Source organism: Photobacterium arenosum (genome assembly GCF_014841115.1).
In the GTDB taxonomy this organism is placed as follows: Bacteria; Pseudomonadota; Gammaproteobacteria; order Enterobacterales; family Vibrionaceae; genus Photobacterium; species Photobacterium arenosum.
In genome coordinates this window covers 1-57,671 of sequence record NZ_JACYTP010000005.1, presented here as the reverse complement: position 1 = coordinate 57,671, position 57,671 = coordinate 1, and the positions used below count along the sequence as shown (strand labels likewise).

The 57,671-nt window shown below is 51.9% G+C and carries 48 protein-coding genes, 10 tRNA genes, 1 rRNA gene and 1 other annotated feature (1 of these 60 running past the window's edge); of the genes, 48 read left to right on the top strand and 11 right to left on the bottom strand.

Annotated elements, in window-relative coordinates; all coding sequences use genetic code 11:
- The 3 genes in view from recO to acpS are tightly spaced (at most 1 nt apart) and all read left to right on the top strand, a layout consistent with a single transcriptional unit that may run on beyond the window.
- Nucleotides 1–367 carry the 3' portion of a DNA repair protein RecO gene (gene recO / locus IFO68_RS09750; RefSeq protein WP_192015729.1) on the top strand. The gene continues 344 nt to the left of window position 1, outside the view, so 367 of the gene's 711 nt are visible here — the last part of the coding sequence; its start codon lies beyond the left edge, outside the window; it ends in the stop codon at nt 365–367.
- Nucleotides 364–1,095, top strand: a complete 732-nt coding sequence (pdxJ, locus tag IFO68_RS09745; protein WP_192015728.1) for a pyridoxine 5'-phosphate synthase — start codon at nt 364–366, stop codon at nt 1,093–1,095. The genes recO and pdxJ overlap by 4 nt, the downstream gene beginning before the upstream one ends.
- A 1-nt stretch (nt 1,096) precedes the next feature.
- Nucleotides 1,097–1,480, top strand: a complete 384-nt coding sequence (gene acpS, locus IFO68_RS09740; RefSeq protein WP_192015727.1) for a holo-ACP synthase — start codon at nt 1,097–1,099, stop codon at nt 1,478–1,480.
- A gap of 193 nt (nt 1,481–1,673) precedes the next feature.
- On the opposite strand, the gene barA is transcribed toward acpS, so the two are convergent.
- Complete coding sequence (gene barA / locus IFO68_RS09735; protein WP_192015726.1) at nt 1,674–4,442, bottom strand: two-component sensor histidine kinase BarA; 2,769 nt, start codon at nt 4,440–4,442, stop codon at nt 1,674–1,676.
- 156 nt (nt 4,443–4,598) lie between these two features.
- Between barA and rlmD the strand changes: the two genes are divergently transcribed.
- The 13 genes from rlmD (at nt 4,599) to rpoS (ending at nt 18,581) form a co-directional block, all read left to right on the top strand.
- Complete coding sequence (rlmD, locus tag IFO68_RS09730; protein WP_192015900.1) at nt 4,599–5,936, top strand: 23S rRNA (uracil(1939)-C(5))-methyltransferase RlmD; 1,338 nt, start codon at nt 4,599–4,601, stop codon at nt 5,934–5,936.
- Nucleotides 5,937–6,010: 74 nt separating this feature from the next.
- The gene (relA, locus tag IFO68_RS09725) at nt 6,011–8,236 is read left to right on the top strand and encodes a GTP diphosphokinase (protein ID WP_192015725.1); all 2,226 of its coding nucleotides are present in this window, start codon (nt 6,011–6,013) and stop codon (nt 8,234–8,236) included.
- A gap of 78 nt (nt 8,237–8,314) precedes the next feature.
- Nucleotides 8,315–9,127 (top strand): nucleoside triphosphate pyrophosphohydrolase, encoded by an 813-nt coding sequence (gene mazG, locus IFO68_RS09720; protein WP_192015724.1) that lies wholly within the window; start codon nt 8,315–8,317, stop codon nt 9,125–9,127.
- Between the two features lie 169 nt (nt 9,128–9,296).
- Complete coding sequence (locus IFO68_RS09715) at nt 9,297–10,937, top strand: CTP synthase (protein WP_192015723.1); 1,641 nt, start codon at nt 9,297–9,299, stop codon at nt 10,935–10,937.
- 83 nt (nt 10,938–11,020) lie between these two features.
- Nucleotides 11,021–12,322: a phosphopyruvate hydratase gene (gene eno, locus IFO68_RS09710; RefSeq protein WP_192015722.1), complete on the top strand. Its 1,302-nt coding sequence runs from the start codon at nt 11,021–11,023 to the stop codon at nt 12,320–12,322.
- Nucleotides 12,323–12,509: 187 nt separating this feature from the next.
- Nucleotides 12,510–12,791 (top strand): cell division protein FtsB, encoded by a 282-nt coding sequence (ftsB, locus tag IFO68_RS09705; RefSeq protein WP_192015721.1) that lies wholly within the window; start codon nt 12,510–12,512, stop codon nt 12,789–12,791.
- Between the two features lie 37 nt (nt 12,792–12,828).
- Nucleotides 12,829–13,524, top strand: a complete 696-nt coding sequence (gene ispD, locus IFO68_RS09700; RefSeq protein ID WP_192015720.1) for a 2-C-methyl-D-erythritol 4-phosphate cytidylyltransferase — start codon at nt 12,829–12,831, stop codon at nt 13,522–13,524.
- The gene (gene ispF, locus IFO68_RS09695; protein ID WP_192015719.1) at nt 13,524–13,997 is read left to right on the top strand and encodes a 2-C-methyl-D-erythritol 2,4-cyclodiphosphate synthase; all 474 of its coding nucleotides are present in this window, start codon (nt 13,524–13,526) and stop codon (nt 13,995–13,997) included. Before ispD ends, ispF begins: the two co-directional genes overlap by 1 nt.
- A 30-nt stretch (nt 13,998–14,027) precedes the next feature.
- The gene (truD, locus tag IFO68_RS09690; RefSeq protein WP_192015718.1) at nt 14,028–15,092 is read left to right on the top strand and encodes a tRNA pseudouridine(13) synthase TruD; all 1,065 of its coding nucleotides are present in this window, start codon (nt 14,028–14,030) and stop codon (nt 15,090–15,092) included.
- On the top strand, nt 15,073–15,822 hold the full coding sequence (gene surE, locus IFO68_RS09685; RefSeq protein WP_192015717.1) for a 5'/3'-nucleotidase SurE: 750 nt from the start codon (nt 15,073–15,075) through the stop codon (nt 15,820–15,822). Before truD ends, surE begins: the two co-directional genes overlap by 20 nt.
- A 2-nt stretch (nt 15,823–15,824) precedes the next feature.
- Entirely contained in the window at nt 15,825–16,454 is a 630-nt protein-coding gene (locus IFO68_RS09680) for a protein-L-isoaspartate(D-aspartate) O-methyltransferase (RefSeq protein ID WP_192015716.1), read from the top strand.
- A gap of 147 nt (nt 16,455–16,601) precedes the next feature.
- Nucleotides 16,602–17,519: a peptidoglycan DD-metalloendopeptidase family protein gene (locus IFO68_RS09675; protein WP_419555440.1), complete on the top strand. Its 918-nt coding sequence runs from the start codon at nt 16,602–16,604 to the stop codon at nt 17,517–17,519.
- Between the two features lie 54 nt (nt 17,520–17,573).
- Nucleotides 17,574–18,581: an RNA polymerase sigma factor RpoS gene (gene rpoS / locus IFO68_RS09670; RefSeq protein WP_192015714.1), complete on the top strand. Its 1,008-nt coding sequence runs from the start codon at nt 17,574–17,576 to the stop codon at nt 18,579–18,581.
- 144 nt (nt 18,582–18,725) lie between these two features.
- Here rpoS and mutS read toward each other — a convergent pair whose 3' ends face one another.
- Entirely contained in the window at nt 18,726–21,296 is a 2,571-nt protein-coding gene (mutS, locus tag IFO68_RS09665) for a DNA mismatch repair protein MutS (protein WP_192015713.1), read from the bottom strand.
- Nucleotides 21,297–21,458: 162 nt separating this feature from the next.
- Here mutS and pncC point away from each other — a divergent pair, with 162 nt between their 5' ends.
- The 21 genes from pncC (at nt 21,459) to luxS (ending at nt 36,031) form a co-directional block, all read left to right on the top strand.
- Complete coding sequence (gene pncC / locus IFO68_RS09660; RefSeq protein ID WP_192015712.1) at nt 21,459–21,947, top strand: nicotinamide-nucleotide amidase; 489 nt, start codon at nt 21,459–21,461, stop codon at nt 21,945–21,947.
- A 128-nt stretch (nt 21,948–22,075) separates the two neighbouring features.
- Nucleotides 22,076–23,140 carry a recombinase RecA gene (recA, locus tag IFO68_RS09655; protein ID WP_192015711.1) on the top strand — a complete coding sequence of 355 codons (1,065 nt, stop codon included), beginning with the start codon at nt 22,076–22,078 and terminating at the stop codon, nt 23,138–23,140.
- A gap of 186 nt (nt 23,141–23,326) precedes the next feature.
- On the top strand, nt 23,327–23,788 hold the full coding sequence (gene recX, locus IFO68_RS09650; RefSeq protein ID WP_192015710.1) for a recombination regulator RecX: 462 nt from the start codon (nt 23,327–23,329) through the stop codon (nt 23,786–23,788).
- Between the two features lie 187 nt (nt 23,789–23,975).
- Nucleotides 23,976–26,600: an alanine--tRNA ligase gene (gene alaS, locus IFO68_RS09645; protein ID WP_192015709.1), complete on the top strand. Its 2,625-nt coding sequence runs from the start codon at nt 23,976–23,978 to the stop codon at nt 26,598–26,600.
- Between the two features lie 329 nt (nt 26,601–26,929).
- The gene (csrA, locus tag IFO68_RS09640) at nt 26,930–27,127 is read left to right on the top strand and encodes a carbon storage regulator CsrA (protein ID WP_027253546.1); all 198 of its coding nucleotides are present in this window, start codon (nt 26,930–26,932) and stop codon (nt 27,125–27,127) included.
- A gap of 218 nt (nt 27,128–27,345) precedes the next feature.
- A tRNA-Ser gene (locus tag IFO68_RS09635) sits at nt 27,346–27,437 on the top strand.
- A gap of 41 nt (nt 27,438–27,478) precedes the next feature.
- Nucleotides 27,479–27,555 (top strand) — tRNA-Arg (locus IFO68_RS09630).
- Nucleotides 27,556–27,602: 47 nt separating this feature from the next.
- Nucleotides 27,603–27,679, top strand: a tRNA-Arg gene (locus IFO68_RS09625).
- Between the two features lie 11 nt (nt 27,680–27,690).
- Nucleotides 27,691–27,782: transfer RNA gene (locus tag IFO68_RS09620), tRNA-Ser, on the top strand.
- A 44-nt stretch (nt 27,783–27,826) separates the two neighbouring features.
- Nucleotides 27,827–27,903 (top strand) — tRNA-Arg (locus tag IFO68_RS09615).
- A 46-nt stretch (nt 27,904–27,949) separates the two neighbouring features.
- Nucleotides 27,950–28,026, top strand: a tRNA-Arg gene (locus tag IFO68_RS09610).
- A 10-nt stretch (nt 28,027–28,036) separates the two neighbouring features.
- Nucleotides 28,037–28,128, top strand: a tRNA-Ser gene (locus IFO68_RS09605).
- 47 nt (nt 28,129–28,175) lie between these two features.
- Nucleotides 28,176–28,252: transfer RNA gene (locus tag IFO68_RS09600), tRNA-Arg, on the top strand.
- Nucleotides 28,253–28,299: 47 nt separating this feature from the next.
- A tRNA-Arg gene (locus IFO68_RS09595) sits at nt 28,300–28,376 on the top strand.
- Nucleotides 28,377–28,413: 37 nt separating this feature from the next.
- A tRNA-Arg gene (locus IFO68_RS09590) sits at nt 28,414–28,490 on the top strand.
- Between the two features lie 173 nt (nt 28,491–28,663).
- Nucleotides 28,664–29,614, top strand: coding sequence for an NADP-dependent oxidoreductase (locus tag IFO68_RS09585; protein ID WP_192015708.1), 951 nt, complete (start codon nt 28,664–28,666; stop codon nt 29,612–29,614).
- Nucleotides 29,615–29,617: 3 nt separating this feature from the next.
- Entirely contained in the window at nt 29,618–30,040 is a 423-nt protein-coding gene (locus IFO68_RS09580; protein ID WP_192015707.1) for a YqaA family protein, read from the top strand.
- Nucleotides 30,041–30,075: 35 nt separating this feature from the next.
- Nucleotides 30,076–32,928: an insulinase family protein gene (locus IFO68_RS09575; protein ID WP_192015706.1), complete on the top strand. Its 2,853-nt coding sequence runs from the start codon at nt 30,076–30,078 to the stop codon at nt 32,926–32,928.
- 192 nt (nt 32,929–33,120) lie between these two features.
- Complete coding sequence (gene gshA, locus IFO68_RS09570) at nt 33,121–34,710, top strand: glutamate--cysteine ligase (RefSeq protein ID WP_192015899.1); 1,590 nt, start codon at nt 33,121–33,123, stop codon at nt 34,708–34,710.
- A 137-nt stretch (nt 34,711–34,847) separates the two neighbouring features.
- Nucleotides 34,848–35,462 (top strand): transglycosylase SLT domain-containing protein, encoded by a 615-nt coding sequence (locus IFO68_RS09565; RefSeq protein WP_192015705.1) that lies wholly within the window; start codon nt 34,848–34,850, stop codon nt 35,460–35,462.
- Nucleotides 35,463–35,512: 50 nt separating this feature from the next.
- Nucleotides 35,513–36,031: an S-ribosylhomocysteine lyase gene (luxS, locus tag IFO68_RS09560; protein WP_192015704.1), complete on the top strand. Its 519-nt coding sequence runs from the start codon at nt 35,513–35,515 to the stop codon at nt 36,029–36,031.
- Nucleotides 36,032–36,139: 108 nt separating this feature from the next.
- Here the strand turns inward: luxS and IFO68_RS09555 are convergent, their stop codons facing one another.
- Together IFO68_RS09555 and IFO68_RS09550 are read right to left on the bottom strand one after the other, a co-directional pair.
- Nucleotides 36,140–37,417 carry an HlyC/CorC family transporter gene (locus IFO68_RS09555; RefSeq protein ID WP_192015703.1) on the bottom strand — a complete coding sequence of 426 codons (1,278 nt, stop codon included), beginning with the start codon at nt 37,415–37,417 and terminating at the stop codon, nt 36,140–36,142.
- 140 nt (nt 37,418–37,557) lie between these two features.
- Nucleotides 37,558–38,352 carry a cytochrome C assembly family protein gene (locus tag IFO68_RS09550; RefSeq protein ID WP_192015702.1) on the bottom strand — a complete coding sequence of 265 codons (795 nt, stop codon included), beginning with the start codon at nt 38,350–38,352 and terminating at the stop codon, nt 37,558–37,560.
- Nucleotides 38,353–38,608: 256 nt separating this feature from the next.
- Here IFO68_RS09550 and ffh point away from each other — a divergent pair, with 256 nt between their 5' ends.
- The 5 genes from ffh to rplS all read left to right on the top strand — a co-directional run bounded on the left by ffh (nt 38,609) and on the right by rplS (nt 42,120).
- Entirely contained in the window at nt 38,609–39,976 is a 1,368-nt protein-coding gene (gene ffh / locus IFO68_RS09545) for a signal recognition particle protein (RefSeq protein WP_027253537.1), read from the top strand.
- 170 nt (nt 39,977–40,146) lie between these two features.
- The gene (rpsP, locus tag IFO68_RS09540) at nt 40,147–40,398 is read left to right on the top strand and encodes a 30S ribosomal protein S16 (RefSeq protein WP_027253536.1); all 252 of its coding nucleotides are present in this window, start codon (nt 40,147–40,149) and stop codon (nt 40,396–40,398) included.
- 27 nt (nt 40,399–40,425) lie between these two features.
- Nucleotides 40,426–40,959 (top strand): ribosome maturation factor RimM, encoded by a 534-nt coding sequence (rimM, locus tag IFO68_RS09535; protein WP_027253535.1) that lies wholly within the window; start codon nt 40,426–40,428, stop codon nt 40,957–40,959.
- Between the two features lie 25 nt (nt 40,960–40,984).
- Nucleotides 40,985–41,734 carry a tRNA (guanosine(37)-N1)-methyltransferase TrmD gene (trmD, locus tag IFO68_RS09530; RefSeq protein WP_192015701.1) on the top strand — a complete coding sequence of 250 codons (750 nt, stop codon included), beginning with the start codon at nt 40,985–40,987 and terminating at the stop codon, nt 41,732–41,734.
- A 32-nt stretch (nt 41,735–41,766) separates the two neighbouring features.
- Entirely contained in the window at nt 41,767–42,120 is a 354-nt protein-coding gene (gene rplS / locus IFO68_RS09525; RefSeq protein WP_120513257.1) for a 50S ribosomal protein L19, read from the top strand.
- A 108-nt stretch (nt 42,121–42,228) separates the two neighbouring features.
- Here the strand turns inward: rplS and IFO68_RS09520 are convergent, their stop codons facing one another.
- From IFO68_RS09520 to IFO68_RS09505, 4 genes are all read right to left on the bottom strand, one after another.
- Nucleotides 42,229–42,651: a DUF1801 domain-containing protein gene (locus IFO68_RS09520; RefSeq protein WP_192015700.1), complete on the bottom strand. Its 423-nt coding sequence runs from the start codon at nt 42,649–42,651 to the stop codon at nt 42,229–42,231.
- Between the two features lie 132 nt (nt 42,652–42,783).
- Nucleotides 42,784–44,271 (bottom strand): carbon starvation CstA family protein, encoded by a 1,488-nt coding sequence (locus tag IFO68_RS09515; RefSeq protein ID WP_192015699.1) that lies wholly within the window; start codon nt 44,269–44,271, stop codon nt 42,784–42,786.
- A 268-nt stretch (nt 44,272–44,539) separates the two neighbouring features.
- Entirely contained in the window at nt 44,540–45,253 is a 714-nt protein-coding gene (gene btsR, locus IFO68_RS09510; RefSeq protein WP_192015698.1) for a two-component system response regulator BtsR, read from the bottom strand.
- Nucleotides 45,250–46,929, bottom strand: coding sequence for a sensor histidine kinase (locus tag IFO68_RS09505; protein ID WP_161456091.1), 1,680 nt, complete (start codon nt 46,927–46,929; stop codon nt 45,250–45,252). Before IFO68_RS09505 ends, btsR begins: the two co-directional genes overlap by 4 nt.
- A 217-nt stretch (nt 46,930–47,146) precedes the next feature.
- Between IFO68_RS09505 and IFO68_RS09500 the strand changes: the two genes are divergently transcribed.
- Nucleotides 47,147–48,217, top strand: coding sequence for a 3-deoxy-7-phosphoheptulonate synthase (locus tag IFO68_RS09500; protein ID WP_192015697.1), 1,071 nt, complete (start codon nt 47,147–47,149; stop codon nt 48,215–48,217).
- A 15-nt stretch (nt 48,218–48,232) separates the two neighbouring features.
- A complete protein-coding gene (tyrA, locus tag IFO68_RS09495) occupies nt 48,233–49,360 on the top strand; it encodes a bifunctional chorismate mutase/prephenate dehydrogenase (protein ID WP_192015696.1) in 1,128 nt (375 codons plus the stop codon).
- Nucleotides 49,361–49,435: 75 nt separating this feature from the next.
- Here the strand turns inward: tyrA and pheA are convergent, their stop codons facing one another.
- The 3 genes from pheA to bamD form a co-directional block, all read right to left on the bottom strand.
- Nucleotides 49,436–50,614 carry a prephenate dehydratase gene (gene pheA, locus IFO68_RS09490; protein ID WP_192015695.1) on the bottom strand — a complete coding sequence of 393 codons (1,179 nt, stop codon included), beginning with the start codon at nt 50,612–50,614 and terminating at the stop codon, nt 49,436–49,438.
- Nucleotides 50,615–50,652: 38 nt separating this feature from the next.
- Nucleotides 50,653–50,773, bottom strand: a sequence feature (Phe leader region).
- 122 nt (nt 50,774–50,895) lie between these two features.
- Entirely contained in the window at nt 50,896–51,255 is a 360-nt protein-coding gene (hpf, locus tag IFO68_RS09485; protein ID WP_192015694.1) for a ribosome hibernation-promoting factor, HPF/YfiA family, read from the bottom strand.
- Between the two features lie 363 nt (nt 51,256–51,618).
- Nucleotides 51,619–52,344 (bottom strand): outer membrane protein assembly factor BamD, encoded by a 726-nt coding sequence (gene bamD, locus IFO68_RS09480; RefSeq protein ID WP_027253524.1) that lies wholly within the window; start codon nt 52,342–52,344, stop codon nt 51,619–51,621.
- Nucleotides 52,345–52,484: 140 nt separating this feature from the next.
- Between bamD and rluD the strand changes: the two genes are divergently transcribed.
- From rluD to IFO68_RS09460, 4 genes are all read left to right on the top strand, one after another.
- On the top strand, nt 52,485–53,459 hold the full coding sequence (rluD, locus tag IFO68_RS09475) for a 23S rRNA pseudouridine(1911/1915/1917) synthase RluD (RefSeq protein ID WP_161443993.1): 975 nt from the start codon (nt 52,485–52,487) through the stop codon (nt 53,457–53,459).
- A 1-nt stretch (nt 53,460) separates the two neighbouring features.
- Nucleotides 53,461–54,189 carry a peptidoglycan editing factor PgeF gene (pgeF, locus tag IFO68_RS09470; RefSeq protein WP_192015693.1) on the top strand — a complete coding sequence of 243 codons (729 nt, stop codon included), beginning with the start codon at nt 53,461–53,463 and terminating at the stop codon, nt 54,187–54,189.
- Between the two features lie 135 nt (nt 54,190–54,324).
- Entirely contained in the window at nt 54,325–56,898 is a 2,574-nt protein-coding gene (gene clpB / locus IFO68_RS09465) for an ATP-dependent chaperone ClpB (RefSeq protein ID WP_192015692.1), read from the top strand.
- A 414-nt stretch (nt 56,899–57,312) separates the two neighbouring features.
- Nucleotides 57,313–57,671 (top strand): 16S ribosomal RNA (locus IFO68_RS09460); the annotation flags it as partial.

The following is a 57,671-nucleotide window of genomic DNA, read 5'->3' as shown; positions in this document are numbered from 1 at the left end:
TGTGCTGAGAGAGCTTGCTCAGGCGGAAAATCCCGAACCCGCACTACGCCGCTTTGAACTGGCGCTGCTGGATCACTTGGGTTACGGTGTGGACTTTCTTCATTGTGCTGGCAGCGGGCTGCCGGTTGACGATGAAATGACGTATAACTACCGGGAGCAAAGAGGTTTTATTGCTTCTATGGTTGCCGGCCAGCTGACGTTTACCGGACGGCAACTGAAAGCCATTGCCGCCCGGCATTTTGAATCCCAGGATCAGCTCAGGGCAGCAAAGCGCTTTACACGCATGGCCCTGAAACCGTATCTTGGCAGCAAACCATTAAAAAGCAGGGAATTGTTTGTCCCTAGAGGAAGGAGTACCGCTACATGAAGAATATACTGCTCGGCGTCAATATCGACCACGTTGCGACTTTACGTAATGCCCGCGGCACCCGGTACCCGGATCCGGTGCATGCGGCCGAAGTGGCAGAACGCGCAGGCGCTGATGGTATTACCATTCATTTACGCGAAGACCGTCGTCATATTACTGACCGCGATGTCCGCATTCTGCGCGACACCATTCAGACGCGTATGAATCTGGAAATGGCAGTGACCGATGAGATGGTGCAGATAGCGCTGGATACCCAACCTGAGTTCGTCTGCCTGGTGCCGGAAAAACGAGAAGAGCTGACCACTGAAGGCGGCCTGGATGTGGTGGGTCAACTGGACAAAGTGAAAGCGGCAACCGAAAAACTGAGCTCGGCGGGTATTTTGGTTTCTCTGTTCATTGATGCGGATCGCGCGCAAATCGATGCCGCTGTGGCTTGTGGTGCGCCTTATATCGAGCTGCATACCGGCCATTACGCCGATGCAGCAACGGACACAGAGCAACAGGCCGAGCTGAAGAAAATTGCTGCTGCGGCCAGTTATGCCCATGATCAGGGTATCAAAGTCAATGCAGGCCACGGGCTGACCTATCACAATGTCAAACCCATTGCGGCCCTGCCTGAGATTTACGAGCTCAATATTGGCCATGCGATTATCGGCCGCGCCGTGTTTGACGGCCTGCATAAAGCCGTGGCAGACATGAAAGCCGTGATGCTGGAAGCGCGCTGGTAACATGGCCATCGTCGGATTGGGGACAGACATTGCTGAAATTGCCCGTGTCGAACATGTACTCGCCCGTGCCGGCGAGACGTTTGCCCGGCGGGTACTGACACCTGAAGAGTTAACCATTTTCAGCCAGCATAAGCAGGCAGGTCGCTATCTGGCTAAGCGTTTTGCCGTAAAAGAAGCGGCCGCCAAAGCGCTGGGAACAGGCATAGCCTGCGGTGTCTCGTTTCAGGATTTTACCGTCACCAATAACGAACGCGGCAAGCCAGAGTTGGCATTGGCCGGTAAAGCGGCCGAGCTGGCCGTGCAGATGGCGGTCCGCCATATTCACCTGACCATTGCCGATGAAAAACACTATGCAGTGGCAACCGTGATCCTGGAGTCGGGCTGAAAGCGCAATCAGTCCGCCGGAGATAAAGAAAGGGAAACGTTGTTTCCCTTTTTTGACGAAAAAATGTGAGGAGTGAACAAGATTTGACGTAAGAGCCTCAAAGGTGGTGGCTGGTATTGGCATGTCACTCATCTGCCGGCTGCCAAAAGCATGAAACAAAGCAGAAAGGGGCATCCTTTCTGCTTGATGGGTGTTACTGCCGGTAAGCCTGCGATGCCCTGACCACATTGTTCATTTCGTCGATTAATTCGAACAGTTCCGGTTCCAGCTCGGTGGCTGAACTCCCGGCTTTAAGCTGGGTTTCCAGGGTATAGCAGAGGTTTTTCAGCCTTGGCACGCCACTGTAGGCGCAACTGCCATGCAGTTTGTGGATGGACGGCCACAGGTCAATGTCTTTGCCGTCCAGCACTTCATTGACCAGCATTTCCACTTCGGGCATAAAATCGAGCAGCATCTGCAACATGTCACGGGCCAGGTCTTCTTTGCCTGCGGCTTGTTTCAGCGCCAGATCCCAGTCCCAGCTGACGTTATTATTCACTGTATCAGGCTTAACGGATGGCGCTGCGGAAGCCACGGCAGGTGCTGAACTGTTGCTCTGCGGCTGCGGAATCCATTTGGCCAGCATCTGCTGCAAAATCTGTTCTTCAATGGGCTTGGTCAGGTAATCGTCCATACCAGCACGAAGCAAGCGTTCACGTTCGCCAGCCATCGCATGGGCTGTGACCGCGATGACGGGCGTATGGCTGTTCAGCGTGGTTTCATGAATCGCCTCACAGGCTCTGACGCCGTCCATCTCAGGCATCTGAATATCCATGAAGACTAAATCAAAGGCTTTCTGCTGCGCGTAATCCACGGCTTTACGGCCGCCGGTGGCGGTAATCACGGTTTCTACCCGTTCACTGAGCAGGGCGGCGATCAGTTTCAGGTTGGCCGGGTTGTCATCAACCGCCATAACGGTGAGCGGCAGCAGGGCATCGTTCGTGGCAGCCAGTGGCAGTGGTTCGGGCTCTTCCTGATGATCTGTCTGGCCAATCAAGGCATCAAACAGTTTACGCCGGGCCAGCGGTTTACCCAGACAAGCCGTCACACCGGCACTGAGTAAGCGTTCCGACAAGGCCAGCTCTGTGGTGGGCAGGCACACTAAAACTTTGTCGGCCAGTTGCTCGGCTTTAAAGACTTTATCCAGAATCGTTGCCAGCGGTGGCTGTTCGCCCGGTGACAGGCAGAGCAGGGCAAAGTCGTGATGTTCAACATCGTCCTCCGGCATGTCGGCCCGGTAGGTCACATCCAGTCCGGCTTGCAGCAGGCGTTGCTGCAGCACGTTGGCCGCCTGCAGGTTGGGTTCTATCAGCAGCAGGTGGCGGTTTTTCAGCTCGCTGGTATCGATAGGCTGAGATACCGGCAGGTCAGTTTTGGTCAGTTTGAGGGTGAACCAGAAGGTGGAACCCTGGTGCAGGCGACTGGTCAGGCTGATCTCGCCGCCCATCTGAGTAACCAGTTTCTGGGTGATCACCAGCCCCAGCCCGGTTCCGCCATAGCGGCGTGAAATGCTGGCATCAGCCTGGCTGAAGGCCTGGAATAATTGTGCTTGCTGGCGCTCCGAAATCCCTATCCCGGTATCACGGACCATGAATTGCAATTCGAGGCTCTCATCGCGATCGGCTTTGAGCTCCACGGCAATGTCTATGTTGCCGCGCTCGGTAAATTTCACTGAGTTACCGATCAGATTAGTCAGCACTTGCTGAATACGCAGCGGATCGCCAATCAGACCGGTAGGAATACGCTGATCAACCCGCAGTGTCAGCTCCAGGCCTTTCTCGTGGGCGCTGGGTGCCAGCAAACGCATGACTTCATCCAGCGAGTCGGTGAAGTCGAACGGAATGTTTTCCAGCAGCAGCTTACCGGCTTCCAGTTTGGAAAAGTCCAGGATGTCATTGATGATGGTCAGCAGGTTGTTGGCGGATTTTTCTATCGTTAGCAGGTAATCGTGCTGGCTGGCACTGAGCCGGGTTTTGAGCATCTGGCGGGTAAAGCCGATGACGCCGTTCAGCGGTGTGCGCAGTTCGTGGGACATATTGGCCAGAAATTCGGATTTGACCCGGGCAGCTTCCTGAGCGCGTTTCTTGGCAATATCCAGCTCAACGTTCTGTATTTCCAGCTGCTCAAGGGTTTCACGCAGATCGGACGTGGCCTGATCGATGCTTTGCTGCATTTCGATATGGTAGTCAGACAGCGAAATGGCCATGGCATTGATACCGTTTTTCAGGTTATCCAGCTCACCCAGCAATTCACCTTCAATCCGGATATCGAGATGCCCGCGGCGAATTCTGTCTACGACGCTGATCATGTGCGAAATCGGGCGGGTGACATCTCGCATCAGGCGATAGGCAAACAATCCCGACAGGATCAGGCCCAGCAGCAAGACCATCAGCGCAGTAAAGACTTCCTGATACTGCTGCAGCCGCAGGGGGCTCATGTCCATTTCAATGGCGATGTAACCCAGCGCCCTGGCCTGAAACCCGGGTGCGGACAGGTTACTTTGCTGTGCTTCTGTCAGTATAGGGGCCCGCATGATCATGGTACTGTCATTGATGATGATGTCAGGAAGGAAGGGGATCGGCTGATCATCGGGAAACATCAGCGCCTCAAAATTCCGATGGAAATTTGAGGTCACAAACAGCTCATTATTGCCGTCAAATACCGCGATACTGCGTACAATATCGGAATGCTTGCGATGGGCATAACTGATGATGCGTCTGACCGCTTCACGGTTATGATCTGCCATGCCGTATTCGGTGGCAATCGCCAGCGGCTCTATGATGCTGGTGCCGGTTGCAATCAGCTGATGCTCCAGATCACGGTAGCGGCTCAATGTGAAAAATGCGCTCAATAGCAGGCCAATGATCAGGGTTGGTGCTAATGTCAGGGTGAAAACCCGGGCGCGAAGTCCGTATTTGGTCATGGTTACAAGAATTCGATTCTGTGGGAGAATTGCTGTCTATGCTGGTCACGCAAGCATGTTCCAGCCCTTAGCTTAATGAATCTTTACCGTAGCGACAATTGAAGTCGATCCGGCGTTGCCTTGAAAAGGCGACAGAACACCGTGAGTTACAACATTATGGCACGCTTTTTTAAGCCGACTAAACGAATTGTCAGCGACACCAAACACAAAGAAGTGACGGTTTCACGTCTGGACCATCTGGGATCAGGTATCGCCCATCTCGATCGCAAACCGGTTTTTATTCCGGGATTGCTGCCTGGCGAACGTGCGCTGGTGCAGCTCACTGACAATAAAAAACACTATGCCCGGGCTAAAGTCATCAAACGACTGACTGACAGCCCTGAGCGCATTACACCTCAGTGTCCTGTCTATGACCAGTGTGGTGGGTGTAACTTGCAACATCTCTCTCATTCTGCCCAGGTATCGGCCAAGCGCCAGTCTCTGGGGGAGTTGATGGCGAAGTTTGCCTTGGGTGGTGACAATGAGACTGCAACGGCATTAGTGCAGGACGAACCTGTTACAGGTGAAGAGTGGCAGTACAGGCGGAGCGCGCGTTTCAGCCTTAGGTTTGAATCCGGCAAAGGGCTGTGTTTCGGTTTTCGCCAAGAGCAGAGCAAAGAGATTGTTGATATTGAGCATTGCCCGGTACTGGCGGCTTCGCTGAATGCTCTGCTGCCGCCTTTGCGTGAATTACTGGCGCAATTGCAGGGCCGCCGGAACCTGGGGCACGTCGAACTGGTCGAAGCCGATAATGGCCCTGTAGTCCTTATCCGGCATCTCAAGCCTTTTTCTGACCAGGATATGACGAGCATTCAGCAATTTGCTGACAGTCATCATGTTATGCTTTTCCTGGCGCCGGAACCTGATGAAGTGATCCAGCTGGCCGGTGATACGCCCTGCTATGCCGTGAATGGTTTGACACTGCAGTTCTCGCCTAAAGATTTCATTCAGGTGAACCGGACGGTGAATACCCGAATGATAGAACAGGCGCTGGACTGGCTGGATATTCAGCCGCATGACAGAGTGCTGGATCTTTTCTGCGGCCTGGGTAACTTCAGTTTACCGCTGGCTCAGAAAGCACAGCAAGTCGTCGGTGTCGAAGGGGTGGATGAGATGGTGCGCCGAGCCAGTACCAATGCGGCGCTGAATAAGCTGGCGAATACGGCTTTTTATCAGGGCAATCTTGAACAGGGTATTGAGTCGTTCAGCTGGGCCAGCAAAGGTTTCGACAAAGTATTGCTGGATCCGGCACGCGCGGGTGCTGCAGGGGTAATGAAAGAAGTGGCAGCGCTATCACCCAGCCGGATTTTATATGTCTCCTGCAATCCGTCCACACTGGCGCGGGACAGTCAGGTATTGTTGCAACAGGGCTATCAGTTGCAACGGCTGGGAATGCTGGATATGTTTCCCCATACGGGGCACTTAGAATCTATGGCACTGTTTATCCGAACCTGATGCCAGGCTGAGCCGGCAAAGGCCGCAGGGAGTAACAGAAAGCCATCCGTAATAACGCTATACAGGACAGAATCATGGTCGCAGTTCGCGGTGCGCATTTGAAGGAAAACGCAAAATTTGAGTTGGTACCCTGGGTAGAGAGTCTGCTGCAGGATGCTAAAACCTCGGACCGTCTGCTCCAAACCTATCAGCGCTGTGAAGCGCATCTGGACAACAAGGAAGCGGCCGGTCAGTTACTGTGGCGTGGCCGGGAAATGGTTGAAATCCTGGTGATGCTCAGTATGGATACCGACACCCTGGTGGCGGCCCTGCTGTTCCCGCTTGTTGAAGGTGGCTTCTACAAGAGTGATGACATCAAAGAGGAATACGGCCAGACCATTCTGCAAATGGTCAAGGGCGTTAAGCAGATGGCGGCAATCAGCCAGTTGAATGCCATCAAAGAAGGCGCGGCACAATCGGCACAGGTCGATAATATTCGCCGCATGCTGCTTTCTATGGTGGATGACTTCCGCTGCGTGGTGATCAAACTGGCCGAGCGCATCTGTAATCTGCGCGAGGTAAAGGACGAGCCGGATAATGTTCGTCGTGCCGCGGCGCGGGAGTGTTCCAATATCTATGCCCCGCTGGCAAACCGTTTGGGTATCGGTCAGCTTAAGTGGGAAATCGAAGATTACGCGTTTCGCTACAAACACCCGGATACCTATAAGCAGATCGCCAGACAGCTGTCTGAGCGCCGTATCGACCGGGAGCACTACATCGACCATTTCGTTAAGGATCTGGATGAGTCGATGAAAGCGTCGAATATCAAGGCGGAGGTGCATGGGCGGCCTAAGCATATCTACAGCATCTGGCGCAAAATGCAGAAAAAGAATCTCGCTTTTGATGAGCTGTTTGATGTGCGAGCGGTGCGTATTATCGCGGATCAGCTTCAGGACTGCTATGCGGCACTGGGGGTGGTGCATACCAAATACCGCCATCTGCCCAAAGAGTTCGATGATTATGTGGCCAACCCCAAACCCAACGGTTATCAGTCGATCCACACTGTGGTGATCGGCCCGGAAGGCAAAGCTATTGAGATCCAGATCCGCACCAAGCAGATGCACGAAGAATCCGAGCTGGGGGTGGCCGCGCACTGGAAATACAAAGAATCCGGCACCTCTGCCGGCGCTCACTCTGCCTATGATGAGAAAATCAACTGGCTGCGTAAGCTGCTGGCCTGGCAGGAAGAAATGTCCGACTCTGGCGAAATGCTCGAAGAGCTGCGCAGTCAGGTCTTCGATGACAGAGTCTATGCCTTCACCCCGAAAGGGGATGTGGTCGATCTGCCCTTGAATGCTACTCCGCTCGATTTTGCCTATCACATTCACTCTGAAGTTGGTCACCGCTGTATCGGGGCCAAAGTGGAAGGGCGAATTGTGCCTTTCACCTATCACCTGCAAATGGGCGATCAGGTTGAAATCATCACCCAGAAAGAGCCGAATCCGTCGCGTGACTGGCTGAATCCGAACCTGGGCTTTGTCAATTCAAGCCGGGCACGAGCCAAGGTGCATGCCTGGTTCCGTAAGCAAGACAGAGATAAAAACATCACGGCTGGCCGGGAAATTCTGGAGCAGGAGCTGCATAAAATCGGCGCCACCATGAAAGATGCTGAGTCCTATGCCCTGAAGCGCTTTAACGTGAACTCGACCGATGAGCTGTTCGCCGGTATCGGTAGCGGTGATCTGCGTATCAATCAGGTGATTAACCACATCAATGCGCTGGTGAACAAGCCCACGGCTGAAGAAGAAGATCAGCAGTTGTTGGAGCGTTTAACCGAGGCGGGCAGCAAAGCCAGCCAGAAAAAACCGCAGCGTGATGCTGTGGTGGTGGAAGGGGTGGATAACCTGATGACCCACCTGGCGCGTTGCTGCCAGCCCATTCCCGGTGATGACATAGTCGGCTTTGTGACACAGGGGCGGGGGATTTCGGTTCACCGCAGCGACTGTGAACAGCTGGAAGAACTGCGTCATGTGGCGCCGCAGCGGATCATTCATACTGTCTGGGGCGGAAGCTTTGCCGGGCGCTACACGCTGACCGTCAGGGTAACCGCTTCTGAACGTAACGGCCTGATTAAAGATCTGACCAACACCATGCACAATGAAAAGGTGAAAGTGGCCGGCGTGAAAAGCCGGATCGATTTCAAAAAGCAGATGGCGATTATGGATTTCGATATTGAACTGACTGATCTCGACAGTCTGGGCAGACTGATTCTCCGCCTGGAGCAGGTGAAAGATGTCTTTGAAGCCAGACGACTGCACTGATCTCATCCTATCGACAAAACGGGCTCCGGCCCGTTTTGTGCCCAATAACAACCTGACACAGAGCACAGGATAACCATCATGAGCGATAAGCCCATCAGCACCTTACTTTCCATCATGACGCAGCTGCGCGACCCGCAGCGGGGTTGCCCCTGGGATCTCAAACAGGATTTTGCCTCTATCGTGCCCCACACGCTGGAGGAAGCCTATGAAGTGGCAGATGCCATTGCTAAAGAGAGCTGGGATGATGTGAAGGAAGAATTGGGCGATTTGTTATTTCAGGTAATCTTCTATAGCCAGTTGGCGAAAGAAAAAAGCTTGTTTGATTTTGATGATGTGGTCGGCGCGATCAACCACAAACTGATTCGTCGCCATCCTCATGTTTTTGCAGATAAAGATTTCGCCGATGAAGCAGCAATACATGCGAACTGGGAAGCGGAAAAGGCCAAAGAGCGTGCAGAAAAAGGGCAGGATGACAGTATTCTGGCTAATATCCCTAAGGCAATGCCTGCTCTGAACCGGGCCGATAAAATCCAGAAACGCTGCGCCCAGCTGGGTTTCGACTGGCCAACGCTGGGGCCGGTCGTTGACAAAGTGCAGGAAGAAATCGATGAAGTGATGGAAGAAGCCCATCAGGCGGTACCCAGTCAGGAACGCATCGAAGAGGAGATCGGGGATCTGCTGTTTGCTGTTGTTAACCTGAGCCGGCACCTGAAAGTGAAACCGGAAATGGCCTTGCACAAAGCGAACCGTAAGTTCGAGCGCCGGTTTCGCGAAGTGGAACGTTGTGTGCTGGAACAGGGCAAGTCGATTGACGCATGTTCACTGGATGAGCTGGATGCCGAGTGGGAAAACGTTAAGCGCAAGGAAAAGTCTGATTCAGCATCAAAGTGAGCACTAACCCGTAAGCAGACTTTCCATCAAGGATACCGGGCTTGATTTGGAACAAAAAGCGTCTGGGTTTACTGTGATAGTTTTCACGTTGTGGCAATAAAATGTGTCTGGTATACTAATTTCCCGTCCAGATACTTTTTATCCTCTACACCAATCTTCCAGGTTAAACATGACAACGAATTACATTTTTGTGACGGGCGGTGTTGTATCCTCCCTAGGTAAAGGTATTGCTGCAGCCTCACTGGCGGCCATCTTAGAGGCCCGTGGTCTGAAAGTGACCATGATGAAGTTAGACCCTTACATTAACGTTGATCCAGGCACCATGAGCCCGATTCAACACGGTGAAGTATTCGTTACGGAAGACGGTGCAGAGACCGACCTTGACCTTGGTCACTATGAGCGTTTTATCCGTACCAAGATGACCAAGCGCAACAACTTTACCGCTGGCCGTGTCTATGAAGACGTGCTGCGTAAAGAGCGTCGCGGTGACTATCTGGGTGCGACCATTCAGGTCATCCCTCATATTACTAACGCTATCAAAGAGCGTGTGATTGCCGGTGCAGAAGGCCACGACGTTGCTATCGTCGAAGTGGGCGGTACGGTCGGTGATATCGAGTCCCTGCCATTTATGGAAGCAATTCGCCAACTGGGCGTGCAGCTGGGCCGTGAGCGTGCAATGTTTATGCACCTGACTCTGGTGCCTTACCTGGCCGCGGCCGGCGAAGTGAAAACCAAGCCTACTCAGCACTCAGTCAAAGAACTGCTGTCTATCGGTATTCAGCCGGATGTGCTGATCTGCCGTTCTGACCGTATGATTCCGGCCAATGAGCGAGCCAAGATTGCCTTGTTCTGTAACGTGCCGGAAAAAGCTGTTATCTCAATGAAAGACGTTGACTCCATCTACAAGATCCCTCAGCTGATCAAGTCGCAGGGTCTGGATGAACTGGTTTGTCAGCGCTTTGGTATTACCGCCCCGGAAGCCGATCTGAGCGAGTGGGAGCGCGTTATCTATGAAGATGCCAATCCTACCGGTGAAGTCACTATCGGTATGGTGGGTAAATACACCGAACTGCCGGATGCATATAAGTCAGTCAACGAAGCACTGAAGCACGCTGGCCTGAAAAACCGCTTGTCTGTGACCATCAAGTACGTAGATTCACAGGATGTTGAATCCAAAGGCGTAGAAATGCTGGCAGGTCTGGATGCGATTCTGGTACCGGGCGGTTTCGGTGGTCGTGGTGTTGAAGGCAAGATCATGACAGCGCAATATGCGCGTGAAAACAAAATTCCATATCTGGGCATCTGTCTGGGCATGCAAGTCGCACTGATCGAATTTGCGCGGAACGTGGCAGGTCTGAGCGGTGCACACTCAACGGAATTTGATGCCAAATCACCGTATCCTGTGGTGGGCCTGATCACTGAATGGGTCGACAGCGAAGGTAACGTTGAAGAGCGCACAGAAGAGTCGGATCTGGGCGGCACTATGCGCCTGGGCTCTCAGCTGTGCCATCTGGAAGAGAGCAGCAAAGCCCGTGAAATGTACGGCAGTGCAACAATTCACGAGCGCCACCGTCACCGTTACGAAGTGAACAACAACCTGCTGCCTCAGCTGAAAGAAGCGGGCCTGAAAATCTCCGGCCTGTCTGCTGACAAGAAGTTGGTAGAGATTATCGAAGTGCCGAATCACCCTTGGTTTGTGGCGGCTCAGTTCCACCCTGAGTTCACCTCAACACCTCGCGATGGCCATCCTTTGTTTGAAGGGTTCGTCAAAGCGGCTGGTCAGCACCAGCGTGGTGAGTTCGAAGAGTAATCAGTTACAAACAGCTGTTGCACATGGAGTGCGGCAGCTTTTTTTTCGCTTTTTTAAATCAAAATAAAGCAAGAGGAAACACTATGTCTAAGATCGTTAAAGTTTTGGGTCGTGAAATCATCGACTCACGCGGTAACCCGACAGTGGAAGCTGAAGTCCACCTGGAAGGTGGTTTTGTTGGTATGGCTGCGGCACCATCTGGTGCATCAACGGGTTCCCGCGAAGCTCTGGAGCTGCGTGACGGCGACAAATCTCGTTTCCTTGGCAAAGGTGTACTGAAAGCCGTTGAAGCGGTTAACGGTCCTATTGCTCAGGCGCTGGTTGGTAAAGACGCGAAAAGCCAAGCGGACATCGACCAAATCATGATCGACCTGGACGGTACTGAAAACAAATCTAAGTTTGGTGCTAACGCTATCCTGGCTGTCTCTCTGGCGAACGCAAAAGCAGCCGCGGCTGCAAAAGGCATGCCTCTGTACGAGCACATTGCTGAACTGAACGGCACTCCGGGCAAGTTCTCTATGCCTCTGCCAATGATGAACATCATCAACGGTGGTGAGCACGCTGACAACAACGTAGACATCCAGGAATTCATGATCCAGCCAGTAGGTGCTAAAACACTGAAAGAAGGTCTGCGTATCGGTGCTGAAGTGTTCCATAACCTGGCAAAAGTACTGAAAGCCAAAGGTCTGAGCACAGCTGTTGGTGATGAAGGTGGTTTCGCACCAAACCTGGAATCTAACGCTGCGGCACTGGCTGCTATCAAAGAAGCTGTTGAAGCGGCTGGCTATGTACTGGGTAAAGACGTCACGCTGGCGATGGACTGTGCGGCTTCTGAGTTTTACGACAAAGAAGCAGGCAACTACAACATGAAAGGCGAAGGCAAAATCTTCACGTCTGAAGAGTTTAACTTCTACCTGCAGGATCTGGCGAACCAGTACCCAATCGTGTCTATCGAAGACGGTCTGGACGAGTCTGACTGGGATGGCTTCAAGCACCAGACAGAACTGCTGGGCGATAAACTGCAACTGGTGGGTGACGACCTGTTCGTGACTAACACCAAGATCCTGAAAGAAGGTATCGACAAAGGTATCGCTAACTCTATCCTGATCAAGTTCAACCAGATCGGTTCTCTGACTGAAACGCTGGCTGCTATCAAGATGGCTAAAGATGCCGGTTACACCGCCGTTATCTCTCACCGTTCCGGTGAAACTGAAGATGCAACGATTGCTGATCTGGCAGTTGGTACAGCCGCAGGTCAAATCAAGACAGGTTCTATGAGCCGTTCTGATCGTGTTGCTAAGTACAACCAGCTGATCCGTATCGAGGAAGCGCTGGGCGAGAAAGCACCGTATAACGGTCTGAAAGAAGTGAAAGGTCAGGCATAAGTCTGAAGCTTCACTTTTGTCACTTTGAGTGACCCCGGATGATAAGCCGCTCAACAGAGCGGCTTTTTTCTGTCCGAATGGCGGGTCCGGAACTGGTCACATACGGCGCTTTATGGGATTATTACCGGCTTAGAGGCTGATTAGATAGCCTGTCGACTTGTGTTAATCACCCAAGAATGAGGCTTGCATGCGTGTATTCAGTGCAGTGTTACTGCTGGTATTATCCTGGCTGCAGTACGAATTCTGGTCCGGCAAGAATGGCATGTCTGATTATATGGCGCTTAAAAACAATGTGGCGCTACAGCAAAAAGCGAATGCCGAACTGGTTCAGCGTAACCAGCAGATGTATGCAGAAATCAATGATTTGCATCAGGGCCTGGAAGCGGTAGAAGAGCGTGCCCGGCATGAGCTGGGTATGATCAAGCCCGGAGAAACTTTTTTCCGCATAGTCGGTGACCATTCCCTCTAGGATGGCCACTCAGCGTTAACTTGGCAGTAAACCCATCATGACTCAAACCTTAACGGCGGTAGTGCCTGCTGCAGGTGTCGGCAGCCGTATGCAGGCCGACAGGCCGAAGCAGTATCTGGTTATCGCAGGCAAAACGATACTGGAACATACGGTGGACAGCTTGTTACAACACCCCGCTATTAGCCGGGTAGTGATTGCGATCAGTGACGGCGATCCTTATTTTAATCATTTGTCTCTGGCCCGTCGTCCGGATGTCGTCGTGGTATCAGGCGGTAGTGAACGTGCCGATTCAGTGTTTTCCGGCCTGGCCACACTGGCGGATAATGATTGGGTACTGGTGCACGATGCTGCCCGTCCCTGCCTGCATCAGGATGATTTGTCCCGTCTGATTGAACAGGCACAGCAGCATGCCTTTGGCGCCATTCTGGCCGCACCGGTGCGCGATACCATGAAACGTGGTAACGGCCGGCAAACTATTGCGGCAACAGTGGATCGCACCGACCTCTGGCATGCATTGACCCCCCAGATGTTTCGGGTCAGACAGCTCAGAGATGCCATGGTCAAATCGCTGGCGGAAGGGGCTGTGCTCACAGACGAAGCATCGGCGCTGGAATATTGCGGCTTTTCGCCGCGGCTGGTGCCCGGTCGGGCTGATAACCTGAAAGTCACTCAGCCTGAAGATCTGGCACTGGCTGAATTTTACCTGCAGCAACGACAAAAGGAGCAGGCATAATGCGAATTGGACACGGTTTTGACGTACACAAGTTTGGCGGTGATGGCCCGGTGATCATCGGCGGGGTAGCAGTGCCTTATGAACAGGGTCTGATTGCTCACTCCGATGGTGATGTCGCTCTGCATGCTGTGTGTGATGCGCTGCTGGGCGCGATAGGTGCCGGCGATATCGGCCGTCATTTCCCTGATACCGATGCGGAGTGGGCGGGGGCAGACAGCCGCGTGCTGCTGCGTGATGTGTACGCCAAGGTTAAAGCGAAAGGCTACCGCCTGGGCAATCTGGATGTCACAATTATTGCGCAGGCACCGAAAATGGCGCCTTATATTGAACAAATGTGCCAAACCATTGCCGACGATCTCGACACCACGGTCGATAATATTAATGTAAAGGCCACAACGACTGAACGTTTGGGTTTTACGGGCCGCAAAGAAGGCATAGCCTGCGAAGCGGTCGTTTTGCTGCGCTCGCTCTGACGCCGCCCCTTCCTGTATAACGGAAAGAATATGACAATTGATATGGACAGCCTGAACTGGCTGAATGGTAAGCCTGTCTGCCAGGGACGAAGCAAAGTTCGCCCGGAAGATTTTATCGTCAAAGAGCAACTGGGTTTTGACTTCACCGGCAGTGGTGAGCATTTCATGGTGAAGATCCGTAAAACCGGCGAGAACACCAAATATGTTGTCAACGAGCTGGCGAAAGCGTGCGGAGTGAAATCCCGCGATGTCAGCTGGGCTGGCCTGAAAGACAGGCACGCGGTGACCGAGCAGTGGCTGAGTGTGCATCTGCCGGGTAAACCAGACCCGGATTTGACGTCATTTGTCGCCGAGCATCCAGGCGTCGAAGTGCTGGCGACCGATCGTCACGACAAAAAACTGCGTCCCGGCGATCTGGCCGGCAACCATTTTGAGTTGCGTCTGAGCGAGCTGGATAACCCTCAGGATCTCGACGCGCGGCTGAAGAAGATTCAACAGCAGGGCGTGCCGAATTACTTTGGTGCGCAACGTTTTGGCCATGACGGTAATAACGTGGTCAAAGCCAGAGCCTGGGGGAACGATGAATTTCGTGTCCGCGACAAGAGTAAGCGCAGCTTCTACCTGTCAGCTGCCCGCTCCTGGTTGTTTAATCTGGTGTTGTCCCAGCGTATTGCCGACGGCAAGGCAGGTACCTTGTTAGCGGGCGACTGTGTTCAGCAGCAGGGCAGAGAAGACTGGCAGCTGGTTGAGCAAATCACGCCTGAATGGCAGGCACAGGTGGCGGCGGGTGAATGGCTGATTACTGCGCCTGTGACCGGCGACAATGCGCTGCCCAGCCAGGGTGAGGTGGCGGCTTTTGAAATGGCGGTGATTGAGCAGGAGCCATTGCTGCTGAAACTGATCCGCGATAACAGGATGCGACACGAACGTCGTCCCCTGATGCTGCGTCCGGCGGACATGCACTGGCAACTGCATGCTGATCAGCTGGAAGTGCAGTTCTCCTTGCCTGCGGGATGTTTCGCCACGGCAGTATTAAGAGAACTGATTGATGAGCCTGAGCAGAAGGATGGCAGATATGCGAATTTTGATCAGTAATGATGACGGCATCTTTGCTGAAGGAATCAATACACTGGCCGATACCCTCAAAGAGCTGGGTGAGGTGTATGTGGTGGCGCCGGATCGTAATCGCAGCGGCGCCTCTAATTCACTGACACTGGAAACTCCTTTGCGTGTTCGTGAAGAAGGTATCAGGCGTATGTCGGTGGAAGGGACACCAACAGACTGTGTACACTTCGCGCTGAACGAGTGGCTGACCGATAAACCGGATATTGTGGTGGCCGGGATTAATCACGGCGCCAACCTGGGTGATGATGTGTTGTATTCAGGCACAGTGGCTGCCGCGACGGAAGGGCATTTTCTCGGCGTACCGGCCATTGCTGTGTCTTTAGTCGGTCGTGAACATTTTGCTACGGCCGCTCAGGTTGTCAAAGAAGTGGTGGGGCGTTTGATGGCCCAGCCTCTGCCGAGAAATAAAATTCTCAATATCAATGTGCCGGATGTGCCTTTGTCTGAACTGGGCGAATGGCAGGTGACACGCCTGGGTGCCCGTCACCGTGCGGAAAAAATGGTCAGGGACGTTGATCCCCGCGGCAAAACGATATACTGGCTTGGTCCCCCCGGGAGTTGCCAGGATGCCGGGCCAGGTACAGACTTTTATGCGATAGAACACAAGCAAGTATCAATTACACCGCTTCAGGTTGATCTGACAGCACACGATGCGCTGGACGACTTGGCACAGTGGATGAAACAAGTGGAGAGCAACTGATAATGCGCTATGCGGAACAACGCCATAGCCTGATGGAATATTTGTCTCAGCAGGGGATAGCAGACCGTAGGGTATTGCGGGTAATGGATACGGTTCCCCGTGAGCATTTTATTGATGAAGCCTTGTCGCACAAGGCTTACGAGAATAATGCCCTGCCCATCGGGCGTGGGCAGACCATTTCACAGCCTTATATTGTGGCCAGAATGACAGAGTTGCTTGCCTTGCAACCCGGCACCCGAGTGCTGGAGATTGGTACCGGCTCTGGCTATCAGACCGCGATTCTGTCTCGTATGGTGGAGCATGTTTACTCGGTTGAACGCATTAAGGCTTTGCAGTGGCAGGCCAAGCGCCGTTTCAAACAGCTGGACTTACATAATATCTCGACCAAGCATGGTGATGGCTGGCAGGGATGGTCAAGTAAAGGGCCATTCGATGCCATCATAGTGACCGCTGCCGCGGAGGTCGTCCCGCCGGCGTTGCTCGAGCAGCTGTCTGAAGGGGGGCGCCTGGTGATCCCTGTCGGTGAGCAGCACCAGATGCTGAAACGCATCCGCTTACTGGATGGTCACTATGTGACAGATGAAATTGCGCCGGTCCGATTTGTGCCTCTGGTGGCAGGGGAGCTGGCGTAGCGCATGAAAGGTTTTAGCGGAAAAAAGCACAAACTCCCGATGGTACTGGCAGCCTGTTTGTTGCTGTCGGCCTGTGCCACTTATCCGCCTGATGGCGCGAACTATGATAACACCCGGCCTGGTAGCTACCGGGGCAGTTACTATGAAGTGCAAAAAGGTGACACCCTTTATTTTATCTCTTACCTTTCAGGTCGTGATGTCAACGACTTGATTGCACTTAATCAGCTGACGCCCCCTTATACGATATATCCCGGCCAGAAATTGTTTCTGTGGAAGTCCAAATACGTAGCCCCTCAGTTTGGCCAGAAAGTGGCAGCTAAGCCTGCGCCATCTATCAATAAAAAACCGCCAGTGTCACCCAAGCGGGAAGCTGTGCCTTACCAACCTGTAGTTGTGGTCGGTCCAGTTGCGACAGCTGCCGCCGCTTCAGGTACGGCGGCAGCTACAACTGCTGTGGCGGTTGCTAAACCACCAGTAAAATCAACACCCCCGAGTAAACCGGCTAAAACACCGCCTCAGACTAAAGCTAATCCGGCTACAAGACCTGCAAAAACCGTGCAAAAAAGCGTCAATAAAGATGTTGATCGCGCTCCCACAAAAGAGTACTCTCAAGACTCAAAAAGTAACAAAGTTGTTACAAGTAAGGTTGGCACAAGTGACAAGGCAGGCAAGTCGCCTGCACCTGTCGCTGACAAGGTTGATACCTGGATATGGCCGGCGAAGGGAAGAGTCGTTTCCCGCTTTTCCAGCAGCGATAATGGTAACAAAGGCATTGATATTGCAGGCCAGAGAGGCCAGGACGTCAACGCAACAGCTGCAGGGAAAGTGGTGTATGCCGGCAATGCATTACGGGGCTATGGCAACCTTGTCATTATAAAGCACAATGACGACTACTTAAGTGCATATGCACATAACGACAGAGTACTCGTCAGAGAGCAAGATACGGTAACCGCAGGGCAAAAAATTGCTTTGATGGGCAGCTCGGGAACGAACAATGTCCGACTGCACTTTGAGATCCGTTATAAAGGCAAGTCAGTGAATCCGCTCAAGTACCTGCCAAACTGACAGACTGCTCGGGCGTGGTGAACCGGATTTGCAAAACGCTATCTGGGAGGCGCTATGAGCAGAAGTAATGCAGCTACTGATATCGAAAACTATGAAGAGTTTGAAGATGAGATGGAGCTCGATGTTGAAGAACAGGAAGCCGATGTTTCAGCAAAAGCAGACTCAGAGGTTGATGACGCCGACGAAGATTTGGATATCTCGTCCTACAGTGTCACTCAGAAAGCACTGGATGCCACTCAGCTTTATCTCGGTGAAATCGGCTTTTCCCCACTTTTAACCGCCGAAGAAGAAGTTCTCTATGCCCGCCGCGCGCTGCGGGGTGATGAAGTCGCCCGTAAGCGCATGATCGAAAGTAACCTGCGTTTAGTGGTGAAGATCTCCCGTCGTTACAGTAACCGTGGTCTTGCCCTGCTGGATCTTGTTGAAGAGGGCAACCTGGGCCTGATCCGCGCAGTGGAAAAATTCGACCCTGAGCGCGGTTTCCGTTTCTCTACCTATGCAACCTGGTGGATCCGTCAGACCATTGAACGGGCTATCATGAACCAGACCCGGACCATCCGCTTACCGATTCATGTGGTGAAAGAGCTGAATGTCTATCTGCGTACGGCTCGTGAGCTGGCTCAGAAGCTGGATCATGAACCCACAGCGGAAGATATTGCCCTGCAGCTGGATAAGTCGGTGGATGATGTGAACCGCATGCTGCGTCTGAATGAGCGTGTCGGCTCGGTCGATAACCCAATTGGCGGTGATACCGAAAAAGCCCTGCTGGATATCATCCCGGATGAACGTTGTGGCGGCCCGGAAACCTCCACGCAAGATGACGATATGAAAACCTCTATTGTCACTTGGCTGCAGGAACTGAACCCCAAACAGCGTGAAGTGCTGGCCCGACGTTTTGGTCTGCTGGGCTATGAAGCCTCCACCCTTGAAGATGTCGGCCGTGAGATTGGCCTGACCCGAGAGCGTGTACGTCAGATCCAGGTCGAAGGCCTGCGCCGCCTGCGTGACATGCTGACACATCAGGGCCTGAATATTGAATCCCTGTTCAACCAGGAAATTTGAGGCAAGTGCACTTCTTAAGTGCATGCTGACACAACGAAAGAAGCAACAAGAACAAACAAGAAATAAGAAACAAGATAAAAAGGTAAAAGAAAGGACGCTTCGGCGTCCTTTCTTGATCGTGCCTGATCCGTTACCTGTAACCCGTTACAGCAACGCTTTTAAACGGTACAGCTCATCCAGGGCTTGCCGTGGTGTCAGCTCATCCGGATTCAGGCGCGCCAGCGCTTCTTCTACTTCGCTGGGCTCAGGGATCAGCGAGAGTTGCTGGTTGTCTGCGCGCTGCGCCTGTGGCTGGTCCATGGCGTGCTGGTGGCCCGTGGTCTCCAGTTGCTGCAGCTTCTGCTTGGCTCGCTTAATCACTGATTTAGGGACACCCGCCAGGCTGGCAACCGCCAGACCGAAAGACTTGCTGGCAGCTCCTTCCTGCACGGCGTGCATAAAGGCAATTTCATCACCGTGCTCAATGGCATCCAGATGAACATTGGCCAGCCCGGGTATCAGTGACGGTAATTCTGTCAGTTCGAAATAGTGGGTGGCAAACAGCGTCATGGCTGCGATTTTTTCAGCCAGCCATTCGGCACTGGCCCAAGCGAGAGAAAGTCCGTCATAGGTGCTGGTGCCACGGCCGATTTCATCCATCAGTACCAGGCTGTTTTCCGTGGCGTTATGAAGAATATTGGCGGTTTCCGTCATTTCCACCATGAAGGTGGATCGGCCTGAGGCCAGATCGTCAGAGGCACCGATCCGGGTGAAAATGCGATCCAAAGGCCCAATAGTGGCGGAATCTGCCGGTACGTAAGAACCAACATGTGCCATCAGAGCGATCAGCGCAGTCTGACGCATATAGGTGGATTTACCGCCCATGTTCGGACCTGTGATGATCAGCATGCGGCGATCTTGGTGTAACGAGATCGGGTTAGCAATGAAAGGTGCATCCAGCACCTGCTCGACCACCGGATGTCGGCCAGCATTGATATCCAGGCCGGGTTTATCGCTCAGTGCCGGGCGGCAGTAATTCAGGGTATCTGCACGCTCAGCCAGATTGGCCAGTACATCCAGTTCCGACAGCGCGGCTGCAGTCTGCTGCAACTGAGCCAGATGCGGCAACAGGCTGTCAAAAAGAGCTTCCCAGAGTTGTTTTTCCAGTGCCAGCGCTTTGGACTTGGAGTTAAGCACTTTATCTTCGTGCTCTTTCAGCTCAGGGATAATGTATCGTTCTGCATTTTTCAGCGTCTGACGGCGAACATAATGGCTCGGTACTTTGTGGCTCTGACCGCGACTGATCTGAATATAAAAGCCATGCACCTGATTAAAACCGACTTTCAGGCTGTCGATGTCATGGCGCTCACGCTCGCGCTCTTCCAGTTCAGCCAGAAATTTGGTGGCACCATCGGCCAGATCACGCCATTCGTCCAGTTCGGCATTGTAGCCAGGTGCCAGCACGCCCCCGTCACGGATAATGACAGGCGGGTTTTCAATGATAGCGTGTTCCAGCAGGCTGCAAATCTCGTCCATTGGCTGGCTTTGTTCAGCCAGCTGGCGCAGTGATTCGCTGTTTAACTCGGCCAGCAGCTCAGCCAGTGCGGGCAGGTGCTGCAGTGCCGTACGCATGCGGGCAAGATCCCGTGGCCGGGCCGAGCGCAATGCCAGTCGGGCCAGAATCCTTTCCAGATCGCCCATGTGACGCAGCACGCCGGCCAGCTCGGCGAACATGCCGCTGTCTTTCAGGTTGCCGATGGCATCCAGGCGCAGATTCAGCTGCTGACGGTTTCTGACGGGCTGATGCAGCCAGCGTTTGAGCAGACGGCTGCCCATGGGAGTGGCAGTATGATCCAGCACGGAAGCCAGCGTATTCTCTGTCCCGCCGGCCAGGTTCTGGGTCAGTTCCAGATTACGGCGGGTAGCGGCGTCCAGAATCACCGATTGCTCCTGGGTATCCCGGGTGATGGCACGAATGTGAGGTAGCGCGGTGCGTTGAGTATCTTTCACATATTGCAGCAGGCAGCCGGCCGCACACAGGCCGAACTCATCGTTTTCAACGCCAAACCCCACCAGATCCCGGGTGCCGAATTGCAGCGTCAGCTGCTGGCGAGCAGTGTCCAGATCAAACTCCCACACCGGGCGTCGGCGTGCCCCTTTCATATGGCTGAAAAGGCCAGGTAAAGGAAAATCTTCCGGATACAGCAGCTCGACCGGACTGGTACGCTGCAACTCGGCTTGCATGGCTTCTTCGGTATCGGGCTCAATCAGCATGAAACGGCCGGAGGTGATATCCAATGTTGCATAGCCGAAGCGGCCATTCTGACAGAAAATCGCCGCAATCAGGTTATCGCGTCTCTCCTGAAGCAGCGCTTCATCGCTGACGGTACCGGGTGTGACAATACGCACAACCTGGCGTTCAACCGGTCCCTTGCTGGTGGCAGGATCGCCAATCTGCTCGCATATCGCGACGGAAACACCTAACTGAACCAGCTTGGCGAGATAACCTTCAACAGCATGATAAGGCACGCCAGCCATAGGAATGGGCTGACCGTTGCTTGAACCTCGCTTGGTGAGCGAAATATCCAGCAGTTGAGAAGCTTGCTTGGCATCATCAAAGAAGAGTTCATAGAAATCCCCCATGCGGTAAAACATCAGCACATCAGGGTTTTCAGCTTTAAGCCTCAAATATTGCTGCATCATGGGGGTGTGTGTTTCTAAACCTTTTATTGTCACGCTGTTGCCCGCATCAAACCGAGAAAAATCAGGCTGTCTAGGATACGTGAAAGCGTAATAGTGGCAAAGGGGGGAAGCGCAATTTCATGTCGCGACTAATGCTTGAAGCGCCCATACCATCCTAGTAAGGTGTCGGCATTGACTGTGTACGGAGGAAAGCCGATGGTGACGACATCTATGTCAGCGCAGCTTGGTCAGGCACTGAAAATCCAACAATGGCTCGCCACTACAGCAGAATCCTGTACCGGTGGCGGTGTCTCTGCTGCTATCACGGATATTGCGGGCAGTTCTGCCTGGTTCGACCGAGCATTTATTACCTATAGTAATGAAGCTAAGCAGGAGATGCTGGGCGTTAAACCTGAAACTCTGACTCAGTACGGCGCGGTGAGTGAGCCTGTGGTGCAGGAGATGGCGAAAGGTGCGCTGGCACATTCTCTGGCCTCTATCAGCGTGGCTATCAGCGGTATTGCCGGGCCTGATGGCGGCACGCCGGATAAACCGGTCGGCACTGTCTGTTTTGCCTGGGCGGATACCACAGGCTGGCTTGTTGCCGAAACCTGTCATTTTAGCGGAGACCGGCAGGCGGTACGTGCGCAGGCGGTCGAGCGCGCATTGCAAGGCTTACTGGAGCGCCTGAATACTCTGCAGTGAAGATCACACTCTTGCCCGGCCCGGTAGCTGGTCAGGAAAAAAATGCCATACAGTGCTAGACACTGTATGAATAGACAGTATACTAACCAGTAATTTGAATATTGAATTAGCATCCGTTGGAGAGTCGAATGGACGACAACAAACAGAAGGCTCTTGCCGCTGCCCTGGGTCAGATCGAAAAGCAGTTCGGTAAAGGCTCCATTATGAAGCTGGGTGATAACCGTACGATGGACATTGAGACCATCTCAACCGGTTCACTGTCTCTGGATATTGCACTGGGTGCCGGCGGTCTGCCAATGGGTCGTATCGTAGAAATTTATGGTCCGGAGTCATCAGGTAAAACGACTCTGACACTGGAAACTATTGCCGCCGCACAGCGCAAGGGTAAAACCTGTGCATTTATTGATGCTGAGCACGCGCTGGATCCTATTTATGCCAAGAAGCTGGGTGTGGATATTGATCAGCTGTTGGTGTCACAGCCGGATACCGGCGAGCAGGCGCTGGAAATCTGTGATGCACTGGCCCGTTCCGGTGCAGTAGACATGATAGTGGTCGACTCAGTTGCTGCCCTGACACCAAAAGCCGAAATTGAAGGCGAAATGGGTGATTCGCACATGGGCTTGCAGGCACGTATGCTGTCTCAGGCCATGCGTAAGCTGACGGGTAACCTGAAACAGTCTAACTGTATGTGTATCTTCATCAACCAGATCCGTATGAAGATCGGTGTGATGTTCGGTAACCCGGAAACAACCACCGGCGGTAACGCACTGAAATTTTATGCTTCTGTTCGTCTGGATATCCGCCGTACCGGCGCTATCAAAGAAGGCGATGAAGTGGTGGGTAACGAAACCCGCATTAAAGTGGTCAAGAACAAGATTGCAGCACCGTTTAAGCAAGCGGAAACCCAAATACTTTATGGTCAGGGCTTCAACCGTTTAGGCGAGCTGGTTGACCTTGGTGTGAAGAATAAACTAGTAGACAAAGCAGGCGCCTGGTATAGCTATAAAGGCGACAAGATTGGTCAGGGTAAGGCGAATGTTTGTAAGTACCTTGGTGAGCATCCAGAAATTGCTGAAGAGCTTGATAAGAAGCTGCGTGAGTTGCTGCTGAACCCTGCCACTGTTTCAGAAGCCGATGCTGAGCTGGCCAGTGCAGAGACAGATAAAGTCGATGCTCAGGATGAAGCTTTTTAATCACGACGAATGATGTCACGGCTGGATAGCCGAAGCAGTTATTCTTTAACGGGCGCTGTGCAGAGGTGAAACCACCCATGCCAGTGCCCGTTTTGTATTGACGGTTGAGCTACCGAAGTATTCAGAGAGATCGGTATCAATCAGCAATCTATCTTGCTTGGTAATGTAAATCGGGGAGGTGTAAAGGTGAGAAGGCAAGCGCCCAAAATCTCGGCCAAAGAAGCAGCTGTGGGGTATCTGTCACGGCGTGACCATGCCCAGCGTGAGTTGCAACAGAAGCTCAAGCAGCGCGGCTACAGCGAGCAGGAGGTCAGTGATGCTGTTGCCTATTGCCAGGATTACAACTGGCTGGATGATGCCCGTTACGCGGCCATGGCAGTGCGTAACGGGGTATCAAAAGGCTGGGGCATGTTGCGTATCAAACAGGAAATGAAAATGAAAGGGGTGCATGACTTGTGTATCAAGCAAGCACTGGAAGATGCCGAAGTGGATTGGTTCGAACAGGCCAGAGCGGTGGCACAGCGCAAGTTTGGTGACACTCAAATGGACACACCGAAAGAAAAAGCACGCCGGTTACGTTTTATGCAATCAAGAGGTTTTAATTTCGACCAGATTCGGTATGCCTTAGCGGTTGAAGATGAATACTGAGGCTGATTCTGCCATTGTGTTAACAGAACATTTCCCGTCAAACCCGCGTTGTTTTACAATAGCCAGTAAACCTTTTATCTTAGATTGATTAAACCTGCATGTTAGCTGAACTTTGTTGTTTGGCAGCAGGCAACTGGGGCGCAGTTGCAGGCAGGGGGATTAACACAGCATTATTCAGGATTGTCAAATGTACATGAGCACTGATGAGATTCGCCGTGCGTTTCTTACGTTTTTTGAAAGCAAAGGCCACCAGATAGTCGAAAGTTCGTCGCTGGTTCCCGCCAACGACCCGACCCTGCTGTTTACAAATGCAGGTATGAACCAGTTTAAAGATACTTTCCTGGGTCTGGAAAAGCGTAATTACTCCCGAGCGACCACGGCGCAGCGCTGTGTACGTGCTGGTGGTAAACACAATGACCTGGAGAATGTCGGCTTTACTGCCCGTCACCATACCTTCTTTGAAATGCTGGGTAATTTCAGCTTTGGTGATTATTTCAAAGAAGAAGCAATTCAGTATGGCTGGGAATTTCTGACCGGTGTGCTGAAACTGCCGAAAGAGCGTTTGCTGGTCACTGTGTATCAGACCGATGATGAGGCCTTTAATATCTGGCACAAGGTTATTGGCTTACCGGAAGATCGTATTATCCGCATTGGCGACAAAACCGGCGGTAAGGCATACGAGTCTGATAACTTCTGGCAGATGGGCGACACCGGCCCGTGCGGACCTTGCACTGAAATTTTCTACGATCACGGTGATCATATCTGGGGTGGTCCTCCGGGTTCGCCGGAAGAAGACGGCGATCGCTTTATTGAGATCTGGAATATCGTTTTCATGCAGTTTAACCGCCAGGCTGACGGCCAGATGGATTCGCTGCCTAAGCCTTCTGTGGACACGGGGATGGGGATCGAGCGTTTGGCGGCCATCATGCAAAGCGTTCACTCAAACTATGAAATAGATATCTTTCAGGCGCTGATCAAAGAAGCGGCTTCTGTGATTGGCTATGACGATCTGACTAACCAGTCTCTGCGGGTTGTTGCTGACCATATTCGTTCCTGTGCTTTCCTGATTGTGGATGGTGTGATGCCGTCTAACGAAGGCCGCGGTTATGTTCTGCGCCGTATCATTCGTCGCGCGGTACGCCACGGCAACAAACTGGGTGCAACCGGTGCTTTCTTCCACAAGCTTGTCGGTCCTCTGGCTGAGGTCATGGGCAGCGCGGGTGAGACGCTGAAACAGCAACAGGCTATGGTTGAGAAAGTGTTGAAGATCGAAGAAGAAAACTTTGGTCGTACGCTGGATCGCGGTATGTCGATCCTGAATGAAGCGATTGACGCATTGGATGGCAAAGTGCTGGACGGTGAAACTGTCTTTAAACTGTACGATACCTATGGTTTCCCTGCTGATCTGACCAACGATGTCGCTCGTGAGCGTGGTTTCAGCATTGATGAAGAAGGCTTCAACAATGCCATGGAAGCTCAGCGTCAGCGTGCCCGTGAAGCCGGTCAGTTCGGCGTTGATTATAACGACAGCGTGAAAGTGGATGCGGAAACTGAGTTTTGCGGCTACGACGGCACTCAGGGTGAAGGTCAGATTGTGGCGCTTTTCCGTGACGGTGAAGCGGTGGACACTGTGGCTGCCGGCGACAAAGCGCTGATCATTCTGGATCACACACCGTTTTATGCTGAATCTGGTGGTCAGTGTGGCGACACAGGACTGCTTTCCGCCAAGGGTGTGGTTTTCACCGTTGAAGACACGCAGAAGTTTGGCGACGCTATTGGCCATCAGGGCACCCTGAGCGAAGGATCTTTGTCTGTGGGTGATCGTGTGAATGCCCTGGTTGATGCTAAGCGCCGTGCGGCTATCAGTCTGAACCACTCTGCCACGCACCTGCTGCATGCGGCACTGCGTCAGGAGCTGGGTGAGCACGTGGCTCAAAAAGGCTCACTGGTGAAACCTGATAGCCTGCGTTTTGACTTCTCGCACCTGGAATCAGTCAAACCTGAGCAATTGCGCAAGATTGAACGCATTGTTAACGAACAAATCCGCCTGAACCATGTGATTGAAACCAATGTCATGGACATTGAATCCGCAAAATCCAAAGGGGCGATGGCGCTGTTTGGAGAGAAGTATGATGACCAAGTGCGCGTACTGAGCATGGGTGACTTCTCGACTGAGCTGTGCGGTGGTATTCATGCCCGCCAGACCGGTGATATTGGCCTGTTCAAGATAGTGTCGGAAGGGGGAATTGCCGCGGGTGTCCGTCGTATCGAAGCTGTGACAGGTGAAGGCGCCATCGAGGTGCTGCATGAGCAAGACAGTCTGTTGGCCGAAACGGCCAGTCTGGTGAAATCGGATTCAGCGTCTGTTGCCATCAAAGTGAATGCTTTGGTTACCCACAGTAAGCAACTGGAGAAAGAAATCCAGCAACTGAAAGACAAGCTGGCTGCCCAGGAAAGTGCTGATCTGATTAATCAGGTGCAAGAAATTAATGGTACTAAGGTCTTGATTGCTAAGCTGGACGGTGCAGATAACAAAGCACTGCGTGGTATGGTAGACGAGCTGAAAAACAAGCTGGGAAGCGGCGTTGTTGTCTTAGGTAATGTCAGTGACGGCAAGGTTGGCCTGATCGCTGGAGTCACCAAAGATGTGATCGCGAAAGTGAAAGCTGGCGATCTGGTGAATATGGTGGCTCAGCAGGTTGGCGGCAAAGGCGGTGGTCGTCCTGATATGGCTCAGGCAGGCGGTACAGATGCTGGGGCGTTACCCGCCGCGCTGGAAAGTGTGTCGCCTTGGCTGACCGAGCGTCTGTAACGAAGCGCCTTGATTGCAGAACGGCGACTTAAGTGTTGGTGTTGACTGTGGTACAGTCGACATCAATCATTCAAAAAGTGCTATAATTACAGACAATTGAGTCGTTGAACCTGACAGAATATGTAATGGCGAGTGGTCGAGTACAGTTTTTGGGCCTGATCTGAGTGGTACGCCAGATGCAGAAAATGTTTGTGGTTGATTGTTAAAGTCTGGATAATCGCCCACTTCTCGCTGTTTCTTGAGCAGTGACCATGAACTCTATGGGCTTTTTTGTATAAAAAAGCTTTATAAACACTAATTACAAGTAAGATTACTCAAGGAGCAATCGAATGCTAATTTTGACTCGTCGCGTAGGTGAGACGCTAATGATCGGTGACGAAGTAACCGTGACCGTACTTGGCGTAAAGGGAAATCAGGTTCGCATCGGTGTTAATGCGCCGAAAGAAGTGTCTGTTCACCGTGAAGAGATCTACATGCGTATACAGGCAGAAAAAGATACCGGAACACAGGGTTCAGGTAACTACTAATTCCTGTTTTATAAAGAGGTCGGCTAATTAGCTGGCCTTTTTTGTTTTTGGCCGCAGACAACGCGCCAGGTCAGTGAAAATTATGACGAAGTCACCACCCGGGAAGCTTTTGATAGCGGTTTGGTGATTAAGTGTTCAGCCAGCGATGGAAAGGCGCTTTTTCTCAATAAAGTGTTTGACTTATTTTTGCCTGACAGTAATATGAGCGACCGCAAGACGGTGAGGTGGCCGAGAGGCTGAAGGCGCTCCCCTGCTAAGGGAGTATACGGTTTATCCCGTATCGAGGGTTCGAATCCCTCCTTCACCGCCATTCCTTTCAACAGCTTGAAAGAAGTGGTATTTGCAAATTGCGCGTCCGTAGCTCAGCTGGATAGAGTACCTGGCTACGAACCAGGCGGTCGGAGGTTCGAATCCTCCCGGACGCGCCATATTTCAGAAGCAGGGCTCAAGGGCTCTGCTGAATAACTGTTTCTGCGCGCTCGTAGCTCAGCTGGATAGAGTACCTGGCTACGAACCAGGCGGTCGGAGGTTCGAATCCTCCCGAGCGCGCCATTATACAGTGTGGTGAGGTGGCCGAGAGGCTGAAGGCGCTCCCCTGCTAAGGGAGTATACGGTTTATCCCGTATCGAGGGTTCGAATCCCTCCTTCACCGCCATTCTTTCTTCAGTGTGATGACTGAAAGCAAGAAGTAAAACCTGCGCGTCCGTAGCTCAGCTGGATAGAGTACCTGGCTACGAACCAGGCGGTCGGAGGTTCGAATCCTCCCGGACGCGCCATTATTTAAATCGCAATGTCAGACATTGTGAAAACACAAGTTTCTGCGCGCTCGTAGCTCAGCTGGATAGAGTACCTGGCTACGAACCAGGCGGTCGGAGGTTCGAATCCTCCCGAGCGCGCCATTATTTGTGTGGTGAGGTGGCCGAGAGGCTGAAGGCGCTCCCCTGCTAAGGGAGTATACGGTTTATCCCGTATCGAGGGTTCGAATCCCTCCTTCACCGCCATTCTTCCCAATAGCTAGAGTCCCTTTAGATATTGTGTGAGACCCTGCGCGTCCGTAGCTCAGCTGGATAGAGTACCTGGCTACGAACCAGGCGGTCGGAGGTTCGAATCCTCCCGGACGCGCCATATTTGATCAAGTATCAATGGACTGCTACTTCAAAAACTGATTCTGCGCGCTCGTAGCTCAGCTGGATAGAGTACCTGGCTACGAACCAGGCGGTCGGAGGTTCGAATCCTCCCGAGCGCGCCATCATTTCAAGTCGTGATTTTTCACGCATCTGCTCTGCGCGTCCGTAGCTCAGCTGGATAGAGTACCTGGCTACGAACCAGGCGGTCGGAGGTTCGAATCCTCCCGGACGCGCCATCCTTATAAACCCAGCCCCGGCTGGGTTTTTTATTGTCTGTATTTCCCGTTTCTCCGTTTCTCTTCTGAGCCTTGCCTGCAACCACTGGTATTTCTGTGTGGAAAGGGGTAGTTTTGGCTTGCCTTGCGATGATAAGGCTAAGGATTCCACCGGATTTAGAAGGAAAATAACCATGACAACTCAACAGCTTGCTATTACTGCCTTTGGCGATGTCCACTGTCTTCAGCTGCAATCGGTCGAGATCCCTGCGCCGGAAGGGCGGCAGGTGCTGATCGATGTGGCTTATTCAGGCGTCAATCCTATTGATGCCAAAACCCGGGCAGGCTTAGGTTGGGCTGCGCAGCAAAACCGGGACAAGCTGCCTTGGGTGCCGGGCTATGATGTTGCCGGCGTCATCGCCGCCGTTGGCGAGGAGGTCACTGAATGGAGCGCAGGGCAGAGAGTGTGCGGCTTTATCGGGTTTCCTTTGCAAGGCGGTGGATACAGTACGCAGGTACTGGCTGAGGCGGACAGCCTGAGTCCGGTGCCGGATGGTGTACCCTTAGCAGAAGCGGCGGCGTTACCTTTGGCGGGGCAAACGGCCTGGCAGGCACTGGAAAAAGCATCAGTGCAGGCCGGTGAGCGGGTCTTGATCTTAGCCGGTGCTGGTGGAGTGGGTCATCTGGCGATACAGTTGGCATGCCACAAAGGTGCTGAGGTCGTGGCCAGTTGTTCGGCGGATAATCAGGATTTCGTCTCCTCTCTGGGCGCACAAGCGGTGGATTACCAAAAAGGTGAGCTGGCAGCTCAGCTACAGGCGGTGGATGTGTTGATCGATCTGGTTGGAGGCGAAATAGGCGTGGCAGCTTTGTCTTGTGTTAAACCGGGCGGTCGTGTGGTGACTGTGCCGACCATCACGGCAGAGAGTGTGACCGCAGCGGCAAAAGTCATCGGCTTGCATGCACAAGGTATGCTGGTATCCCCTTCGGTGGCGCAGAACGATCAGATGCTGGCTATGATGGCAGAAGGTGATCTGACAGTGTTGATAACAGAGCAGTTCCCGCTTGTGCTGGGCGCGGAGGCACACCGTCAGATAGAAACGGGTCGTACCCGCGGCAAAATAGTTCTGGTAATGAAAGACTGACGAATGGATTGGAGTTGGTCTGGCGAAGCTCTGTTGTGGGGGCTGTTTTTCACTGGCTTACTCAGCGCGACTTTGCTGCCGGGAGGCTCGGAAGCCGGCCTTCTGGCGGCTCTCAGTGCTCAGTCACAGCCGGTATGGTTGCTGGTTACCGTTGTCACAGCGGGCAATACTGTCGGTGGAATGGTGAGTTATTATCTGGGACGTTGTTTACCCGATAAAACTTCTGAAGAAAATCAGAGTCATACTAAAGCTGTTGCCTGGATAAAAAAATTCGGTTACTGGAGCCTGCTGCTCAGTTGGGTACCTGTTGTAGGTGATCCGCTTTGCCTGGCTGCAGGCTGGCTGCGGATGCGGGCAGGGCTCTGTGCCTTGTTTATTCTCATCGGCAAAGCCGTGCGGTACGTCATACTGGTGCTGCTGTTTTGATTTTTCACTCTGAAACTAATAGAAGGAAGGCGAACGTGCAAAAGCGGATTCTGAGCCTTGTGTTGCTGGTCCTTAGCGGATGCAGCAGTCAGACGCCCCCCGAACAGGCACAGTCATTGCCTGATGGTGTGCATTTTGTCGAAAGTGTATCGGACACCAGCGCTGAAGTCGTGATCCCTTACAGCAAATATGTGCTGGATAATGGCCTGACGGTGATCCTGCATGAGGATAACTCAGATCCTATCGTGCATGTGGATGTGACTTATCATGTGGGATCAGCCCGCGAGCAATTAGGCAAGTCAGGTTTTGCCCATTTCTTCGAACACATGATGTTCCAGGGCTCCAAACATGTCGGCGATCAGGAGCACTTTCGCCTGATCACCGAAGCCGGCGGTACGATGAATGGCACAACCAACCGTGACCGTACCAATTACTTTGAAACTGTGCCGTCGAATCAGCTGGAGAAAGTGCTCTGGCTGGAATCAGACCGCATGGGCTTTTTGCTGAGTGCCGTATCCCAGCACAAATTTGAGATTCAGCGCGCCACGGTAAAAAACGAGCGTGCACAACGCTATGAGAACCGTCCTTACGGCATGGTGAGTGAGCGGATTGGCGAGGCACTTTTCCCGCGGACACACCCTTACTCGTGGCAGCCTATCGGCTATGTTGACGATCTGGACCGGGTTGATGTTAACGATTTGAAAGCCTTCTTTCTGCGCTGGTACGGGCCGAATAACGCCACACTGACCATTGGTGGTGATATTGATAAAGCCGAAACACTGGCATGGGTACAGAAGTATTTTGGTGATATTCCGCGTGGACCGAAAGTTGATAATCCGCCGAAAGCGCCCGTTAAGCTGGATGCTGACCGATACCTGACCCTGGAAGACAATATTCAGCAGCCTATGCTGATGATGGCATGGCCGACCTCGCACAAAGGGGCGCCGGATGATGCATCGCTGGATATGCTGGCGAAAGTCATAGGGGGCGGTAAGAACAGTATCTTGTACCAGGCCTTGGTGAAAACCGGAAAAGTGGTGGATGCCGGAGCCTATCACGACTGTGGTGAGCTGGCCTGTACTATGTATGTCTATGCCATCGGCCAGAGTGGTGAGCAAGGACAGCTGGACCGCATTTATGACGACGTCAGCACAGTGCTCAGCAGTCTGGCTCAGCGCGGTGTCAACCAACAAGAACTTGATGAAATGAAAGGCATGGCTGAAGCCTCTGCCATTTTTGGCCTGCAAAGTGTGCATGGCAAAGTGGCGCAGCTGGCGGCTTACCAGACCTTTTACAGTGATCCAAACCGTTTGGGTACCGAGCTGACCAATTTGCGTAACGTTAAACCCGCTGACGTGGAGGCGGTATACCGGCGTTATGTGGAGAACCAGCCCAAAGTGGTGCTCAGTACTGTGCCAAACGGGCGTACAGAGATGGCCGCTGCCAAAGCCAACTACCGTCCGGCAGATCGCCTTATTCCTGAGCACAAATCCGTTCAGGACAATGAGCTGAACCTGCGCGAGCCACAGCGCGAAGGGTTTGACCGCTCAGTGATGCCACAGCCTTCAGAGCCGGTTACGGCTCAGGTGCCAGAGTTATACCGCTTCACGCTGGCTAACGGTATTGCAGTGCTGGGCACCCAGTACGATGAAACCCCGACCGTGGAATTGCAATTGGTTTTACCGGCTGGCCGCCGCTATGAACCTATTGGCAAAGAGGGGCTGGCCGAGCTCACTGCTGCGATGCTGGCAGAAGACAGCAAGCGCCATTCATCGGAAGATTTGGTGTCCCGCCTTGATACGCTGGGCAGTACTGTGACCTTCTCATCAGGTATGTACGGGTCTGTTGTTTCTGTTACTACCCTGAAGAAGCACCTCAATGAAACGCTGGCTATTATGCAGGAGCGTTTGTTCGAACCAGCCTTCAATGAAGAGGATTTTACCCGGGTCAAACAACAGGCGCTGGAAGGCCTGGTGTATGATCATCAGCGACCGAGCTGGCTGGTCAGTCAGGCCACCCGCGAGGTGTTGTACGGCAAGACTGTGTTTGGTCGTCCTTCGGATGGCACGCTGGCGTCGGTTCAGTCAATGACACTGGACGATGTCAAAGCGTTTTATCAGCGCTTCTACACCCCCAATGGGGCACAATTGGCCGTCGTTGGCGATGTCCAGCCCGCAGAGCTGACATCACATCTGTCATTTCTGTCAAGCTGGCAGGGGGCGCCGGCACCCAGTTATGTTACCCCTGCGCTGCCTGTCCGGTCGAAACCGGCAATCTGGCTGGTTGATAAGCCGGGAGCGCCGCAAAGTACGGTACGCTTAGTGCGTAATGGCCTGCCGTACGATGCCACGGGTGAACAGTTCGAACTCCAGCTGGCGAACTTTAATCTGGCTGGCAATTTTAACAGCCGGATTAATCTTAATCTGCGCGAGGATAAGGCATACACCTATGGTGCCGGTGGTTATCAGAGCGGCAATAAAGAAGCCGGGCTCTCTGTGTTTTATGCCGAAGTGCGTGCGGATGTGACCTTACCGTCAATTAAAGAGATGCTGAAGGAGCTGGAGAATTACAGCCGTCATGGCCTGACGGATGAAGAACTGGCCTTTATGCGTCTGGCGGTAGGTCAGCAAGAGGCACTGAGCTATGAAACGCCGAGTGATAAAGCTGATTTGCTGCGGCAGATCATGACTTACCAGCTGGAAGATGATTTTGTGTCGCAGCGTAATGCGATCACGGCTTCTATCAGTAAAAACAGGCTCAATGAGCTGGCGGCAAAATGGTTTGATCCCAAGGATTACCAAATTATTGTGGTGGGAGATGCACAGTCATTATTGCCACAATTACAAACACTGAATATGCCGGTTCATCCTTTAAAACCCATGCAGTAAGATCAGCATAATTACCGGCGTATTAAGCCAGTATTCAGCTTAAGATATCAGCCGATACTCTATGTATCGGCTTTTTTTATTGCTGCCGTTACCACAGGCAGGAAACCCTTTGCTAAATCAACAATAATCATGGTAATCAGCAAGAATTATGATTACCCTAGCTCCCCTGTGATAGTGATGATTGAGAACAGCCTGATGGATTTTTCACAAAGGTTAGAGAGGGTGTCGGCCAATCCGCAAGCGCTGACACAATTCGGTCGTGGCCTGGAAAGGGAAGCGTTACGAATAACCCCGCAAGGGAAGTTATCCACTCAACCGCACCCTGTCGGCCTGGGTTCGGCCCTGACCAATAAGTGGGTAACAACGGACTTTGCTGAGTCTCTGCTGGAGTTTATTACCCCGGTGTCTCGAGATGTCGATGAGCTGTTATCTCAATTGTCCGATATCCATAAATTCAGCTACAGCCAGCTGGGCAGCGAAATGCTCTGGCCTATGTCCATGCCTTGTTATGTCGGTGATGAGTCGGATATCGAACTGGCACAATATGGCAGCTCCAACATTGGTCGGATGAAAACCCTCTATCGTGAAGGGTTGAAACGCCGCTACGGCAGCATCATGCAGATTATCTCTGGTGTACATTTCAACTTTTCCTTTCCGGACAGTTTCTGGCAACAGTTGTTTGGTGATCAGAGCGAAGACGAGCGTCAGGCTTCAGTGTCTGAGTCGTATTTTGCCTTGATCCGAAACTACTACCGGTTTGGCTGGCTGATCCCTTATCTGTTCGGTGCTTCTCCGGCGTTGTGTGGCTCATTCCTGAAAAAAGACGGCGCTAAGCTCGATTTTCAAAAGACAGGTAAAGGCACCTATTTCCTGCCAAAGTCTACCGCACTGCGTCTGAGCGATCTGGGGTATACCAATCATGCCCAGAGTGCACTGAAGATTGGCTTTAATCATCTGGCTCAGTATCTGGACGGTTTACAGAAAGCAATCCATACCCCGTCTGAAGAATTTGCCGATATCGGCGTTAACGTCGACGGTCAATTGCGCCAGCTGAATACCAATGTGCTGCAGATTGAAAACGAGCTTTATGCGCCTATCCGTCCCAAGCGAGTGACCAACAGCGGCGAGAAACCGTCTGAAGCCCTTGAGCGGGGTGGTGTGGAGTACATTGAAGTGCGTTCACTGGATGTCAACCCGTTCAGCCCGATAGGTATCACCTCTGAACAGGTCCGCTTTTTGGATCTCTTCCTGACCTGGGCGGTCTTGTCGCCGTCTGATGATATGGATGATGCCGAACTGGCCTGCTGGCGTGACAACTGGAAGAAAGTGGTATTGCAGGGGCGGGATCCTGAGCTGCAGCTGCAAATCGGTTGCCGTGGCGAACGTTTGCCGCTGCGTGACTGGGCCTTGCGCGTCTTCTCTGAGCTGGAGCAGGTTGCTGTGGCCATGGATCAGGCTAACGGTGGCAACAGCTACCAGCAAACACTGACAACCCTGACCGGGTGGGTCAATAATCCTGAACTGACATTGTCTGCGCAAGTCTTGCGTCACATTGAAGCCAATGAAGGCATTGGTAAGTTTGGCCTGGAATTAGCCGCAAAGCATGCAGAGTGGCTGGATAAGCAGAGTTACAGCCGGTATTCTCAGTCTGATTTTGAGTCGGAAGCGGCAGCCTCTGTGATGAAACAGCAGCAAATCGAGCAGGCTGATGAGGTGTCTTTTGAAGCGTTTCTGGCTGATTATTTTGCGGATCTGCAACAAAATCCGTTTAAGAAAGCGTAACAGCAGAGATAAAAAAACGGGCAGCGACCTTGCTGCCCAATAAAATTACAATTTCGCAGGGATGACGACAGTTTGCACTGCCAGTCATAATATCAGACCTGCCGTTTTCACTTTGGTTCCAATTCAGGGAGTGAAAAATGCTTTTGGCAACAACAAAAGGGTTGGCGCTGATATTGTTGGTTTTAATAACAACCGGTTGCGCAACACCTCCGCCCCAAAATCAATCAAACTTATGTGACATTTTCCGTGAGAACCCCGACTGGTATCAGGACGCGCTCGACATGGAAAAGCGCTGGGGGACGCCCATTCAGGTTGCTATGGCCTTTGTGCGCCAGGAAAGCGCTTTCCGTCATGATGCCCGTCCTCCCCGTCCCTATGTGTGGGGTGTGATACCCTGGTTCCGCAGCAGCAGCGCCTATGGCTATGCGCAGGCACAAGATCCTGCCTGGGAAGATTACCAGCGCGCGACCGGTAGCTGGAGTTCACGTACCAGTTTTGATGATGCACTGATGTTTATCGGCTGGTATACCGATGAAACACAGCGGCAACTGGGGATATCCAAGTGGGATGCTTATAACCAGTATTTGGCCTATCATGAAGGGCGAGGTGGCTATAGCCGCGGAACTTATCGCCATAAGCCGACTCTGCTGCAAGTGTCCCGTAAAGTGGATCAGCAGGCGAAATCGTATGGCTGGCAATTGAAGCAATGCCGGCAGGAATTGGAAGATAACCGCAGCTGGTGGCCGTTCTGAGCGGAAGGGACTGCCAGGCTACGACACGACAGGCAAAGGAGAAGGACACCATGCCATTATTAGATAGTTTTACCGTCGACCATACCAAGATGCATGCACCGGCTGTGCGTGTTGCTAAAACAATGCAGACACCAAAGGGCGACACTATTACTGTGTTTGACCTGCGTTTCTGTCGCCCCAATCAGGAAATCCTCTCCGAGCGCGGTATTCACACCCTGGAGCATTTGTTTGCCGGTTTCATGCGGGCTCACCTGAACTCCGGGGCAGTGGAAATCATTGACCTGTCACCAATGGGTTGCCGTACCGGTTTTTATATGAGCCTGATCGGTGAGCCTGATGAACAGCAAGTGGCAGACAGCTGGCGTGCAGCGATGGAAGATGTGCTGAAAGTGGCTTCACAGGAGCAGATTCCTGAACTGAATGAATATCAGTGTGGTACTTACAGCATGCACTCACTGGACGAAGCCAAACAGATCGCACAGGATATTCTGGATCGCGGCATTGATGTGAATAAAAACCAAGAGTTAGCTCTGCCAGACAGTATGTTGCAGGAATTGAAAGTAAAGTAAGCGTTTACTGACTTTGCATCGACACAAAAAAACCACCGGTAATGCCGGTGGTTTTTTATTGTCACCCCCAAACCACCGCCTGTGACGGCGCTGATTTAGGACGCTGGGTTAACCGGTTTTTTGCAACTGGGCCGGCAGGATTTTGACCAGTTTGATCATGTTATCGGAGATTTCCACTATCTCCATCTGATAACCGGCCACTGACACGCTAAGGATACTGTCCGGGATATCTTCCAGATGCTCCAGAATCAGGCCGTTCAGGGTTCTGGGGCCGTCAGTCGGCAAATCCCAGTTCAGGCTCTTGTTCAGCTCACGGATATTGGCTGTGCCTTCAATCAGCAAACTGCCGTCACTTTGCGGGGTGATCTCTTCGGCTAAGGTCGGAGAGATGGAGGTGGTGAATTCCCCCACTATCTCTTCCAGAATGTCTTCCAGGGTGATCAGACCCTGAATATCGCCGTATTCATCAACAATCAGGCCGATGCGCTCTTTGCGGCGCTGGAACTTCAACAGTTGGATATTGAGCGGCGTGCCTTCCGGAATGAAATACACTTTGTCAGCAGCACGCAGCAGATTTTCTTTGCTGAAATCGTTTTTATCCATCATCAGGCGGTAAGCTTCTCTGACTCGCAGCATACCAACGACTTCATCGATGTTGTCCCGATACAGGACGATTCGGCCGTGAGCGGCATGGCTGAGCTGGCGGACAATGGATTTCCAGTCGTCATTGATATTGATACCGACAATTTCATTACGCGGGACCATCAAATCTTCCACTGTGACGTTTTCCAGATCCAGAATCGATAACAACATGTCCTGGTGGCGGCGGGGGATCAGGCTGCCCGCTTCATTGACCACAGTGCGCAATTCTTCCGAACTCAGGGTGGCATCGTTCATATTGTCGACACGCATGCCGAGCAGCCGCAGGAAACTGTTGGTGATGCCGTTGACAAACCAGACCAGCGGATACAGCAGTTTCATGAGTATCCGTAACAGGATACTGCTGGAATAAGCCACTTTTTCAGGGTACAGCGCGGCCAGGGTTTTCGGTGTGACTTCGGCAAACACCAGTATAGCCATAGTCAGCGCGCCGGTGGCGATAGCCACACCCAGATCGCCGTACAGGCGCATACCTAAAATCGTCGCGATGGCAGAGGCAAGGATGTTTACCAGGTTGTTGCCGATCAGAATCAGACCGATCAGACGGTCAGGTCGGTTGAGCAGTTTTTCAACCCGCTTAGCTCCGCGATGGCCCTGGCTTGCCAAGTGGCGCAGTTTGTAGCGGTTTATCGACATCATGCCGGTTTCAGAGCCGGAGAAATATCCGGAAATCAGGAGTAGTAATACCAGAAGGGAGAATAAAGCTCCCGTGGATATATCGTCCAAAAAGTCAGTTCCTTGTATCGCAGTGGATGTGTACTCTGTACTGAATATGAGTAAAGGTGTCAAGGGTGGGTTGTTAAGACGCTAAAGACCCAGCCAGGATTAATCATGCTTAAGCATGGATAGTGTTTATTAAATTGTCATTAGCTGCCAATGATGATTTCTTTGACAAAACGGCTGCCGAAGTAGGCCAGAGTCAGCAGAAAAGCGCCAATCAGGCTGAACCAGACGACTTTTTTACCCCGCCAGCCCATCCGGTAATGGCCCCAGAGCAGAACGCTGTAGACCCCCCAGGCCAGAATGGAGAGTACCGCTTTGTGTGTTTTGCCCTGGGCAAACATATCCTGCAGAAAAATAAAGCCAGTGATCAGCGTGATAGTCAGCAGTATGTGACCGACCAGAATGATTTTAAACAACTGCCGCTCAACCAGCATCAAGGGCGGCAGATTAGGGTTAAAGGCCAGTTTTTTGTGTTTGAGCTTATAATCCAGCCACGCCAGCTGAATCGCGTACAGTGTAGCGATCATCAGGGTTGAGTAGGCAAATAGCGCCAGAGAAATATGTAACAGGATTTGAGGATGCGCCTCCAGATGCGTAATGAAACCACCTGGTAATACAGCCGCCGCGGCAAGGTTAATGGCGGCAAAGCTGTAAATAACAGGCAGCAGAAACCATATCCGCATTTTGACCATGGCCAGGGTGGTGATGACGGCGATAATCAGACTGATGAGCGAGGCGACATTTAATATACTCAGATTCTGGCCGACGCCCCCCAGAATCAGATCTTTCAGGAACACCACATGCAGGATGATCGCCACTGTGGCACTGATCAGCACTGGCCGGGCTTTTATGCCATTATTACGGCTGAGCCCAGGCACAATAAATGCCAGCGCAAGCAGATAAAAACCAGCAGCAGTAAAGGCAATCAATATGTCCATAACACCTGTAAGGATCGTGAATTCGAACTGGTGAGTATACCTTGTGAACGGATAGCACGACAATGATACAAAGGGAACAATCGTGTGGGACAGAGCGCACTTTGCGGTCTGTTTCAGCGATTTCAGCAGGAATCTCTGTTGGTGCTGCGCGGCAGAAATGACAAGAATTCTGTCACAGGCTGCACGTATGGCATGAAACCGGGTCACTGATTGCGGTATACTGGCACGAAATGAGTGCGTAACGAGCGAGTCACACATGTTTGACAATTTAACCGAGCGTTTGTCGTCAACGCTGAAAAATATCAGCGGCCGTGGCCGTCTGACTGAAGACAACATTAAAGATACCCTGCGTGAAGTGCGCATGGCATTGCTTGAGGCGGATGTCGCGCTGCCGGTTGTCCGTGATTTCGTCAAGCGGGTGAAAGAACGCGCTGTCGGAACTGAAGTCTCTAAGAGCCTGACGCCAGGCCAGGAATTTATCAAAATCGTTCAGGCGGAATTAGAAGCCGTCATGGGCGACACCAACGAAGCACTGGATTTAGCCAGCCAGCCACCTGCGGTCATCCTGATGGCGGGTTTGCAGGGTGCCGGTAAAACCACCAGTGTGGGTAAGCTGGGTAAACTGCTCAAAGAACGTAATAAAAAGAAGGTACTGGTTGTTTCCGCCGACGTATACCGTCCTGCCGCTATCAAGCAGCTGGAAACACTGGCTTCTGATATCGGTATTGATTTCTTTCCGTCCAGCCCGGATCAAAAACCGGTGGCGATTGCCCAGGCGGCTATCGAGCACGGTAAGCGCAAATTCTATGATGTGGTGATTGTCGATACCGCAGGCCGTCTGCATGTCGATGAAGCCATGATGGACGAAATCAAGGCCGTTCATAAAATAGCGAATCCGGTAGAAACCCTGTTTGTGGTCGATGCCATGACGGGCCAGGATGCGGCCAATACCGCCAAAGCCTTTAACGAGGCGTTACCGCTGACCGGTGTGATTCTGACCAAGGTCGACGGTGATGCCCGTGGTGGTGCTGCGCTGTCGGTGCGTCATATTACCGGTAAGCCTATCAAGTTCCTGGGCGTCGGTGAGAAGACTGATGCGCTGGAGCCTTTCCACCCTGATCGTGTGGCGTCCCGTATTCTGGGGATGGGTGATGTCCTGTCGCTGATTGAAGATCTGGAACGTAACGTTGATAAGGAAAAAGCCGAGCAGCTCGCGAAGAAATTCAAAGAGAAGAAAGGCTTTGATTTAGAAGACTTCCGTGGACAGCTTCAGCAGATGAAGAACATGGGCGGTATGATGGGCATGATGGATAAGCTGCCCGGCATGTCCCAGTTGCCCGGTAATATCAAAGACCAGGTCGATGATAAAATCTTTGTCCAGATGGAAGCTATCATTAACTCCATGACCTCAAAAGAACGTGAGCGCCCGGAGTTGATTAAAGGTTCGCGTAAGAAACGTATTGCTGCCGGTTCCGGTACTCAGGTACAGGACGTCAACCGTTTGCTGAAGCAATTTACCCAAATGCAGAAGATGATGAAGAAAATGCAGAAGGGCGGTATGAAGAACATGATGCGCAATATGAAAGGCATGATGCCGGGTGGCGGCATGTTCCCTGGGCGCTAATTGCTTCAATTGCTTGTTTTTTGGTCTTGGCTGGTGATTTTACTGGTGAAAAAGTAGCTAAAGCAGTTGCATTCGCGGGTTGAAAGAGTAAAATTCCGAGGCTTTATTTGGCACGGGCCCCGTTTTTATGGCGGGGCCACTTTTATTTACAGTAATGCAAAGAGGACGATATGGTAACCATTCGTTTGGCACGTCACGGCGCGAAAAAGCGTCCATTTTATCACATCGTTGTTGCTGACAGCCGCGCTGCGCGCGACGGTCGTAACATCGAGCGTGTAGGTTTCTTTAACCCGCTAGCTACTGGTCAGGAAGAGCGTCTGCGTCTGGACCTGGACCGTGTAAATCACTGGGTTGGTCAAGGTGCAACTGTATCTGACCGCGCAGCTAAACTGATCAAAGACGCTGCTAAAGCAGCTGCTTAAGATTGGTTAATGGGTAGCAGAGAAGCAATGAGTTCACACAACCAAGACCAAGTTGTTGTCGGTAAAATCGGTGCCACTTACGGTATCAAAGGGTGGCTCAAAGTTTTTTCCTACACAGAACAAGCCGAGAGCATTTTCGCTTATCAGCCATGGCTGATAAAGATGAAAGGTGAATGGCAGACCTTCCATGTGGAAGCATGGAAACGTCATGGTCAGGGGTTAGTTGCCAAGTTGCAGGGTCTGGATATCCGAGAGGATGCTCAGGTCATGACCAACGCGGAGATCAACGTACCTGCTGAACAATTACCGGCGCTGTCAGATGAAGAATTCTACTGGCGCGAACTGATGGGCATGGCTGTTGTGACAACCCAAGGTTACGACCTGGGTAAAGTAACGGACATCCTGGAAACCGGTTCTAATGACGTCTTAGTGGTTAAAGCCAACCTTAAAGATGCTTTTGGACAGAAGGAACGTTTAATTCCGTTCCTCGATGAGCAGGTCATCAAGTCGATTGATCGCACTGCTCAACGGATCGAAGTTGACTGGGATCCTGGATTTTAACCCTTCAGTAAGAGCGTAAAGAACCATGCGGGTAGGAATAATTAGCCTATTCCCTGAAATGTTCCGGGCTATTACTGAGTTTGGGGTAACAGGTCAGGCGGTAAAAAAAGGCCTAGTGACTGTAGAGACGTGGAATCCCCGCGACTTTACTCACGATAAGCACCGTACGGTCGATGACCGACCTTATGGTGGCGGACCTGGTATGCTGATGATGGTGCAGCCTTTGCGCGATGCCATTCATGCTGCCAAAACGTCTGCTAAAGGCCAGGCGAAAGTGATTTACCTCTCTCCTCAGGGCCGTAAGCTCGATCAGACAGGTGTTGAGGAACTGGCACAGAACGAGAATCTGATTCTGATCTGTGGTCGGTATGAAGGGGTAGATGAGCGCATTATCCAACAAGAGGTAGACGAAGAATGGTCTATCGGGGATTTTGTGCTGACGGGTGGTGAGCTGCCAGCCATGACCTTAGTTGATGCAGTCGTGCGGTTTGTACCGGGCGTTCTGGGCGACTTTGCGTCAGCAGAAGAAGATTCTTTTGCCAATGGCTTGCTGGACTGCCCGCATTACACGCGTCCTGAAGTGTTAGATGGACAAGCCGTACCTCCGGTACTCTTGTCTGGTAACCACAAGGACATTAGCCGCTGGCGATTGAAACAATCGCTGGGCCGTACCTGGCTGAGAAGACCAGAGCTCCTGGAAAACCTAGCTCTGACTGACGATCAGGAGAGCTTGCTAGCGGAGTTTATTCGCGAACATCGGCAAGCCATGAGTTAATTTAGTATCAGTTTATTCTAGGGTATATACCAATGAGTAATATCATCAAAGCTCTTGAGCAAGAGCAAATGAAAAATGACCTGCCTGAATTCGCACCAGGTGACACTGTTGTTGTTCAGGTTAAGGTAAAAGAGGGTGACCGTGAGCGTCTGCAGGCGTTCGAAGGTGTTGTTATCGCCAAGCGTAACCGTGGTCTGCACTCTGCTTTCACTGTTCGTAAGATTTCTAACGGTGAAGGTGTTGAGCGTGCATTCCAGGCTCACTCTCCAATCGTAGACAGCATTACTGTTAAGCGTCGCGGTGCAGTACGTCGTGCCAAGTTGTACTACCTGCGTGAGCGTTCAGGTAAAGCGGCTCGTATCAAAGAGAAGCTGACCAGAAAATAAGAACGCGACACGAAAGACGCGTATTGAGAGGCCCGCCAATTTGGCGGGCCTTTTTTTTGTTGTGCACAAACCTGTAACCACAGATCGGCAGTGTACCGTCATGCCGTCTTACTCACACTGGTACTTTTGCTTCATCATCTCAATATGCTGGCTCAGCATCGCTCTCAGCACTGACAGGTCGATATCGTCCAGGCGTTTGATATACAGACAGGATTTTCCCAGCCTATGTTGGCCTAGTTGCCTGAGCTGATCCTGATGAGCGGCAAAGCCCAGCATGAAATACAGCGTTAGTTTACCTTTACGGGGTGAGAAGGCGATCATTGGCCAGCTGAAGTGCTTGCCGGCGGTGTTGCTGTAAAAGTAGGTACCAAAGCCAATCAGGCTGTCTCCCCACAGCACCGCGTCCTTACCGCTCAGCTCGCTCAAAAGTGTCAATAGCTGACGGCTGTCTTTCTGTTGCTGGCTGTCAGTGAGTCCCTCTATAAAGGAGGTGACGCTGGCTTGGGTGGGACGGGTTTTGAGGGTGCTCACTGTATGACTCCAGAACCGGGATTTGTGTCGAGTATATACAGGCAGGGGAAGGGAGCTAAAGAAAAAAGCATGAACCGGGAGACGGGGGACAAAAAAACCAGCCCGGAGGCTGGTTTTCACAGAAGCACAAGATTAAGCCGTTTCCAGCTTGCCTTTGCCTTCGTTCTCTTTTTCATCCAGATCGATATCGCCTTTACCTTTTGACTTCACAATGACATACACAGTGATGCCAAGTGTCGCAATCAGGCCGATGACAGTCGAGATCATCATTGGCAGACCGAAGCCCAGTGTACTGTTGTTCAGAATAAAGGTGATCACGACTGTGGTCATGAAAATAGCCGGTACTGTGGTTACCCAATGCAGCTTGTTGTGGCGCAGCAGGTAAGCGGAAGCTGTCCACAGCATCATGACAGCTGTGGTCTGGTTAGCAAACCCGAAGTAACGCCAGATAATCCCGAAGTCGACCTGAGTCAGAATGCCACCGATAACAAACAGAGGAACAGCCATCAGCAGGCGGTTACGCAGACTCTTTTGCTCCATGTTGAAGTATTCAGCCAGAATCAGGCGGCTAGAACGGAACGCTGTATCACCGGAGGTAATTGGCAGAATCACGACACCCAGGAAGGCGACCACACCGCCGACAACGCCCAGCAAGCCAAAGGATGCGCTGTAAACCACGTTACCCGGGCCACCGTTGGCCACTGCATCAGACAGGTTTTCCACCGAGCCGAAGAAAGACAGTGCCAGCGCACACCAGATCAAAGCAATCACGCCTTCACCTATCATGGCGCCGTAGAAAATGAAGCGGCCGTTTTTCTCATTTTCCATGCAACGCGCCATCAGTGGCGACTGAGTCGCGTGGAAGCCAGAGATAGCGCCACAGGCAATGGTGATGAACAGGGCTGGCCACAATGGCAGGTCATTTGGGTTCATGTTGGTGAACATCTGGCTGACTTCATAGTCGCCCAGCAGGGTGTATTCGCTGGAAACAGCAATAGCAGTGATCAGGCCAACTGACATGAAGATCAGCAGGAAGCCGAACAGCGGATAGAAGCGGCCGATGATCTTATCAACCGGTACTATGGTGGCGATGATGTAGTAAGCAAAGATGATAGCGACCATGGATCCCATAGAGACCGTCATGTCGGTTTGCTCGTTGACCAGGTTGGTGATCATACCTGCCGGGGCAGAAACGAAGACCACGCCGACCAGCAGCAGCAGCACAATGGCAAAGATATTCATAAAGTGTTTGGCGCCATTGCCCAGATAACGACCGGACAGCGTCGGTACTGAGGCGCCGCCATTACGCACCGACAGCATGCCTGAGAAATAGTCGTGCACGGCACCGGCAAAGATACAGCCCAGGACAATCCACAGCATGGCCGCCGGACCGTAAAGTGCGCCCATGATTGGACCAAAAATAGGGCCAACACCGGCAATGTTCAGCAGCTGTACCAGGTACACTTTTTTCTTGGACATCGGCACATAGTCAACGCCGTCCTGCATGGTGTAGGCGGGTGTCTGGCGCTTTTCGTTAATGCCGAAAAGTTTTTCAATAAAGGTACCGTAAATAAAGTAACCGCCAATCAAAGCAGCCACGCAAATCAGAAACCAGGCCATATCTGTGCCTCTCTCAGTGTAGGTAGGTTGTAGGGTTATTAAATCTTTTATCAAGGCTTGCATCTTAACCGGTTGCGGCAAAGACACACGGCCTAAAAGGCTGAGTGGCGGTATGACGTTATTGAGTGGTCGATAAAGAGGTTGAGTGGCGGCAACTGGGACTGAGCGGTTGTCTGTGAACCTGAGTGGTCAGGCGCTAAAGTGGTCATTGTTAAGCGGATAAAGCGAGGAGCAGGCAGAGCGAAATGCAACTGCCCCTGATTATTGGTCAGCTCAGCCCGTAGCGATCTTTGATTTCTTTCAGGTAACGCCGGCTGACCGGGACCTGCTGACCATGCTGGGTTGTGATTTCTGCCAGTCCGTTATCCAGCAGTTTGATCTCACGAATCGCCTGCGGGTGGACCAGATACTGGCGATGGCAGCGGATAAGCGGGGTTTTTTCTTCCAGCACTTTAAGGGTCAGTTGTGTGGTTGCCTTAGTGTTTTTGGTGACTATGTGCACACCCGATAAATCAGAATGCGCCAGTTCGATATCTGCCGGGCTGAGCAGCAAGATGCGGTTATGACCACTGCACGGAATAAGTTCGAGCATTTCGCTGATCAAAGGGGTGTAATCAGGCTGGCGCAGCTCACGCTTCAGCTTGGCCAGGGTTTTGTCGAGCCTTGCGGGTTCAACCGGTTTTAACAGGTAATCAAAGGCATTATCTTCAAACGCTTTGATGGCGTAGTCGTCATATGCCGTCACAAAAACAATTTTGGGCATAGTGTCCGGATCCAGCATGCTCAGCAGTTCGATTCCTGTGATTTGCGGCATCTGGATATCCAGAAACACCACTTCGGGCTTGAGCAGATTAATCATCTTCAACCCTTCGATGGCGTTGGCACCGCTGCCTATGATTTCGATGTCGCCGCTGTCATGCAGCAGCTCAATCAGCTCCTCACGGGCATAGGGTTCATCGTCTATGACAAGCGCCTTGATCATGGTTGTCCGTTCTCCTTTGGCAGCGTAATGGTGGCCAGTGTCCATTGATTGGCTTCCCAGCTCATCTGCAGGCCGTATTCTTTGCCATAGCGGTTTTTCAATCGTTTATCGACAATTTTCATGCCCAGACCGCTCTCTTCGCCAACGGGCTGATACAAGCCTGCATTATCGCGGACTTCTAACACAATACGCTCATCATTCTGACACGCGTTGATCGTCAGTTTACCGCTTGCCAGCAAATTAGACGTACCATGCTTGATGGCATTTTCCACCAATGGCTGCAGCGTAAACGTCGGAATAGTGATATTCAATAATGCATCATCAATGTTGACTTCAACCTGCAGCCGGTCGGCAAACCGGGCACGTTCAATTTCCAGATAGGCATGCACGTGCTGCAATTCTTCTTCCAGGGTGACAGTTTCTATATTCTGTTTCAGATTGCGCCGGAAAAACTGTGACAAATGCTGAATTAGCTGCCTGGCTTTATCAGGATCACGGCGGATAACCGCATTGATAGTGTTCAGCGCATTGAACAGAAAGTGCGGATTCACCTGTGCCTGCAACAGGCGCAGCTCTGCCTGAGTCAGCAGGGTTTGCTGGCGGTTATAGCGCCCTGTCAGGATCTGGTTCGACAAGAGTTTGGCAATGCCTTCTCCCAGCGTCAGATTGATGGTGGAAAACAACTTATGCTTGGGCTCATAGAGTTTAATGGTACCTATCACCTCATGGTTGCCGCCAATTAAGGGGATCACCAGCGCAGAGCCTAATTTGCACTTGTCGTAGAGTGAGCAGCAGTAGGGCACTTCATAACCGTCGGCATAGACCAGCTCGCAGTTATCTATGGCCTGCTTAGTATGCTTGGATGAAATCGGAGTGCCAGGCAGATGGTGATCATCTCCGATACCAATGAAGGCAAGAATCTTGTCTCTGTCTGTAATCGAAACCGCACCGACCCCGGTTTCTTCGTAAACGATACGGGCGATCTGTTTGGAGTTTTCCTGATTAAACCCCTGGCTGAGTATTCCCACAGATCGCTGGGCTATTTTCAGTGCCCGGCTGGAAAACGCGGCGGAGTATTTTTCATAAATGGTTTTTTTATCGCGGATAATGCTCATGAACAGGGCGGCGCCCACTGAGTTGGCGATGACCATAGGCAGAGCAATGGCACTGACCAGGCTGTAGGCTTTATCAAAAGGCTCGGCCACCGCCAGGATGATCAGCATCTGCAGGATCTCCGCAACCAGGGTAATGGCGAACACTGTCAGCGGCCGGAAAATCGCATCAAAGTTACTGCGGCGGACAAAATAGCTGTGCATGATGCCGCCGATCAGCCCTTCAACCGTGGTGGAGATGGCACAGGCGACATCAGTAAATCCGCCCATGCTGTAGCGGTGCATACCGCCGGTCAAACCTACGGCAAAGCCGACCACCGGGCCGCCCAGCAGCCCTCCCATGACAGCACCGATTGCCCGGGTATTGGCAATGGCATCTTCTATGTGGAGTCCAAAATAAGTGCCTAAAATACAGAAAAGAGAAAACAGCACATAGCAGGCAAAACGTTGTGATAAACGGCCAGATACCGTAGTAATAGGCATAAACAGCGGTGTCTTGCTTAACAGGTAAGCCAAAACCAGGTAAACACTAAGCTGTTGCAGCAGAGACAGGATGAGTTCCATGGCGGTATCGGAATAAGCTAAATGGATGTTTATGGTAGCTGTCTTTGCATGAAAGGCAATAATATACGTGAGTGTAAATAATTATTTACGAATGGTATTTTTTCTTTACAGGCTATTGCCCCATAAAAATCCAGTTGTTATTGTCTGTGTATTGACAGGGGAAATCCTGTTGTAACTAAAACTTTACGCCCAGGTGTGGCAAGATCAGGATGGCCCTATGCAGAAAGATGTGTTGAATAATGTCCATATTCAGGATGAACAAGTCCTTATTACGCCGCAACAGTTAAAAGATAAATTGCCTGTCAGTGAATCAGCGCTGTCTTTCATCGAACAATCGCGTAAAACCGTAGCCGACATTATCCATAAGCGGGATCACCGTTTACTGGTTGTCTGCGGCCCTTGTTCTATTCATGACGTCGAAGCGGCAAAAGATTATGCCCGCCGATTTAAAGAACTGGCTACTGAAGTTGACGATCAGCTGTACCTTGTCATGCGAGTGTACTTTGAAAAACCGCGGACGACTGTCGGTTGGAAGGGCTTGATTAACGACCCGCATCTGGATGGCACTTTCGAGATTGAAGAAGGGTTACATATAGCACGCCAGTTACTGATCGATCTGGTGGAAATGGGTATTCCTCTGGCAACAGAAGCGCTGGATCCTATCAGCCCGCAATACATAGGCGATTTGTTCAGCTGGGCAGCCATTGGCGCGCGCACCACTGAGTCACAGACCCACCGTGAAATGGCCAGCGGTCTTTCTATGCCGGTTGGTTTCAAAAATGGCACCGATGGCAGCCTGGGAACAGCCATCAATGCCATGCAGGCGGCCGCTTCCGGCCACCGTTTCATGGGGATTAACCGGGAAGGTCAGGTGGCTTTGCTGAACACTCAGGGCAACCCGGATGGCCATGTCATTCTTCGTGGTGGTAAGCAGACCAACTACGATTCAGTGTCGGTTTCCGAATGCGAAACTGAGATGGAGTCGGCGGGTCTCAACCCGGCCTTAATGGTAGACTGTTCCCATGCCAACTCTCGCAAGGATTACCGCCGTCAGCCACTGGTTGCCGAAGATGTGATCCATCAGATCCGGGAAGGGAATCATTCCGTCATTGGCCTGATGCTGGAAAGCCATCTCAACGGCGGCAATCAGAGTGCTGATCTGGATCGCAGCGAAATGGCGTACGGCGTCTCTATCACAGACGCCTGTATTAACTGGGAAGATACCGAAAGCCTGCTGCGCCGCGCTCGTCAGGAATTAACCCCTTTCCTACAACAACGTATTAAATAATGGAATAAGAGTCGAATGGTTGCGGAACTGAGCACACTACGAGATCAAATTGATGAAGTCGATAAGCAGATGGTTGCGCTGTTGGCGCGCCGTCTGGCTTTGGTCGAAGAAGTCGGCCATGTAAAAAGCCAGCACGGTCTGCCGATTTATGCCCCGGATCGTGAAGCTGCCATGCTGGCATCACGGCGACAGGAAGCGGCAGATCAGGGCGTACCGCCCGATCTGATTGAAGATATTCTGCGCCGCACCATGCGTGAATCTTATGCCAGTGAAAATGATTCAGGTTTTAAATGTCTGAAGCCTGAATTGCGTCCGATCGTTGTCGTTGGTGGTCATGGTCAGTTGGGCCGTCTGTTCTGTCGTCTGTTTGAGCTGTCGGGTTATCAGGTACGTACCCTGGGTAGTCAGGATTGGGACAAAGCGGATGAATTGCTAAAAGATGCCGGCATGGTTGTGGTGACCGTACCGATTCATCTGACCGAACAGGTGATCCGCCGTCTGCCTAAGCTGCCGGATGATTGCATTCTGGCTGATCTGACTTCGATTAAGAGCGGACCTGTTCAGACAATGCTGGAAGCGCATCAGGGACCTGTAGTGGGGCTGCATCCCATGTTCGGACCGGATATCAGCAGCCTGGCTAAACAAGTGGTGGTTTACTGTGACGGCCGTAACCCGGAAAGCTACCAGTGGCTGCTGGAGCAGATCCAGATCTGGGGAGCAAGCCTGAACCGGATCAGTGCCATCGAACATGATCAGGGGATGACCCTGATTCAGGCACTGCGGCATTTCACGTCGTTTGTGTATGGTGTTCACCTGGCTGAAGAAGATCCGCGTCTTGATCAGCTGTTGTCGCTCAGCTCACCGATTTACCGCCTGGAATTGGCGATGGTCGGGCGGCTGTTTGCACAGGACGGGCAGCTCTATGCGGATATCATCATGTCTTCGCCACAAAATCTGGCCATGATTAAGCGTTTTCACCAGCGCTTTGGTGATGCTATCGCTATTCTGGAAAACAAAGATAAAGCCGCGTTCAAGCAGGCATTTGATCAGGTGGAAAGCTGGTTTGGTGACTACGCCGGACGCTTTTTGAAAGAAAGCCAGTCGTTGTTACGGCAGGCGAACGATGCGACTCACAGAGGTTAATTCGCTTCGTTTTTGTCTGCATAATCGTTGCTGTTAATATAAAAAGAAGGCCAGCTTTTGCTGGCCTTGCTGTGTTTATTCTTCCAGGTAATCGACTTCGGTCGGTTTGACGTTTTCGCTGGGATAACAGCCTAACACCTTGATAAATTTTGTCAGTCGTGTCAGTTCTTCGAGAGCTTGCTGCATGGCCTCGGACTTCAAATTCGTTTCAACATCGACATAGAACATTTCTTCCCATGGATTGCCGATCACGGGTCGTGACTCCAGTTTCGCCATATTGATGTTGAGGTTGCGCAGAACCAGCAGGCATTCAACCAGTGAGCCGGGTTTCTGGCCGGTCGACATGATGAGTGTGGTCTTGGCCGGGATCAGCGGCGTGACATCGACAGCTTTCCGGGCAACGACAATAAAACGGGTAAAGTTTTCCTGCTGGTTGGCAATACCGGTTTTCAGCGGGGTTAAGCCATACAGCTCACCGCTGGACGCATTGCCAATGGCGGCGACATTCGGCTGTTTGAGTTCGGCGACCTGCTGCATGGCATCGGCAGTGCTGGATGTATATTCCTGCCTGATGTCACCCATAGTGCGAAGGTACTCACTGCATTGCTGGTGGGGTTGCGGATGGGAATACAGGGTATCAATTTTATCCAGCGAGGTCGGAACGGCTGTCAGCAGACAGTGTTCAATCGGCTGGGTAATTTCGCCCACAATCGACAGACTGGTGTGCTGCAGCAAATCGTAAACTTCGTTAATCGAACCTGAGCTGGTGTTTTCAATCGGCAGGACGCCGTAGTCAGCCTGACCGGTTTCTACCACATTGACCACATCACGGAAATTGGAACAGCTCATCTCAACCAGTTTGGTTTGCTTTCGGCTGAAGTACTGACGGCTGGCCAGGTTGGAATACGATCCTTTGGCACCCAGAAAAGACACGCGAACCACAGGCTGAAGGCTGTCAGGATTGGTTAGTTTTTGCAGATAAGCCTGCTGGAAAAGCACTGAGTCTTCAATAATGGTATGAAAGATCTGAGTGACATAGTTGGCATCCAGTTGGTGTTGGTTGCCTTGATCAATCAGTCTCAGTAACAATGCTTGCTCTCTTTCCTGATCCCTGACAGGTTTGGTGGTTTTGATTTTGCTTTTGGCGACTTCCAGGCTCAGCTGACGCCGTTCTGCCAGTAGTGCCAGAATTTCATTGTCTATCCGAGTGACATGGGTTCGGATCTCGTCCAGTGAGTGATAGCTTTTGGTCATTCTGGTTTCCTGTCTGTGCGTATTTTATAGTTATGCTTACAAAAAAGCCCCCCGATTGGGAGGCTTGCTGTTCGTCTTTCGCTGCTTTCTTGCGTAACGATAGCCCCCACTTAAGGTGAGCGAAAAAAGAAGTGAAAGAAAAACAGTGCGTATTGAATCATGTGTCAGTCAGTCTCGTGAATATGCTGGCTAAATATTGTCTAGGAATCACCCTATGGCGAGTCGGTGATCTTGTCAAGAATAAAAAGCCCCGCCATGCGGCAGGGCTTGATAGGAAGGGTTCAGGCTTCGAAGTCTTCTTCTTCTGCGATTTCGGCTTCAGTCAATACAGGCTTCTGGCTGTGACTGGCTCGACGGGCTTCCGATTTGTGTGATTGCTTGCTCAGCTGTCGCTCCAGTTTCTGATACATGTCTTTAATGGCGGCGTACATGTTTTCCTGTTCAGAGGATGCCACAATGTTCCCCCCTGGAATGCCGGCTGTTGCTTCCACCTTGAAGTGCCGGTTAGGTTCTTGGCTGATAACAGCATGTTTGCCGATCAGCGGGACTTGAAAGCGCTCTAACTTACTGAATTTCTCTTCAATGCGCTCACGGATAGCAGGGGTGACATCAATGTTTTTGCCTGTGACTTCTACTTGCATAGTCTCTCTCCTGTTTTGCTACCCCTTGGTGGGTTAACTTCAGATTACTCTTCTCAAGCGTGAATAAAGTGATCTGGATCAACTTTGATAAGTAAAATAATTCACCAATTTATTTCTGTGACTTGTTCTGCTTTGTGACAAGAAAATGACTAAAAACCCCTTGTCGAGGGCATTATGAATGCGGCAGTATGGAGTGAGTTGATGACTGGCGGCCAGTGCTGCTCAGGGGTGTTTTTCGGCCTGAAGCTGAGCGTTTCGCCATGAATGATCAGGACCCACTGAAATTAGATTGAGTGCAGTCATCTGCGAGAATAAAAAACGGCAGCCAGATGGCTGCCGTTTGTCGTTTTATCTGTCTTAGGATCAAACCGGATTGAGATCAATCAGTCGCTGAGCATGTTCGGCTGGCGTTTCCAGGCCAAGTTTTTCATACGCGGTTTGCATCAGCGGCAGCGATTGACGGGCTGCTTCAGTATCCGGATACAGACGCTGAATTTGCTGGCAGCGGTTCACAGCGGCCACCCAGGCTTCACGGCGGATATAAAAGTCGGCAGCGGCTAACTCATAATTGGCCAGACGGTTTTTCAGGTAAACCAGTCTTGCTTTGGCATCTGCGGCATACTGGCTGGCCGGGTAGCGATCCAGCAGGCGCTTAAAGTCACGAAAGGCCTGGCGAGCCGGTTCCGGATCCCTGTCGTGGCGATCAATATCAAACACATCGTGCATGAAAGAACGATCCTGGGCCATGTGCGTCAGGCCACGCATATAGAGCACCCAGTCTGCTTTTTCATGGGTCGGGTTCAATCGGGTAAAGCGGTCTATGGTTGCTTCGCCGAGGGCCAAATCATCGTTCTTGTAATAAGCGTAAATCAGATCAAGCTGCACCTGCTCCGAATAAGCGCCGAACGGATAACGTGAATCCAGTGCTTCTAATCGTTCAATGGCTGTTACCCAGCTACCACTTTGTAAGGCTTGCTGAGCACTGCCGTACAGCTCAGAAGGCGGAATATCCGGTACCACTTCCTCTGTACTGGAGCAACCAGACACAATAGCGGCGGCAAGAAATGTCGTGATTATCAGGCGTTTCATTGCGGCGTCAGTTTCCTTGGTCATAATTTATTTCTGTGATCCATTACGGTCAGCGCCGTTAACAGATACAATGACAACTAATATCTGTCATTTTACGCAGCGTTTAGGCTTTAGTCTCACGCTTTTTGAAAAAGTTCTTTATGGCACAGCAAATAGAGTTAAGCAACATAGTAAACGATAGCCAGCTTGGTCAACGTCTTGATCAGGCTCTGGCTGAACTGTTTTCCGATTATTCCCGTTCGCGGATTAAAGACTGGATTCTCAATGGCAGCGTCTGCGTCAATGGCGCAGTGGTGACTAAACCCCGTCTTAAAATGATGGGCGGTGAAAAGCTCACAGTTGTGGCTGAGATTGAAGATGAGGAGCGCTGGATTGCGCAAGACATTCCGCTCAACATTGTTTATGAAGACGAGCATCTGCTGGTGATTAACAAGCCACGTGATTTTGTGGTTCACCCGGGTGCAGGCACGCCGGACGGTACTGTGCTCAATGCACTGTTACATCACTGCCCGTCTCTTGCCGAAGTGCCGCGAGCCGGTATTGTGCACCGTCTTGATAAAGACACGACGGGTCTGATGGTAGTGGCGAAAACGATTCAGGCTCAGACCCGACTGGTTCGCGCGCTGCAAAAACGCAAAATCACTCGTGAATATGAAGCGGTTGCTATGGGCAAAATGACCGGTGGTGGTGTGGTTGAAAAGCCGATTGGCCGTCACTCTACCAAGCGCACTTCAATGGCGGTACATGAGTTGGGCAAACCGGCTATCACACATTATCGTGTCGCTGAGCACTTTCGTGAGCACACCAGTCTGGTGCTGCGTCTGGAAACAGGGCGTACCCACCAGATTCGTGTTCACATGGCGTATCTTTCGCACCCTTTGGTGGGGGATACTCTGTACGGTGGTCGCCCACGCCCGCCACGCAATGCCTCTCAGGAGGTGATTCTCGCGCTTCGTGCCTTTGATCGTCAGGCTCTGCATGCTCGTATGCTGCGGCTTGATCACCCGATTACCGGTGAGTTGATGGAATGGCATGCTGAGACACCGAAAGATATGGTGGCTTTAGTCGAGACTCTGCGTCAGGACAAGCTTGACCATCCAGAGGATGATTACTGATATGTGGATTACCCCAGACTGGCCAGCGCCTGCGAATGTCAAAGCCATCAGTACCACCCGGTTCGGGGGTATCAGTCAGGGGGTCTATGCTGGCCTCAATCTGGGGGGCCATGTGGGCGATACGCCGGCGGCTGTGTCACATAATCGTCAGTGGCTGCAGCAACAACTGGGTTTGGTGCATGCGCCTGCCTGGTTGTCGCAGACCCACAGCACAATAGTACAGGCACTGCATGAGCCGCTAGTGGGTATTCCCCATGCGGATGCCAGTATTACCCGGCAGCTGGGATTAGCCTGTACTGTGATGACAGCAGATTGCTTACCTGTATTGCTGTGCGATCGTCAGGGCACTCAAGTGGGAGCCGTGCATGCCGGATGGCGAGGTTTGGCTGACGGTATTATTGAACAAACGGTGACTTGTTTTGCTCAAGCACCGGATCAATTACTGGCCTGGCTGGGACCGGCCATTGGGCCGCAAGCCTTTGAGGTCGGCGGGGAAGTCAGGGAGCAATTTCTGGCCGATGATCCGGCGGCGGAATCTGCATTCCAGCCAAAAGGTGAAAAATGGCTGGCGGATATCTATCAGTTGGCCCGATTACGTTTACATCGTCAGGGCGTGACCCAGGTTTTCGGTGGCAGTGAGTGTACTGTCAGCGACGCTTCCCGTTTCTTTTCTTATCGCCGGGATGGTGTAACCGGACGTCAGGCCAGTTTAATCTGGCTGGAAAAATAAACCACTGTCTTACTCTCTTTCAATGCAGCGGCCTTGAGCCGCTTGCTGATATCCCCACAATTTATGCTTGAAAAGCACAAGGCGCGCAACCATATACCAAGATAATGACAAGGTCATATCTAGAGTGGAGGACTTATGCGTCTTGACCGGTTTACAAGCAAATTTCAATTAGCGATTTCTGATGCTCAGTCGCTGGCTTTAGGACGAGACCATCAGTATATCGAACCTGTGCATTTGATGATGGCACTGATGAATCAGGACAGCAGTACCACGCGGCCGCTGCTGACTCTACTGAATGTAGATATTACCCAATTGCGTTCCAGTTTGTCTGAACAGCTCGACCGTTTACCCAAAGTCAGCGGTATCGGCGGCGATGTGCAGTTGTCCCATGGTATGGGCGTGCTGTTTAACATGTGCGATAAGCTGGCTCAGAAACGCAAAGATAAATACATCTCTTCCGAGCTGTTTATTCTGGCTGCGGTGGACGACAAAGGCCCGCTGGGCGAGCTATTGCGTAAGTTTGGTTTGAGTGCTGAAAAAGTTGAACAGGCGATTGAGAAAATCCGCGGTGGTCAGAAAGTCGATGATCCCAATGCCGAAGAAAATCGTCAGGCGCTGGAAAAGTTCACTATAGATCTGACCGAGCGCGCCGAGCAAGGCAAGCTGGATCCCGTAATCGGCCGCGATGAAGAAATCCGCCGTACTATTCAGGTCTTGCAGCGCCGCACAAAGAACAACCCTGTCCTTATCGGTGAGCCGGGGGTGGGTAAAACGGCGATTGTTGAAGGTCTTGCCCAGCGTATTGTCAATGGCGAAGTACCTGAAGGACTGCGCAATAAGCGTGTGCTGTCCTTGGATATGGGCGCATTGATTGCTGGTGCTAAATACCGTGGCGAGTTTGAAGAGCGCCTCAAAGCAGTATTGAACGAACTGGCGCAGGAAGAGGGCAGTGTCATCCTCTTTATTGATGAGCTGCATACCATGGTTGGTGCCGGTAAAGGTGAAGGTGCCATGGATGCGGGTAACATGCTTAAACCTGCGTTGGCCCGCGGTGAACTTCATTGTGTCGGGGCAACAACACTGGACGAGTACCGTCAGTTTATAGAAAAGGATGCTGCGCTGGAGCGCCGTTTCCAGAAAGTGCTAGTGGAAGAGCCGAACGTTGAAGATACCATCGCGATTTTACGTGGCCTGAAAGAGCGTTATGCGCTGCATCATCATGTAGAAATTACCGATCCGGCGATTGTCGCGGCGGCTAGCTTGTCTCATCGGTATATCTCTGATCGCCAGTTGCCAGATAAGGCGATTGACCTTATCGATGAGGCCGCTTCCAGTATCCGTATGCAAATTGATTCGAAGCCGGAATCTCTGGATCGCCTTGAGCGCCGAATTATTCAGCTGAAAATTGAGCAACAGGCGCTGTCGAAAGAAAGTGACGACGCCAGCCAGAAACGTCTGGCCGTGTTAAGTGAAGAGCTGGAAGGCAAAGAGAACGAGTACGCTGAACTGGAAGAAGTCTGGAAAGCAGAAAAAGCAGCGTTGTCTGGCACTCAGCATATTAAAGCGGAGCTGGAACAGGCGAGAACCGACATGGAGATTGCCCGGCGTGCGGGGGATCTGAATCGCATGTCTGAGCTGCAATACGGCAAGATACCAGAACTGGAGAAACAACTGGATCTGGCTGCCCAGGCAGAAATGCAGGAAATGAGTCTGCTGAAAAATCGTGTCACAGATGCTGAGATTGCCGAAGTGCTGTCACGTCAAACCGGTATACCGGTATCCCGTATGCTGGAAGGCGAACGCGATAAGCTGCTGCGGATGGAAGAAGCGCTGCATCAGCGGGTCATAGGCCAGGACGAAGCTGTTAATTCAGTGGCGAATGCTATTCGCCGCAGCCGGGCAGGATTATCTGATCCAAACCGGCCTATCGGATCATTCTTGTTCCTGGGCCCGACAGGGGTCGGTAAAACAGAACTGTGCAAAGCGCTGGCCAACTTCATGTTTGACAGTGATGACGCCATGGTGCGTATTGATATGTCAGAGTTCATGGAGAAACACTCCGTCGCCCGGCTTGTTGGAGCACCTCCGGGTTATGTTGGCTATGAAGAGGGCGGATACCTGACTGAAGCGGTTCGCCGGCGTCCTTATTCCGTCATTCTGCTGGATGAAGTAGAAAAGGCGCATCCGGACGTGTTTAACATTCTGCTGCAAGTGCTCGATGATGGTCGCCTAACTGATGGGCAGGGCAGAACAGTCGACTTCCGTAACAGCGTTATCATCATGACATCGAATCTGGGGTCTGATCGTATTCAGGAGCACTTTGGTGAGCTTGATTATGCCGGTATCAAACATCTGGTTATGGACGTCGTGGGCCATCACTTCCGCCCTGAGTTCATTAACCGTGTCGATGAAACCGTTGTGTTCCATCCTCTGGGTGATAAGCACATCAAAGATATCGCCCGAATTCAGATTGGTCGCCTGAGTGATCGACTGGAAGAAAAAGGCTTTGAACTGAAAGTAGAAGATTCTGCGTTGGATTTGATTGCAAGCGCAGGTTTCGATCCTGTATATGGTGCTCGCCCGCTGAAACGAGCAATCCAGCAATACATTGAAAACCCATTGGCGCAGGATATCCTTTCCGGGCAATTAACGGTTGATAAGCCAATTGTGCTGGCCGCCAAGGATGAGCATATCTCTGCCAGCCAATAAAATCGTGAGACTAAAGTAAGAAAAGCCTGCTCGATTGCAGGCTTTTCTGTATTTTTTGGCTTGTGTTGGCTGTTTTTTGCTCTTAAGTGCAGGGTTTGTTCGAAATGTGACCTGTTGAAATTTATTTGTGATTTTATGCTTGCCAAGGTGCGCGAACTCTCTATAATGCCGCCTCACTGACACGGAGAGCGGCGCTTACAGCCAAGACCATGTCAGACGCTCTTTAACAATTTGACCATGCAATCTGTGTGGGCACTCGACAATGATACAGTCATAAAAGATTTATCAGTGAACTGAGTGACCAATTGGTAGCACTTTTTATAAAAGAGTTACCGGCACAGTCAATTCGTTTCAACTTCGGTTGGAACATCAGTAATCACTGAGCCGCCCTCCTTCGGGAAGGCAACAAAACTTTAATTGAAGAGTTTGATCATGGCTCAGATTGAACGCTGGCGGCAGGCCTAACACATGCAAGTCGAGCGGCAGCGACAACATTGACCCTTCGGGTGATTTGTTGGGCGGCGAGCGGCGGACGGGTGAGTAATGCCTGGGAACATGCCTTAGTGTGGGGGATAACCATTGGAAACGATGGCTAATACCGCATAATCTCTACGGAGCAAAGCGGGGGACCTTCGGGCCTCGCGCGCTAAGATTGGCCCAGGTGGGATTAGCTAGTAGGTGGGGTAACGGCTCACCTAGGCGACGATCCCTAGCTGGTCTGAGAGGATGATCAGCCACACTGGAACTGAGACACGGTCCAGACTCCTACGGGA

What these genes read in the sequence shown, in the direction of transcription:
- pdxJ (WP_192015728.1), top strand. Translation starts at nt 364, where the DNA reads ATGAAGAATATACTGCTCGGCGTCAATATCGACCACGTTGCGACTTTA.
- acpS (WP_192015727.1), top strand. Translation starts at nt 1,097, where the DNA reads ATGGCCATCGTCGGATTGGGGACAGACATTGCTGAAATTGCCCGTGTC.
- barA (WP_192015726.1), bottom strand. Translation starts at nt 4,442, where the DNA reads ATGACCAAATACGGACTTCGCGCCCGGGTTTTCACCCTGACATTAGCA.
- rlmD (WP_192015900.1), top strand. Translation starts at nt 4,599, where the DNA reads ATGGCACGCTTTTTTAAGCCGACTAAACGAATTGTCAGCGACACCAAA.
- relA (WP_192015725.1), top strand. Translation starts at nt 6,011, where the DNA reads ATGGTCGCAGTTCGCGGTGCGCATTTGAAGGAAAACGCAAAATTTGAG.
- mazG (WP_192015724.1), top strand. Translation starts at nt 8,315, where the DNA reads ATGAGCGATAAGCCCATCAGCACCTTACTTTCCATCATGACGCAGCTG.
- IFO68_RS09715 (WP_192015723.1), top strand. Translation starts at nt 9,297, where the DNA reads ATGACAACGAATTACATTTTTGTGACGGGCGGTGTTGTATCCTCCCTA.
- eno (WP_192015722.1), top strand. Translation starts at nt 11,021, where the DNA reads ATGTCTAAGATCGTTAAAGTTTTGGGTCGTGAAATCATCGACTCACGC.
- ftsB (WP_192015721.1), top strand. Translation starts at nt 12,510, where the DNA reads ATGCGTGTATTCAGTGCAGTGTTACTGCTGGTATTATCCTGGCTGCAG.
- ispD (WP_192015720.1), top strand. Translation starts at nt 12,829, where the DNA reads ATGACTCAAACCTTAACGGCGGTAGTGCCTGCTGCAGGTGTCGGCAGC.
- ispF (WP_192015719.1), top strand. Translation starts at nt 13,524, where the DNA reads ATGCGAATTGGACACGGTTTTGACGTACACAAGTTTGGCGGTGATGGC.
- truD (WP_192015718.1), top strand. Translation starts at nt 14,028, where the DNA reads ATGACAATTGATATGGACAGCCTGAACTGGCTGAATGGTAAGCCTGTC.
- surE (WP_192015717.1), top strand. Translation starts at nt 15,073, where the DNA reads ATGCGAATTTTGATCAGTAATGATGACGGCATCTTTGCTGAAGGAATC.
- IFO68_RS09680 (WP_192015716.1), top strand. Translation starts at nt 15,825, where the DNA reads ATGCGCTATGCGGAACAACGCCATAGCCTGATGGAATATTTGTCTCAG.
- rpoS (WP_192015714.1), top strand. Translation starts at nt 17,574, where the DNA reads ATGAGCAGAAGTAATGCAGCTACTGATATCGAAAACTATGAAGAGTTT.
- pncC (WP_192015712.1), top strand. Translation starts at nt 21,459, where the DNA reads ATGGTGACGACATCTATGTCAGCGCAGCTTGGTCAGGCACTGAAAATC.
- recA (WP_192015711.1), top strand. Translation starts at nt 22,076, where the DNA reads ATGGACGACAACAAACAGAAGGCTCTTGCCGCTGCCCTGGGTCAGATC.
- alaS (WP_192015709.1), top strand. Translation starts at nt 23,976, where the DNA reads ATGTACATGAGCACTGATGAGATTCGCCGTGCGTTTCTTACGTTTTTT.
- csrA (WP_027253546.1), top strand. Translation starts at nt 26,930, where the DNA reads ATGCTAATTTTGACTCGTCGCGTAGGTGAGACGCTAATGATCGGTGAC.
- IFO68_RS09585 (WP_192015708.1), top strand. Translation starts at nt 28,664, where the DNA reads ATGACAACTCAACAGCTTGCTATTACTGCCTTTGGCGATGTCCACTGT.
- IFO68_RS09580 (WP_192015707.1), top strand. Translation starts at nt 29,618, where the DNA reads ATGGATTGGAGTTGGTCTGGCGAAGCTCTGTTGTGGGGGCTGTTTTTC.
- IFO68_RS09565 (WP_192015705.1), top strand. Translation starts at nt 34,848, where the DNA reads ATGCTTTTGGCAACAACAAAAGGGTTGGCGCTGATATTGTTGGTTTTA.
- luxS (WP_192015704.1), top strand. Translation starts at nt 35,513, where the DNA reads ATGCCATTATTAGATAGTTTTACCGTCGACCATACCAAGATGCATGCA.
- IFO68_RS09550 (WP_192015702.1), bottom strand. Translation starts at nt 38,352, where the DNA reads ATGGACATATTGATTGCCTTTACTGCTGCTGGTTTTTATCTGCTTGCG.
- ffh (WP_027253537.1), top strand. Translation starts at nt 38,609, where the DNA reads ATGTTTGACAATTTAACCGAGCGTTTGTCGTCAACGCTGAAAAATATC.
- rpsP (WP_027253536.1), top strand. Translation starts at nt 40,147, where the DNA reads ATGGTAACCATTCGTTTGGCACGTCACGGCGCGAAAAAGCGTCCATTT.
- rimM (WP_027253535.1), top strand. Translation starts at nt 40,426, where the DNA reads ATGAGTTCACACAACCAAGACCAAGTTGTTGTCGGTAAAATCGGTGCC.
- trmD (WP_192015701.1), top strand. Translation starts at nt 40,985, where the DNA reads ATGCGGGTAGGAATAATTAGCCTATTCCCTGAAATGTTCCGGGCTATT.
- rplS (WP_120513257.1), top strand. Translation starts at nt 41,767, where the DNA reads ATGAGTAATATCATCAAAGCTCTTGAGCAAGAGCAAATGAAAAATGAC.
- IFO68_RS09515 (WP_192015699.1), bottom strand. Translation starts at nt 44,271, where the DNA reads ATGGCCTGGTTTCTGATTTGCGTGGCTGCTTTGATTGGCGGTTACTTT.
- btsR (WP_192015698.1), bottom strand. Translation starts at nt 45,253, where the DNA reads ATGATCAAGGCGCTTGTCATAGACGATGAACCCTATGCCCGTGAGGAG.
- IFO68_RS09505 (WP_161456091.1), bottom strand. Translation starts at nt 46,929, where the DNA reads ATGGAACTCATCCTGTCTCTGCTGCAACAGCTTAGTGTTTACCTGGTT.
- IFO68_RS09500 (WP_192015697.1), top strand. Translation starts at nt 47,147, where the DNA reads ATGCAGAAAGATGTGTTGAATAATGTCCATATTCAGGATGAACAAGTC.
- tyrA (WP_192015696.1), top strand. Translation starts at nt 48,233, where the DNA reads ATGGTTGCGGAACTGAGCACACTACGAGATCAAATTGATGAAGTCGAT.
- pheA (WP_192015695.1), bottom strand. Translation starts at nt 50,614, where the DNA reads ATGACCAAAAGCTATCACTCACTGGACGAGATCCGAACCCATGTCACT.
- hpf (WP_192015694.1), bottom strand. Translation starts at nt 51,255, where the DNA reads ATGCAAGTAGAAGTCACAGGCAAAAACATTGATGTCACCCCTGCTATC.
- bamD (WP_027253524.1), bottom strand. Translation starts at nt 52,344, where the DNA reads ATGAAACGCCTGATAATCACGACATTTCTTGCCGCCGCTATTGTGTCT.
- rluD (WP_161443993.1), top strand. Translation starts at nt 52,485, where the DNA reads ATGGCACAGCAAATAGAGTTAAGCAACATAGTAAACGATAGCCAGCTT.
- pgeF (WP_192015693.1), top strand. Translation starts at nt 53,461, where the DNA reads ATGTGGATTACCCCAGACTGGCCAGCGCCTGCGAATGTCAAAGCCATC.
- clpB (WP_192015692.1), top strand. Translation starts at nt 54,325, where the DNA reads ATGCGTCTTGACCGGTTTACAAGCAAATTTCAATTAGCGATTTCTGAT.